The following is a 57,671-nucleotide window of genomic DNA, read 5'->3' as shown; positions in this document are numbered from 1 at the left end:
GTATTCATTCCAGAAACATTGTCCCCACACTTCACCGCACCAACGATTGAGATAAGGCATACAGGTTGACAACACGAACAGCCCTATAAAGAAACGCTCTTCTTTAGCCGTGGCTTTTCTCAACCATGGGGATATAATTGGGATAAACAAATAAAGGCTTATCAGAGGATATATAAACCACAAGTGTCCGGCTAGCGTCGGAAAATTCAGGAATATCCGCGACAAGTCCTTCATAGATGTTTCTCCGTCTATCTGTCCCCACAACATAGGTAGAGTGCTGTACAGTAGCATGAATATGAAAAACGGTGGAAGGATGCGAAGACAGCGCTGGCGATAGAATTGCCACATAGACTGCTCTTCCTTCATCGGTGCAAGCAGGAAGGCAGAGACTATCATGAACAGGGGTACTGCCATACGTGAAAAACCGTCGTACACTGATACCCATAGCCGGTCTACTTCATTTGCCAAAAAAGACTGCGGACCTGCCATATCAGTGGCTCCGGGAGCACAGTAGAAATTTTCACTGGCATGAACAAGGATGACGAGAAAGCATGCAAACACACGGATGTAATCTAAAAAAACAATACGTTTCATTTATTCTAAGTTTTCTAGTTATTAATTTATTCTTTTGTGTTCGGGAACGCAGAGATTCTCAACCGTGCCGCACCCATAGGGATCAATGTTATTTCTTCTTTATCACCTTTCACCGCATCTTCTTCCGGCAATACGCCACACAGTCCTGTTTCGTCTATCTTCCATTCAGGAACCGGACGACCGATAGCTTTTACTTCTAAAGGTACACTGGCTACTGTGAAAGGATAGTTGTCAGCCGGCCAGGATTTACGGATGACCTTGAAATTCTTCAAAGGTTCTTTCTTATCCAATACCAACGAATAATTCCAGGGGCTATCCGGATAGATTTCAGTAGTAGGCCATTTTTTCGAATCAGCACCTTTCTGCCATTTTGAATCACCGATAGCAGTCTCGCGACTGTCTTTCTCTACATATTTCTCTGCAATCTTAAGAGACAAAGTCAAAGGTCCGTAATCTACGCTTACGCTGTTTTTATTAACCTGCCAGGTACGCATAGACAAAGACATCGGAAGAGTCAATTCCACACGGTCACCATTCGCCCACTCGCGATTGATGCAAAGATATTTTCCCGCTACAGGAGCTGCACTTACCTTCTTGCCATTCACCCGCACTTCCGCCTTTTGAGTCCATGAAGGAATACGAAGATAAAATGGGAAAGCAACCTTTTCATCGGTAGAAACAGTAAAGGCAATAGCTTCTTCAAAAGGATAATTTGTCTCTTCGTGAAGAGTGATTTCCTTGCCGTCACCCACTTTCACTGTAGCTTTGCAAGCTGCATAAATAGCTGTTGCCACTCCGTTGTCGGGAGTTGCCAGTACCAGATGTTCGGTGAAGTAAGGCCAGCCCTGTGCATGATTGTGTTGGCAGCAACGACTGCTGAAAGGATTCATCGAAAGGAACGGGCCACGATTGTCAATGCCCGGATGATGATTCTTCGAATCACTGATAGCATGGTTCGGACAAGTGATATAACGCAATGCCTTGAAGTCCGGCATCACGGCAGCCGGATAAGAGTTGAACGCTACTTCTTCACAGTGTTCCGCCCACATTGGGTCTCCCGTCATGCAAAGCATGATTTCATCGGAAGCCATTTGTTCTACCAAACCGCAGGTTTCCACTCCCTGTCGGGGATCGATATATCCTAAACGGGCATTTTCGTCCGCACCGAACATACCTCCGGGAACCTGACCAAAAGTACGCCGTATCAGATGATGGACATTATAAGAGGCTTTCAGCATCGCTGAATCTCCGGTCTGCATATAATAAGTGGCAGGTTCACGGAAACATTGGGCGATATTTACATTGTGCCAGTTAGGTAAGGAGGTGGATTTCGTCCAGTCGGCTGTGTTACGGTGAATCTTCTCGGCCAGTTCGAGTAGGAAAGCATCCCCAGTATGGTTGTAAAGCCAGTAGATACTGATGATGTTATCACCGCCACGGCTTTTCTCCCAATAATCTTCCAGAAGTTGGTCATCGGGAACAGTCATCTGCCACTTGAAGTAATTCGTCATCAGGTCAATGACACGCTGATCTTGAGAATACTCATAATAAGATTGCAGACACCAGAGCATAATCATCTGTGCCCAAAGTTCGCGTTTGCCGTTACGTTCATTGACCGGACCGAAATAGCCATCCGGCTGGCGACTGGCAAATACACCTTCAATCCAATATTTGGTTTCTTCAATCATCTTCGGGTCATTCAGGATATATGCTAGATTGCCATACCCTTTGAGCCAGTAAGGGACTTCCTCCCAGCCGTGATCGCCACCAGTTGTCAACCAGGCATTATTATCCTTTTCCAGCCAAGCGCTGATTTCTCCCAAGTGTCCGGTCAGACCGTCACGCTGCAACTCCAGATACTTCTTCACCCAGCCTTCAGGCTGAATACTACCTACCGGCAACTTTATAAAATTCAACGGTCGAAGCGGAGCGCGATACCCGATATAATTGGTATTGACGGACTGTATGTCCGGTCGGTCCACTACCGTCACCGTACCACTAGAAGAAACAGGCGCACAAGCTGTAACCGCCACTCCAAGCACTATCGATGCAAAAAGTCCTTTAGTTTTATTTTTCTTCATTTCGTCTATTCTACTACTTCCGGAAATCATCCTAATTTCCCTATGAGCCCTATTGAGCACCAACAAATTACATTCGAAGCAAAGAACGGATAATCTCTAATCAGACAACCCGTTCTTCAATGACATGAACTGCCTTTATAACCTATTTATCAACAGAGAATTTGAAGATACATTGGCTTGTATACTTTTCGCCCGGGCGAAGTACAGCCGACGGCCATTCCGGTTTGTTCGGAGTATCCGGATATTTCTGTGTTTCGAGACATACGGAAGCACGTTGGTTGTAAGTAATGCCTTTCTTTCCTGTCAGTGAACCATCGAGGAAGTTACCTGCATATACCTGAATACCCGGTTCGTTAGTATAAACGTCGAGTACGATACCAGTCTTCGGTGATTTCAAAGAAGCGCATTTACGGGTTACGTCGCCTTTCGTGTTCAATACCCAGTTGTGATCGTAACCATTGCCGTTTTTCAGCTGTACGAAATCATAGTCGTTGATACGTTCGCCTACCGGAGTCAGGGTGCGGAAATCCATCGGAGTTCCTTCTACCGGAACAATCTCGCCAGTTGTCATGAAAGTACTGTCCACCGGAGTATAATAGTCCGCATCCACCATCAACAAATGACCGGAATTATTGCCGGCATCACCTTCAAGATTAAAATAAGAGTGGTTGGTCATATTTACAATCGTCGGTTTGTCTGTTTCCGCTTCGTATTGAATATCGATGGCATTATCGTCCGTCAGTTTCATCACCACTTTACAAGTGATGTTTCCCGGAAAACCTTCTTCACCGTCTTCTGCACGGTAAGTCAACTGCAATTCCTGCGGATTCAACAATGCTGCATCAAACACCCGGTATTGGAATCCTTGCGGTCCGCCGTGCAGACAATGACCGTAGTTATTGCGGGGAAGCTGATATTCTACACCATCCAAGGTGAACTGTCCCTGATTGATACGATTGGCATAACGTCCGATAGTCGCACCAAAATCCGAAGGCTTGCTGATATAGTCCTGAATAGAATCGAAGCCAAGCACTACGTCCTGCATTACTCCGTCCTTGTCGGGAACCATCACTGAAACAATACGTCCACCGAAGTTCGTGATACAAACTTCCATGTTGTTCTTGTTACGCAGAGTGAACAAATCAGTCTTCTTTCCATCTACTTCTGTCTGGAATTTACTCTGCAATAAACCGGAATCTGTAGCCTTTTCAGCTTTCGGAGTACAAGCTGCCATTAAAAGGGCGGCAACTGCCCATACACATAACTTTTTCATGATACAATTGTTTTTTTTAATATTAGTTTTCAGCTATTCACATTTAGATGCAGACGACGCGGATAACGCGTTTTTTCTAATTTTGCATCAGAAAAAGAGCCGCATCATCCGCGTTATCCGCGTTCAATTTACTATGTCAGCATATTACTGTATACTATTCAATAAATCTACCTTTCCTTCATTAACCAGCTTCAAAATCAACTCACCGAAAAGAGTATTCTGCCAGGCAAACCATGCGCGGGTAAATTTCTTCGGATTATCCTTATGGAAAGATTCGTGCATAAAGCCGGTGTCAGCATCCGTGTCCATCAACATCTTAATGCAAGTCTTGATTTCAGCATCATTCTGACTTGTGAAGGCTTTCATCATAATACTCATCGGCCACACCATATCGTAACCGATATGCGGTCCGCCGATCCCTTCGCCTGCCTTGCCTTTAAAGAAATAAGGATTGTCCTCACTCCATACAAAACGGCGGGTATTCTGATAAATCGGATCGTTTACATTCACATCACCCAAATAAGGCATCGCAAGCAAACTCGGCACATTGGCATCATCCATCAGATGATGATTTCCAAAACCATCTACCTCGAATGCATAAATTTTACCATATTTAGGATGATTATACACCGCATATTTCTTTAAAGCTGTTTCCACCTCCTGCGCCAAGTCCTTACATTCTTTAGACAAAGCTGTCTTCTTGTTTACCTTCTCCAAAATCTCGGCTGCCTTACGCAAAGAAGATACGGCAAAGAAATTGGAAGGAACCAGGAATTGAAGCGTAGTAGCATCGTCCGAAGGACGGAAACTGGAAACAATCAAACCGACTGGTTTCACCGGTGCTCCCAGACCGTCATTGCTCACAGTATCCAGTGCACGTTCCGTCTTACGTTGGAATTTATAAGGACCTACTCCGTCTTTGCGTTGTTGCTCTTTGAATGTTTTCAGTACATTAGTGATTGCCTGAATCCATTCTTCGTCGAATATGCTCGCATCTCCGGTAGTCTTCCAGTAATGATAAGCCAAACGCAACGGATAACACAAGGAGTCTATTTCCCATTTACGTTCGTGCAACTCCGGTTTCATGTCTGTAAGGTCACTCATCCAATGACCGTCAGGAATAGCGCCGTCATTAAAAGCGTTCGCGTACGGATCGATATTGATACATTTGAACTGGCGGAGAATAACACCTGCCAGCATTTCTTTCAGTTCAGGGTCCGCATTAGCTAATTGCACATAAGGCCATACCTGTGCACCGGAGTCGCGTAGCCACATAGCATGAATATCACCCGTATATACGAACGTATCCGGTTTGCCATCGCTTCCTTTACGGAAATGTACGGTTGTATCCAGTGTATTCGGGAAACAGTTGGTAAACATCCATGCCAACTTCGCATTCTTCAAAAGTTTCTGTACACGGAGAATCTCCTTCTCTACCGCATTGGAACGGAACAAACGATTGGATATTTCCGGGCGGTTATCTTTCCGAATAGCATCCGCCAGACATACATGCATTTCCGTCATACGGTTGGAGGCTTGTAACTGCCCGCCACAGAGAAGCATACCTGCCAGCATACCTGCACTAATATATTTGATCTGTTTCTTCATGATTACTTCTTCTTTTTAAATTCGTTAGAGAAAGAATAAGGGAAATCGGACTCTTTGGTACCACGTTGCTGATTGGGTTTCGCATCCATTTTGTAAGAAATGCTAGCGCCATTCAACAGGTCCTGATGGGTCAGATAGTTTTTGGTATATTCTTTACCGTTCAATGTCATCGACGAAATGTAACGTTTATCGTCTCCGTTATTCGGAGCAGAGATAGTCACCGTCTTTCCGTTTTCCAGATGCAGCTTCATCTCCTTGAAGTAGGGAGTACCCAAAACATATTCATCCGTACCCGGACATACCGGATAGAATCCCATTGCCGAGAATACATACCAGGCAGAAGTCTGACCGTTATCCTCATCACCGCAATAACCGTCGGGAGCAGGGGTATAAAGTTTGTCCATCACTTCACGAATCCAATGTTGCGCTTTCCAGGGTTGGCCGGAATAGTTGTACATATAGAGCATGTGCTGAATCGGCTGGTTGCCATGTGCATAGTTGCCCATGTTCATAATCTGCATTTCACGGATTTCATGAATAACGGCTCCATAATAACTTTCATCGAAAATCGGAGGCAGGATAAATACAGAATCCATCATCTGGTTGAATCCGTCTTTACCGCCCATCAAATCGATCAGACCTTGAGGATCGTGGAATACCGACCAGGTATAATGCCAGCTATTACCTTCCGTAAAGGCATCCCCCCACTTCAACGGATTGAACGGAGACTGGAACGTACCGTCTTCATTCTTACCACGCATCAGTTTGTGTTCGGGATCGTAGAGATTCTTATAATTCATTGCACGCTTTGCAAAGATTTCAATCTCTTTTTTCGGTTTCTTCAAGGCTTTACCCAATTGATAGATACACCAGTCATCGTATGCATATTCCAGTGTACGGGCTGCATTCTCGTTAATACCTACATTATAAGGTACATATCCCAATTTATTGTAATACTCATGTCCTAATCGTCCGGTAGAACGAACATTCGGATGCACTGCATTCGCTCCATGTTTCACGGCTTCCCACAATGTCTCGATATCGTATCCTTTCAATCCTTTCAGGTAGGCATCGGCAACGACAGAAGCGGAGTTGTTTCCAACCATGCAACCTCTGTGTCCCGGACTTGCCCATTCCGGCAGGAATCCGCTTTCTTTATAAGTGTTCACCAATCCTTCCTGCATCTTTGTGTTCATGGATGGATACATCAGGTTAAGGAATGGGAACAGACAACGGAACGTATCCCAGAAACCGGTATCGGTAAACATATATCCCGGAAGTACTTCACCATTATAAGGGCTGTAGTGCATCACGTTTCCTTTAGCATCTATCTCGTAGAAACTTCTGGGAAATAATACTGAACGATACAGACAAGAGTAGAAGGTACGCAAATGATCGATATCATCGTCTTTCACTTCAATACGTCCTAAAACATCGTTCCATACCTTGCGGCCTTTCGCTGCAATCTGTTCAATGTTGTCCGTACCCAGCTCTTTCAGGTTCAGTTCCGCCTGTTCAGGGCTGATAAAAGAGGAAGCTACACGCACATTTACCTGTTCGCCCTTGCGGGTTTTGAAACCGATCAGTGCACCGGCATGATTGTCTGTCGCTTCCAGTTTGTTGGTGTCAATCACACCACTGGCTACGGCAGCTGTATAAGTAAACGGTTTATCGAATACCAGTACAAAGTAGTTTTTAAAGTTAGCAGGAACACCACCGCTGTTTTTAGTGGTATAACCGATAATCTTGTTCTCCGAAGGGATTACTTTCACAAACGAGCCTTTATCAAAAGCGTCTACCACTACATAAGAGTGGTCGTTTTCGGGGAAAGTGAAACGGAAAGCAGCTGCTCTCTCTGTCGGAGCAATTTCGGTCACTACATCATGATCGGCAAGATATACTTTATAATAATAAGGAGTAGCCGTTTCAGCTTTATGAGAGAACCAACTGGCACGCTCATCCTGATTAAATACTGCCTTACCGGTTACCGGCATGATGGCAAATTGACCGTAATCATTGATCCAGGGACTTGGCTGATGGGTTTGTTTGAATCCTCTGATCTTGTCAGCGTCATACGTATAGGCCCATCCATCACCCATTTTACCAGTCTGCGGAACCCAAAAGTTCATTCCCCAGGGCAGCGCAATGGCAGGGTAAGTATTTCCGGTAGATAATGCGTGCTTTGACTGCGTACCAACCAGCGGACTAACATAGTCCACCGGTCCGGTAATTGTTTTTGCAGTCATAGCCCATGCACTAAGTAACGTAAAAGCGAATAGAGCTAGTTTCTTCATGGTATTTTTGTTTTATTTAATCAGTTTTCCTTCAAGCATTTTGATATAATATCCACCTACAACGGAACGTGCCTGGAAGCCTCTTTGATTCGGTTCGTCTGTAAATACCCAGTCGGACATCGGAACACGGTTAGGTGTAACGTTCATAAACAGATATACGGGTTCGATAAATTTCTCAAAGGTAGCTTTGTCATTTGCCAATGTAGCTGTCCACATGATCCAGTCGGTCTTTGTGTATGTTTCACGGTTATCCAACGGAAGACCATATTTATTTTGCTTCGAAAGATAGTAAGCTATTTCCGTTTCTGCAACATTTTTAGGGAAGATTTGCAGATTCAACAGTTTATCCCACACCAGGTTATACTTCTGGCTCCATGTTCCCGGTTTGTCAAATGTAAGACGATAGTGGTCACCATCATCAGCCATTTTCACCCATTCGGCAGCCATTTCTTTCGCTTTCTGTGTGTACTTTTCAGCCACGTCTTTTTTACCCAGCATATCTGCCAGATAACCGTATGAAGCAACACCCATGATTGCTTTGATAGAAAGGTTGGCATTGTGTGCAAAGTGACCTGCAAAGTCATCGGTACAAAGTTGGTTGGCCGGATCAAGTCCGTTCTCTACCAGATAGTCTGTCCACGTAGTCAGGGTTTCCCAATGTTTCTGTGCGTAATCTGCATTACCTTCTACCTTGGCAATGGCAGCAGCCAACACTACCATATTACCCGATTCTTCTACCGGCATATCACCGCCATAAGTCTGGCCGTTAGCCAATGGATAAGTACCGACATCATGCGCAGCAAATGGTTTCGCCCATTTTCCGCTTTCGCTATAATAGAAGATATGGTTCATGGTAGCTTTCACCAATTCCGGATTGTAGTATAAAAGCAACGGAGCTCCCGGATAAGTCAGGTCGACTGTTCCGATGGAACCATTACTGAAGTTCTCCTTAGAAAGGAATACCAAGTCGCCGTTCGGAGCCTGTACCAGTTTATGTGCAGCCAATGCCTGACGATAAGCCAATGCACAAAGTTCGGCATATTTACGTCCACCGGCAGCAGTAGCTTCTTCCATCAGTTTCTTGTCGAAAGCAGCGCTGTTCTTCATTTGTGTCTTGTATTCTTTCTCCGCTTTCTGGAATTGGGAAACAATCGTTTCATTGCCCTCACGGTTCCAGTAAGGACGCAGGTTATCACCAAAGTATTGGATAGAATAAATATCATCATATCCGATCAGCAGATGGCCATCAGCTTTTTGTGTTTCGCCCAATGAACGTACCAAAGCCAGTTTATCATAACCGTTTGTGGTAGGAGCTTCCAGTTTATTGGCTACGAAGTTCTTGCGCAGCTCTCTGCCGTCACCGATTGCAGATGTGCTGTTTTCCTTTTCAGCTGCCAGATAGAAATGTCCCCAGTCGATACGAACATCATCACCCTTTTTCTTCAGAATCTCCTGATTGCGGCTTCCGGTACGAAGGAATAACAAATCGCCGTCAGTAAAGCTGTCGGCAACAGATTCCTGGTGAGGTTGGTCGATTGCCCATTGCGGAGATGCTTCGAAATACAATTCAACCTGATGTTTCTTTCCGTCATTGGAAGTTACTTCATAAGAAATGTAGTTGACCGGACGTGACAACAAGTCCAGATTATCCATGAACATAGGAGCGGTAAATGTCAGTTTCAAATCTACCGGACCGCAAGTAAATGTATAATAAGTCTGCATAGGTTGTACGTCTACAGAAGTTTGTTGTGCTGTTTGATGGAAAGAACGGTAGCCGTCCAATTCTACCAGCAATCCGAAATCCAGCAGTCCGTTTCCTACCCGGTTATGACAATAGCCTGCAATCAGATTCTCACCCGGTTTCAAAGAAGCTACTACTTCTTCCGACAGTTTTACCCGTTCGTTCTTTTTACAAGCATTACCAGTATCTACCACTTTGATGCCGTTGATATAAATAATAGCATCATCGTCGTGAGAGAATTCAAGATATACATTCTTTCCTGTCAAGTCCTCCTGAATATCAGCTACCCGGCGTACCCAGATAAATTCTTCTCCCCATTGGGTCTTGGCTGTATGTTCATTTTCCATGGTTCCGAAGGCAGCTTCGCCTTCTTTCCATGCTTTATCATTGAATCCGGCATTCTGCCATCCGTCAGCAGGCTGTTGAGTGGTATACTTTCCTGTCCAGCTACCTTGTTCGGATGTCTTTACCAAAGGACGTAGTTCCAGTTCTTCCGTTCCCATGAAACGGTAGGTTTGTCCGTCTACTTTTGCAACACCAAGTAAAGAAAAATCCTTGCCTGTCCAATGTTTTACAGGACTGTCGTATAGATTGTCCGTAGTAGACCATGCACTAGTATAAGGATCAATTGTCACCAGCGGATATGCCGGAGCACGTAATTCATTCTTCTCGTGCTGTTCTACCTGGGTCTCACAGCTACAAAATACAGAAGCTGTTCCCAGTAACAGCATCATCAGTTGTTGTTTCATAATTTAAATCACCTGTTTATTTAATCTATTTTACGCAAATTCCGTCGTTTTTTATTTACTTCTTAGCCGGAAATAAAAGCATCAATGCCGGTATACCGGAAGCAGAATAACTGTCGATTTCCGCACCTTCCGGCAACTTTTTATAATATTCGCCTCCACATACGTTCCGTGTCTTATCTCTGTTTGCCCAACCTGTTTTGATGGTACGTTTCAGGAACGGGAGATATTGGGTTTGTCCGCAATCATACACCAACCATGCCATGTATTCCGCAAAGATGGCAGTATAGATACCCTGTTCAATACCACCTTCGAAAGGTAGCACTTTATGTTCTGCAGACATATCTTTCACTGTATAGTCTGCCGCCAGAATAGCATTGTCCAGATAACGTTTCTCTCCGGTCGCCTTATAAAGCAGTATGGACGCTCCGATAAAGGTTGCCTGGTTGTATACATGTGCTTTCCATGCGGGATTGCCATTTCCATGACGGCTATCGGCAATCTTTCCTGTTGCTTTATCCAAGAGATTTTCCACTCCCCATTCATAGATTTCTTTACCTTTGGCAAGATATTGAGCTTTCGTCTGATAATCCGGCCGTTTGTCGGTCGATTCTTTTCTATTTTCAGGCACGTTATTGTAGAGAGTTAATGCTGCAACAACTGTCGGAAAGTTGATACATGCCATCTTTCCATCACCGAATTTATTCGGTTTCGGATTTTGAATGGGTTGCCATTGCCAGAACATACCTCCGTTTTCTTTGTCATACGAGCCTGTATCACCTACCTTTTCCGAGCCATACCATACCCGTTTGAAACTGGCTTCCGAGAGTTTCAGATATTCATCCACTCCAAAAAGCTCGTAGCCGCGTGCCAGGCTGATAGTCCACCACATGATGTCATCGTAGATGAACCAGCCGGTATTTTCATTGTTATCATCAAAATCGAACTGGCAATATTGCGCTTTGTTCCCTGCGAATATTTTCTCGCAGAGTGTTTTATAATAACTTGTCTTCTTTCTGTCTTTCTGTGCCTTTGCCAGTTTATAGGCATTCATTGCCATATCCCAATAAATAGGCTGACACCAGATAGCCGCTGCTCCATTGCCACGGTCAACAGCACTTGGATAGGACGAATTTGTCTTGTAAATATATTTATTGGAGTCTAGTAGTGTATTATTAAATCCTTCATAAGCTGCCCATACATCTTCGTTCGTATACACATGCTTCTTCTGGTTTGCTTTTCCTAAATTACCGACTGCCCATGTGGTAGTTGATACTCCCAATAGTAGTGTCAGAGCCAAAAGAATTTTGCTTTTCATGATAATTTATAAGTTTATAGTATTTTTCCTGTTACAAAGATTGCAGAAATAGCTGAAAAAAAACGATAATATTTATTCAATAAAGAACAAATACAGACCAAAACACTTTTCTACAATAAAAATAAAGGATTAATAAAGGGTTATTGGAGAATAATTTCCCCTTACTCTGTCCTTATGACAGAGATAAGGGGAATATTTAATCTACCTATTGAAAACTCATTCCGGTAAACAATTATTTGTTATCTGTAATGTCTGTGGATTCAATCCATTGCCAGTTATCACCAACTAATGTTGCTGTATGACCTTTCAAACCTGTTATTGTCCTGGTAGCACTTTGAGTAGGCTGATCACCTTTCACTTCAAAATCCCAGGCTTCTACCAAATTCGGATTATCGGCACTTACACCTTCTTCATTCCCCATATAAGAAGCATATACCTGATTTTCTGTCCGGTTTGTTTTCCAGATACGTATCTTCTTTATGTAACCGGAGAACCATTCGTTACGGTTTCCATTATTGTCCATCATACAGAATCCGGTCATTTTAATCTGATTGGCTATGGATTGTTTATTGATATACGTTCTCCAGGACTCACCCACACGAATGACTTCACCTTGTCTCGTACCATCAATCATGGAATAGCACTTCACATCTGTCGGAGTATCAAATCCCGGCAATCCCTTATCCCTGAAGAGGAATGCATAATGCGTCCAACGATCTTTGGTCCAGTTGTCCGACTTTTTCCATCCCGGTTCCCATTCTTGTGGATTTGTATGATTATTATCTTGCCAGTGAGCAACCATTGTTCTCAACAATCCCTTTGTACGATCCTGGGCACGCCATCCGCTCCAATGAGGATCGTTTGTCATGGTAGAAAGGAAAGTACAGTTGTCTTCTCCCTGCTTATTGCAATATTCTTTAATATTCACCCAAAGTTCAATCGTAAATGCCTGATTGTCATCCTCTCCAAACTTCACATAATCCTCGCTATAACCAAAGTCTATATAAGAACCGGCATTTCCGTCTACAAACAGATTCCAGGTAATCTGACTGTTATCCGGCCATGCAGAATCTTCTACTTCTTCTACTTTCTTATCGGCAGCAGCAATAGCCTCATCATAAATCTCCTGCGTCATATCTGTGATGGAACCGGATTTGATTCTTTCAGCCAGACTTTCCAAGTCTTTAGCTGCACTCTCCAAAACCGACTTATTTTCTACCGGATATTGTCCCTGATGATTTCCCCACTTCGTTTCATCATTAACGATTGCAAGTATTTCATCCGCCTTAGCCAGTAAATTATTGATATATTGCTGTGCTTCCGGAGACAGATTATAATATTTTGAATTTTTAAACTCGTCAATCGCTTGATTTACCTTTGCTACAGCAGCTTCCAAAGTTGTTTCATCCAGTTCTTCGCCAGCTTCTACCCGTGTTATCAGTGCATCCAACTCGGCAATAGCAGCATTTAATATATCCTTTCCGGTTTCAGGATATGTCCCGGGAGCAGTTCCGTAGGTTGAATTCTTCAATAAATAGTTCAATGACGTACGACTTTCCTGTAAGATACTTAATTGTGTATCTGTTATGTACTCGTCTTCAATATCGTCACAAGCGGTAAATATCCCTGCCAGACTAGAAATCAGGAGGAAAGAGAGGAGCATTGCTCCCTCTCTCCATTTATTAGTTAAACATTTCATGTTTTTCATCGTTTTTACATTATTATTCAACAATACGTTGCCACTCGTAAGTACCGATAATCTTAGCTGTATGACGACCTGTCAAATCTATTACTTCATTACCCGAACCGGAAGGTTTGGTCATGAAATCCCATGCTGCCGCCAAATCTGCTTCTTTACCCGTCACTTCTGCCGTTCCATTATAAGAATTCTGAACATATTCGTTATCCTTTGCGCTCTTCCAGATACGGATTTTCTTCATATAACCGGCAAAGCCTTCTTCAAACAGATTATCACTGGTACGCATATAACGTCCGAAAGCGGTCATCGGGGCATTATAGTTGGCATAGTTGCTTGAATTATAGAATCTGCTACCCACGCTTTCCTCGGTTGTTTTCACTTCTCCGTTCACATACAATTTCGCACGAAGCTCCGGACTGCCCGGCAAGCCTTTATCACTGTACACAAACAAGAAATGTTGCCATTCTCCATCTTCCGGTGCCTTTAGTGACGGTTCACAGATATTTCCTCCTGTTTCGCCCCAAGTTGCACGATAAATACCACCGTCCGCATTACGCCAGTACATCATCCAGCCGTTACGCCATCCGTCACCGCCCATGTAAGTTGACAGGAACACATTCTGGTCTTTTCCACCACCTTTGGTTACTTTCACCCAAAACTCAACAGTAAAGGCTTGATTTCCTTCGGTTCCGAAATTGACATATTCTTCGCTACGTCCGAAATCGATATAAGAACCACCATCACCACGTCCGTCCACAAACAGTTCAGCCGGTGTTGTTTCAGCGTCTTCTGTACGGATCGTACTCTTGAACTGTTCCATAGACGCCTTGGCTTCTGCCACATAGCGTTGTTTCTCACTTTCCGACGGAGAGGGTTGCTGATATTTGATTAAAAGTACCGCACGATTGGCATCATCTATCGCATCTGTCAGAATTGCCCGGCTTTCGGTGGGGTACTGTCCTTTCTTATCTCCGTAGTCTGAATTTTGCTGCAAATCGGTCATTTCAGCAATCAATGCATCCAGTTGGTCGATATAGGTATCTTCTATTTCAGGAGCCGCAGTATACTCGTCATGCGTTTCTTCAGAACAAGCCGCCAATTGAAGTGTCAGTACCATGCATAACACATAATACCACATTTTCCAATTTGAATATTTCGTATTCATTATTCTTCTTTTTTATGGGTTACAATTATTTATCTGCCGGAAACAACAACATCAATGCCGGTATTCCGGATGCACTATAGCTGTCAATAGTAGCACCTTCTATCTGTGCCTTATGATATTCGCCACCACACAAATTACGTGTCCGGTCGCGATTAGCCCAGCCGTAATTAATGTTACGTTTCAAGAACGGTACGTACTGTGTCTGGCCACAATCATTCACCAGCATGGCCATGTATTCCGCAAAGATAGCGGTATAAATACCCTGTTCCACGCCACTCTCGAACGGCAGTAAATCGTACGTTCCAGACATGGTATTCATTGTATAGTCAGCTCCCAAAATTGCATTGTCCAAATATGTTTTCTCACCGGTAGCTTTATAAAGCAATAATGAAGCTCCGATAAAAGTGGCCTGATTGTATACATGGTCCGACCATGCCGGATTGCCTTCACCATGCTTGCTGTCGGCAACCTCTCCGGTATTGCTGTCTACCAGATTCTTCACAGCCCATTCATAGATTTCTTTTCCTTTTGCCAGATAAGCTTCCTTCGTTTCATAATGCGGACGGGTAAAATCACCGTACTTATTACTCCAGCTTTCCGGATTCGGATCAGCCACACGATCGGCAGGAACGTTATTGTAAAGGGTCAATGCAGCTACCACTGTCGGGAAATTGATACAAGCCATCTTACCATCACCGGCAGCATTTTCATTCGGATTGCCGATAGGCTGCCATTGCCAGAACATACCTCCACCCAAATTCTTTTCAGGATCTGCATAAGAACCCGTATCACCTACGCGGGGAGAACCGTACCATACACGTGCAAAACTTGCTTCTGCCAGACTGCGATACTCTTCCACTTTAAATAATTCGTAAGCACGTGCCAAAGTAATGGTCCACCACTGTATATCATCATAGATAAACCAGCCGGTATTCTCATTATTATTGTCGAAATCAAAGTTTACATAATGTGCTTTATTTCCGGCAAACAAATCATCACACAACTGCTTGTATTTGTTTTCTCTTTCCGTATCTCCTTCCGCTTTTGCACGTTTATATGCGTTCATAGCCATATCCCAATAGATCGGCTGGCACCAGATAGCGGCAGCTCCGTTATTACGGTCGGTAGCAGCAGTATAAGCGGTACTTGTTTTATAAATGTTCTTATCGGGGTCCAGCAAGTTATCATTAAATGCTTCATAGGCAGTCCAGGTATCCGCATTAGTATACTCCGGTACAATCTCGTAATCCGGGGTATATGGCTTTGCCTGTTTATCCTCATTGCAAGAGGACATACAAAGGACACCGGACATGAGACAAACTGCAGAGAAAATATATTGTTTCATCATAATTTCTATTTTATAATCAGTATTTAGAATCCTGTATTCTGAACCAAGTTTTTATCAATATCAATTTCGCCCTGTGGTATGGGGAAGAAGTACTGACGGTCAAAAATACGCTTCACAATCTCCGTACGTTTGAAGAATTCATTTCCGTCATAATTGACATTCATACCGTGAATTGCTTTGTTGAAATACTCATTTACCAATCCCCAGCGACGTACATCAAAATAACGGCAGTTTTCGAAACTCAATTCAATGCGTTTCTCCTTACGAATCAGCTCCATGACTTCTTCCGTTGTAGTCGGTTTAGGCAGATTGACTGTTTCACCGTATCCCGGAATACCCGCACGCTTACGGATCATGTTCATATACGTCCAGATGTCTTCATGAGTCGGGCTGACATGCGCAAGCGCTTCGATATAGTCAAAATAAATATTAGTCAGACGCAAGAGCACACAAACCAAGTTCTGGTTACGGTCGCCGGAATCCATTCCTTTACGCACCAAATAACCTGTACTTGTATAGTCATTGCTACCTTGTTCTTTACCACAACTTCCGCTATAAGTGAAATCTACTATATAATCGCCTTCTGTTCCATCAAACCATTTTGAATTACTAAAGGTAATGTCTACATAAAAACGAGGTTCACGATTAACATACATCATTCTGGTTCCTGTCGGTGCATATAAGGTACCGTCTGTTCCTTTGTATTCTGTTGTAGAGACTCCCTCTTCTACATAATCGGATTTTTCGTTGATAATCGGAGTGACTCCGTCAGCACTATAACCGGAAATAGGAGATTCTCCGTTTGACATGAAATAAGCATCTACCATTTCTTGGGTTGCTCCCAACAAGCTACCACCTCTATAATTAGTCGTATTACCGGATCTATTCGGCATACGGTCGTACTGCATGGTTCCGGCAGCATTATCCAAACGATAGAAAATCATTTCTTTATTGTTACCCATTTCAGAAAACAGGGTTCTTACTGCACGGCGATAAGATTCTGTCGGGCTGAAGCCTTCCGAGTCCGGACCGGAAACAGAAACACCGTCCTTATTGGTATACATCAAATGATAACGACTTCCGTAATTAGAGAAGAAAGTGTTACATTCATTAATCACTTTCTGCCAATTGGCACGTTTGGTAGCTTCATCCGGTTTGTTAGGGAACAGCTTTGTTCCGTCCGTATTAGCCAAGCCTGAATAGTAAGTGCACTCTCCGTTAAACAACCAGCTGGCACGATAAGTCAATGCTTCAATGATAAACGCCTGTGCAATCGCCTTGTCAATACGGCCATATCCGGACACTTTGTCGGTAGAAGCATCGTCCAATAAACCATCGTTTTGTGCACCTTTCAGTTCTGATACGATAAAATCAAAACACTCATCTACCGTATTGCGCGAGAGTTGCAACTCATCACTCGGAGTATCCATCGGAAAATCCTTTTCAAGCAAAGGAACCGGACCATAAGTACGTACTAAATAAAAATAATAGATCGCCCGCAAAGCTCTTGCCTCCGCTTTCCATTGATTTCTTTCTGTAACAGTCAGCGGTGCCTGATCTACATTTTCTGTAAATACTGCCGCTTCATGAATACCTGAAAACCAACTCTTCCAGCGATATAATACCATTGTTCCTTCAGTCGCATCGATAGAGTTGTTATTTATCAGTTTTTCCTTTTTGTCATTTGTCCACTCCGCCTCATCGCTAGCGCCCGTCCAAGGACCGGGAGTACGGTACAGACTTGTTTCATGCACCTGACGTTGGTTAAATTCATCCGGTAAGAATGTGTATACATTCGAAAGATACCGCAAGGCTCCATCTCTGGTTGTGAAAATCTCCTTGAGTGATAAACGGTCATCAGGCACCTGGTCAAAATAGTCATTACAAGATGTCGTCAAGAGACACGCCAGCAAACTTACGATTATATAATTATATTTTTTCATTATCTTTTTGTTTAGAATGTGAAATTAATACCAACTGAATAAGAAGTCGTATTCGGATAAGAAGCACCATTATCGGTATTCAACTCCGGATCCCACAATTTGAAGCGACTCAAAGTGAACAGGTTAGTTCCCATTACATATACAGCCGCATTCTTCAGATGAACTTTATTCACCCAGGGTTTCGGCAGATTATAAGAGAGCTGCAATGTCTTCAGACGCAGGAAGTTCATGTTACGCACCCACCAGGTACTTTTCTGGAAGTTATTAATGCTACTGGTTGTTTCGCTTCCATAAGACAAACGCGGATAAAAGGCATTCTGATCCGGATTTTCCTCTGTCCAACGGTCGTCAATGTTAGAGTAGAGGTTACCGCTACCACCACCGCCATTAAACGGATTAATACTGCTACCGTTCAATACACGTTCGGCTCCCGCTACGCCCTGAAACATCATGCCCACAGACAAGTCTTTCCAGCCTACTGTAAATCCGAAACCATAGACAGTTGTCGGCACATCTCCACGAGAAATGTAAGTCTGGTCGTACGCATCAATCTGACCGTCATTGTTCAAGTCCTTGTATTTGATATCTCCGGCTTTCACTGTTCCAAACTGTGAAGCAAACGGTTTGGGAGTAATGGCTTTATTGGCAGCCGACAAAGATTCCCAACGTGCCATATCATCTATTTCAGCCTGAGTGAACAGTCCCTCGGCAACATACCCTTTCGCTCCATTGATGTTACGTCCATATTGGTTCATCCATTCGTATTTCTGTTCCGGCAATTCTCCCTGAATCCATTTATCCTTATTAAAGGTGACATTACCCCGAAGCGCAATTACCCAGTCTTTATTGATACGCTTGTTATATTCGATTGTTCCGTCAAATCCCTTATTTTCTATGATACCGATGTTTCCGTAAGGAGCAGATGTGTTGTACCCCAAGAATGAAGGCATAGAATGTTCACGCTTCAACAGAATGTTTTCACGACGTTCCTTAAACAAGTCGAACACAATAGACAGGTCGTCATTAAATAGCTTAAGGTCAATACCCAAGTCTTGTTTGCGAGATTCTTCCCAGATCAGGTCAACAGCCATATTCACTGTTTCATAACCGGCCCACTTAGTTCCATTCGGTCCGAATTTATAGCCATAGTCTCCATTCTCTTTCATCTGATCCAGATACATGAAACGACGGTCGGAAACTTCGCTATTACCCACTTTACCATCCGTATAACGTATCTTCAAGAAAGAAACTGCCTTCGACAGAGGTTGCCAGAATTTCTCATTTGAAACAACCCATCCTACACCAAATGCAGGGAAAGTTCCGAAACGATGTTTGGGCGAAAAATTCTCGGCACCGTTATAACCGATGTTGAACTCTGCGAAGTAACGGTCTTTCCATGAATAAGTGGCACGACCGGCAATACCCATCATACGATACGGAATCGCATCTTCCAGTGTTCCTTTCGGATATAATAGTTTGGATTGCTGATTGAACAGGAATAACGCACTGACACGATGATCGTCGTTGAATGTCCGGTCATAGTTCAAGGAAGCCTCCAAATAGGTCTTTTTGTTACCACTCGTTTCCTGTTTATAGCTTAACACGTTACTTCCTTCATAAATACGTTGCAAAATAGGCTGCCCATTCATATCGTAAGGAACACTAGTGTCCAGGAAGTTGTAGGTAGACTCCGCACGGTCCTGATGTACATGTATCTCATTGTATACGTCGAATGCATACATAGCAGTCAGTTTCAGTCCTTTCGTGAGCATATCCAAATTCTGTGTGACGCGCAAATTAGAGTAAATCTGATTTTTCGTCAGGTTGTCATAGCCACGACGTGTAGCCTGCGAATAAGGGTTGTTAAAGTTGTTATTGGTTGAAGTTCCCGGTACATAGGCTTCTCCGTTAACAAAGAACATCTTCGGATATTCAACCGGTGAGATAGACATTGCCGCATTATACAAATCGGCAGAAGAGATGGCCGGATAATTTCCTTCTCCCAGATAACCTTGCGCACCGATCTCGACCTTAGTAGTAGGAGTTACATCGATATTCAAATTGGTAGTAAAGTTATAACGGCTATATTTCATTTTGGAGTCATAGGTGTTGATATTCTTATCAGTCACCGTCATACCTGTCTCATTAAAATAGCTGACTGATGCATAATAAGCGACTTTCTCGCTACCACCGCGTACATTTACATTCACACGACGATTATGTCCCCAATCATTAAAGATTTCTTTCAACCAATCCACATTCGGGTATAGATAAGGATCCTTGCCGGCAATCGTGTTACGTATTTGATCTTCTGTATATTTCGTAGCAATACCGTCATTACGCATTGCCTCGTTGGCTGCATTCATATAAGTGATACCGTCTGCCAAATCGACCATCTTCGTAAAACGGGTAAACGATTCATAATAATCCGCGCTCACTGTCGGTTTTCCTACCTTTCCCGGTTTGGTTTTAATCAAAATTACGCCATTGGCACCACGTACACCATACACAGCTGTTGCTGATGCATCTTTCAGCGTTGTCAACGATTCAATATCTTCCGGATCGATGTCATTGAACGAACGTTCCACTCCATCCACCAATACCAGCGGAGAAGAAGTGTTGGGAGTGGAAATACCACGAATCCAGATATCAGCAGCATCTTTTCCCGGTTCTCCTGTACGTTGTACAGCCACAACACCCGCCAGACGTCCCGCCAATGTAGTTGTCAAACTGGCAGAAGGCGTCTTAATATCTTCCATCTTCATGGAAGACTGTGCACCGATATTACTTATTTTACGCTGGGTACCATAACCCACAATAACAGTCTCTTCCAATTCGTTGACCTGTTCTTCCAAGGTGACATCATAAATGTTGGTCGAGGCATTGGTTCGTATTTCAGAAGTTTTAAACCCGATATAGGTAAACTTAAGCACTACGCTCTTCTTGGTTACGAATATCTCATACAAACCATCCATATTTGTAATCGAACCGTTTGCATCTCCATCCACAGTGACGTTCACCCCAATAAGCGGCTCTCCTTTTATATCAGTGACACGTCCGGATATTTTCCGCTTATTCTGTTGCTGTTCGGTTGAAGCAGGGGCTTTTCCGGAAATAAATATTTGCCTGTCAGAGATCCGATAAGTACACGAAGTACCTTCGAAAAGTTCAGAAAGGATTTCTTCTATATTTTTATTCTTACTGTCGATAGATACCTTACGTTCTAAGTTGACAGCGTCATCTAAATAGAAGAAAACAAATTGACTACTTTTCTCTATTGTTTTAAGCACTTCTCTCAACGTCGAGTTACTCATGCTGACCGAAAGAGTCTTAAATTGAGAATAATTGTTGTAACTTGCGAAAGAGTAGTCTATTCCGAGAAGTAAAAAGCACAGGAATAGCCCGAGAACCTTACTCTTTCGTTCTCTAATTGCATTTTTCATATTAAACATGTTAAAAATTTCTCATAATATTATTTTCTGTATATAAACATTCATAGGCACACAAGTCCCATCTGGATGATAGTTCGTATCATCCACTCTCTTCAATAATTACCATAAAATAAGGGAGTTAGATTAGTTTATTATCTTATTTTTTATATCTATTTCTTTACTACTCGATACGTTTTATATTGTTCATCATAGGCATAAGAAATTGGTGCAACAAAGGTTAATCCATTAATAACTGTTTCAAAGCTGTCTTTCAAATCGATTTTTCCGGAACATTTTATTTTACTTAGCGCTGGGTCAAATTCTACATTCACACCATAATAGGTAGACAGGCGTTGCAAGACTATTCCCAAATCGGCACTTTGGAAACAATATAGTCCATTTATCCACGATATTGCCTGTTCTACATCTACTTGTGATATATTTTCCTTTCCATCGGCAGAACTGAACATCTGATTAGGAGCCAAAATCGCTTTCGGAGTCCGGGCTGTCTCTACCTGAACACATCCTTGCGCCAGCACTACACTTCTAATTGCTTCCGACTCATACGCCGTTACATTAAATTTAGTACCAAGCACCCTGACATTCATATCTTTGGTCCGCACATAGAAAGGGCGGTTTTCATCTCTGGTTACTTCTATGTAGATTTCTCCGTCCACATAGATTTCACGTTTATCTTTTTCAAACTCTACCGGATAAATCACTCTCGTGCCGGCATTCACCCAGACTTTAGATCCATCGGCAAACGTCAATACCGATCGCTTTCCACGCGGAATGACCAATTGATTGTAAGCTGCCGATTTTTCCTTTTGTATACTTTCCTGATTTGTTTTGATTTCTACGGAATCATACGTAATCTCCGTTTCTTTTTCTTTCAGGCTCACTACGTTATCTTCCGCCAAAATCAACAGTGTTTCCTCCGTCAGAGGCAAATCAGCTTTGGTATTCACTGCAAAAGTGGCAATATCCGGATCCAGCACCGAAGAATAACTCTTTAATAAGAAGAAACATCCCACAAGAATAGCAACACTGGCCGCCGAGCTCAATCCTATTAAGAAATAGTTCTTACGTTTCGCCTTCTCCTTATTTATATTGGTTGCCTGTATACGAGTCCATAAATCATCCGTTTCCTCGTTTGAAAGTACTTCTTCTTTCTCTTTTGAAAAAACCTCCAAATATCTTTTTGCTGCTATATATTCATCTATATTGGAAGGATTCATCTGTTCAAATTCATCCCAGAACTTCTGTGTTTCTTCCGTAGGATGATTCATGGAAGAAATAAAGAAATCATTCTGAAGGAATTCTTCAAAAGTATATAGGGAAAAATCTGTATGTTTTTGTTCAGAGTTCATCATTTTCATTGTCTTTACGTATGAATAACAGTTGTACTTTCATTTTATACTCACCTTTTCCGAAGTTTTTTCCACTTTTTTTTGATTGACAGGAAAAATAGGCTGATTATTCTCTCTTATTTTCTCTTAAATAAGTCCCGGATACGTCCCAAAGCCCGTTGAATGGAGTTAGAAACAGATTGATTATTCATGTCTGTCACCTTACTTATTTCATCAATACTCATCTCTTTGATATATCGATAATAAATAATTTCACGCTGTCTGTCCGTCAATACAGACATCATAGTATGTACGGTTGCCTGAACTTGTTTTTCCTGTTCATTATTAATATATATAGTTTCCGGAGTGGAGGGGGATTCGTCAACCGTCTCTTCTCTCTCACCTATTTCATCAAACGAAAGAGAATCTGTTGTCTTTTTTAGCGCATTAAAAAGAGTGTTTTTCAACGCTACCGTCAAATAAGCTGCAATATTATCTGTTGGGGCTAACTTTGCACGATTCATGTGGATTTTCACAAACACATCATGTATGCAATCTTTAATTAATTCTTTGTCTGAAGTATATAATAGTCCGAATCGAAACAGATCTTGCACCGTTCGATTATAGATTTGGGTATACGCACTCGAATCTCCCTCGAGAAACCTTTTCCACAAAAGGGAGTCGGAAAGAGTGTGTATATCTGGGTTCATTATAATAAGTATGTTTGATTTACAAGGACAAAAATAAAACAATAAATCAAAAAAAGCCCATCTTTATTAAAATATTAATTACGGATGGACTGAACTTTTCAGATTTTACTTCAATGGGCTTGCCTCTACTCCCTCGAAAGTCATCTTTATGGGTTTTATTTTTCCATCTTTATCAAAGTACATACGGTCAACGCAGGTCACACGAGCGTTTCCATCCGTTTCACCCAATGGATGGCGATGATAAATGATGTACCATTCATCCTCTCCCGGCCCTTTTACAACTGAATGATGACCGGCACCTGTTCCAATATTGGGATCTCTCTGTAATATTTTTGCTTCTCTTTTGAAGGGTCCGAACGGTGAGTCGGCAATGGCATAAGCAACACAATAATCCGGTCCGGTCCAACCGCCTTCTGACCACATAAAATAGTATTTTCCGTTACGTTTCAACATAAAAGGTCCCTCTACATATTTTTCGGGGGTTACTTCCTTATAAAGAGTACCATCTTCAAACGGTACGATACTCAACAAGTCCGGGGCCAGTTTCACCATATTACAATGTCCCCAGCCACCATAATACATATAATACTGTCCGTCATCGTCTTTGTAAACAAACTGATCGATCGGTTGCGCACCATTTACAAATTTATCAATCAGAGGTTTGCCTAACGCATCTTTAAATGGTCCGGCAGGATTGTCGGCCACAGCTACACCAATACCGCCCAGTTCATTATTGCTTTGGATATCATTCGCACCGAAGAATATATAATATTTATCATTCGCATGAATCACGGCAGGTGCCCACAAAGCACGTTTAAACCAACTAATATTCTCTTTTGATAACACTTTCGGGTGCTTTGTCCAGTTCACCAGGTCTTTAGATGAGAAGGCATCCATGAAAGTCTGTTCGTCATAAGGCGCCGAATACGTAGGATAAATCCAGTATTCATCCCCAAATACAATTCCTTCCGGATCGGCATACCATCCCGGGAATACAGGATTGCCACTCGTCTTCGGTTGTTGATTGGCTTTTTGTCCAAATACAGACTGGGAACAGCAAATAATACTAAGAAGAATAAAGTGCTTCAGTTTCATACAATATCAATTTTAAAGTTCGTGCTACAAAGATGAGAAAAAACAACTAGAAATTCAATAAATACCAACCAATTAAGGATAAATACTAACCAATCTGCAAAAAAAAGATGATTTATCAGGATTTTGTGCTTTCTTTGCAGTGTCATTATTAAATGAAAAATACCATGAAAAGCAGATTGTTATTACTAGCCGTACTTTTAGTCATTATTTGTGCATCCTGTCAACCCAAGAAGAAAACAGAGCCGGAAAAGGAAGCCGTAACAGGAGCTACTTATACAAATCCGCTACGTGAAAGAGGAGCAGAACCATGGGCCGTTTTTCATGAAGGGAAATATTATTATACACAAGGCGCTGAAAGCAGAATCGTGCTTTGGGAAACCAGTGATATTACAAACTTGAACGATAGTCTTAAAAAGCCTGTATGGATACCAACCGATCCAAGCAATTCCCATCACTTATGGGCTCCCGAAATGCATCGCATCAACAACAAATGGTATATTTACTTCGCAGCAGACGATGGTAATATGGACAATCACCAGATTTATGTGATTGAAAACGAGGCTGATATTCCTACAGAGGGTAAGTTTGTCATGAAAGGGCGCATACCGACCGACAAAGATAACAACTGGGCAATTCATGCGAGTACTTTCGAACACAACGGACAGCGTTACATGATTTGGTGCGGATGGCAAAAACGAAGAATTGACAGCGAGACACAATGTATTTACATCGCTTCGATGGAAAATCCGTGGACTCTTTCTTCCGACAGAGTTCTGATTTCCAAACCTGAATATGAATGGGAGTGTCAATGGGTGAATCCCGATGGCAGCAAAACAGCCTATCCGATCCATGTGAACGAAGCACCTCATTTCTTCCAGCCGAAGAATAAAGATAAAGTATGCATTTTTTATTCCGCCAGCGGTAGCTGGACTCCCTATTATTGTGTAGGATTGCTAACAGCAGACGCCAATGCCAACCTGTTGGATCCTGCTTCCTGGAAGAAACATCCGACACCCGTATTTCAGCAGAAACCGGAGAATGAAGTTTTTGGCCCCGGCGGCAGTTCTTTCGTCTCTTCACCGGATGGAAAGGAATGTTATATGCTTTATCATGCCCGTCAGATACCAAATGATGCTCCGGGTGCAATGGATTCACGTACTCCCCGCTTGCAGAAAATAGAGTGGGACAAAGATGGGATGCCTATACTGGGAATACCGGATAAAGCCGGAGAACCCATGGCAAAGCCATCTGGTTCTCCAATCAATTAGACTAATTACATTTTGTACTTTCAGGTCCAAGGTATGAACGTTTTAATCCTCCCATGTCGATGACTATTTTCTGAATGACGACCCCGGGATCACCACAACGTATCTGTAGGGTGTGTTTGCCCGGCTTCTTCACATACAAAGTAGATTTATTCACTCTACAATTCTTCAGTACACTATCATACCAAACTTGAGAATACTCAATAGCAGAAGTAGAAGGAGTAGAAATAGAACCATCATCTATACGGACACTATACTTTGTGTCCGAATTAGTATGTTCCGGCAATTTATAGTCTCGCTCTACGTGCAAAGGGAATGTAGGTAGAACATAGGTATACACATCATAAATCCCGGCATTAAACGTATAAAAATCATATTCCACTCTAGGTACATCACCAGCACGATACATCTGTAAGGGAGATATAGGATTCCCTAATTGCAAAGCATGCCCTTCAACCCCAACCCCGGGAAGAATATTCATTTTTATGTCATTACTCTCAAACTTACGATGAAACCCTGCAGCCGGAATAGAGACATACCCATTCTCTTCCATATATACTCCTTGCATCTCATCACGCACAGGAGACGCCGGATTAAAAACAGAAACCAATACACATTCTTTTTGATCATTAGAACTAAACTCCACAGAACCTTTAATACTCTCTCCAACCGGAACTTTCTCCCAATCAACAGATACCCTGATTCGGTCCTCTGTCGGAGTTTTCCCAGCTTTTTGAGACACTATAATCCAATCGTCCGACGGCTTTGCAGTCCAACTCAAATCTCCACTTCCTTGATTATACACATCGACCCAATGGCTTTTACGGGAAAAAGTGTTATAAACAGGCAAACTATGATAGCTTATCCCACCTTTATCCAAAATTTCACTTTCTGCCTGAAGAGCTAATTTAGGAGCACCAACCGGTGTATAACTTTCTTCCATCAACGGGAGCATAAAGTAAGAACTGGAACCTTCATAATTCTGTTTCAAAGACATCATATATTTCCATTTCCCGTTCAACAAAGAATTATACCCTTCAGTTATGATTTGCAGACTATCATGGTAATTCTTTACCTTCTCCTTTATCAAATTGGCGGCGGCACGCTGCTGACGAACATACTGCCGATAATATTGTCCTTTTATAGTCATGTGGTTCATCAGTTCGGCACCTTTCACCGGATAGTATAATAACTGATAAAAAGCCGGCTGACTGTCTTTATCCAAAGATGCCAAAAGATTTTCCGCTTTCTTCCCAATGCGGCTATATTCGTTCAGACGATTTTCTGCTTCATTATAATTGGCAAAAGAGAACTCCGTATCCGTACGTTTCTCTCCCCCGCCCCAATAATTATTCCAATATCCCCAACCCATATATTCCGGTTTCCGGGAAAAGGCCAGATTGATATGCGAAGAAGTGATATCTTCAAATACGCTATAATACTGATCCCCAAACATCTTTGCCAACCAACGGGCGGGATAGGTAACCACATTATTCGCATTAAAGCTATCTATATCATAAGCCATATCAAGGAATAAAGACACTTGCATTTCGGCTCCTTTTAAATCACCGCAATTAGCCAGCCAGATACGGTCTGCCGTCGTATCATAAGCCTTTCGGAGTTCCTCATACATCAGAGCCGGGGGAGTAGTGCTGTACCACAAATAGCTATGGGGAACTCCCAGATAAGAGACATGGTAGTAAACACCTGCACGCCCGGAGCGCTTCTGTTCATGCGGGCCACTTAAGCGCTTCATGTAGCCGAAGTTATCATCCGGCCAAATAATGGTTACATCATCCGGCAATTCCAATCCATTCGAATAGATTTCCAACACCTCCTTGTATGGAGTAAATGCCTGTGGAATTGTTTCAACCGGTCGATCAATATGTTCTGCAATCAAATTACGCTGGTCTTTCAACGCACTCTCCAGCATTTTGACCTTTTCTTTCATGGGGACATCACCTCCTCCCATTGCCGCATCATGCAATCCTCTCAAAGCCAATGTATATACATTCTCATAAGCACAGTTTTCCTTTACACGGTTTCCTAGAACTTCATTAATTTTATCCTTATTTTTACCATAATCCCAAGGCCCCATCGTTTTTGAATTCCATTCACTAGCTGTATTTAACAATAATGGTTCGCAATGACTGGACCCCATTACAATAGCAAAAGTATCTGCCACCAACTTATTTTCAGGTATCTTATAAAATGCGGTCGACACCGGATGCATGGCAGGAGCCAGATGATTGGCTTTCAACCGTAACAACAATTCGCATATTTTGGCATAAGTACGGGGACCTATATTGCCACGCTCTTTCTCAAAAGTCTTAGCGGCCCAAGGTTTCAGTCCCCAATCTTCATCATTCAGAAAAACACCTCTATATTTCACGGAAGGGGTCTTGGAAACAGTGGTGGGAGCATCCACATAAAGTGTTTTATGTTTCTTCACAGGGACATCCGCCCACCAATACCAGGGAGACACACCTGCCATTTCCGAAAGAGAAAACAAACCGTAAGAAGCTCCTCGCCTGTCACTTCCGGCTACAATCAGCGCTTTATCTACTCCTGGAAAAGGATGATTAACTGTCTGGATCAGATAACGTTCCCATGCCCCTTCCAAAGGAGATATATCTATTTTCCCATTGGAGGCTAACTGACGAATTGCCTGATTCTTTTCAATAGTACCGACAATCACCACTGTTCTTCCTTTCTTCCATTCATCTGCCAATTTTAATCTCTGTCCTGTGACATTTTCAATATCAGACACAAACAGCTCGGCAACCTTCTTTACAACCGGGTAATCATTGGCATCATAACACACGGTCGCCTTTATTTTCGATGCGACTAATGGGAAAGTATATTTACTATGTTTTACATTCTCATTCACAACCACTTGTGATTGCAGGGCAGATGCCACTACCAATAATATTAATAGCGAAAAGATTCTCATTGATACAGTAGTTCTAGTTATTCAGTTCTATTTCTTTTTATCTTCAAAATGATAGTTATATGGATTCCGCTTAAAATGGTAACGATTTCTTGGCACCGGCAATGGGTCTTGTACACGCAGTTCCCAAGTCATCAATTCTTCCAGCAATTCCATTTGTTTGGAAGCATATTTCTTTTTATTATAAAGATTATTAATCTCGGAAGGATCGGCTTTCAAGTTATACAGTTCACCACGACCATAATTGTCGAGTACCAGTTTCCAGTCATCTTTGCGAACCATACGTTCAGTTCCGCTTTGTGTCCAGGTATTCAGTTCGTCAAAGTGAGCTATTTTATTGGGTTGCAAAGCCCCCTCTTTAGCAAATGTCAACGGTTCATCCCGGGTGAAATCTTCACCACCGAATCCCTGTTGTACAATTACACTCGAGAATTCTTTCTTTGGGTACGATTTACCCGTCAACATCGGCCATAAACTGCGTCCTTGCACTCCAAGAGGTATATCTGCACCGATTGCTGTACAAATAGTAGGAAATACATCAGCAATAGAAACATGTGCATCCATAGGAGATTTTTGCGGATGAATGTTATATCCTGCCCAAATCATCGGAATACGGGTCAAACATTCAGGCACTCCTGCACCTTTACGAATCAAGCCATACTCCCCACAATAATCCCCATGGTCTGACAGGATTACAAAAATGGTATTTTCATAAAGCCCGGCTGCTTTGAATCCTTCAATCAGACGTTTGGTCTGGTCATCAATCAGACGAAGCATTCCTAAATAATTTCCACGCAAACGAGGAAGATCTTTTGCCAGGTTCGGGCAGGCTGTATCTTCCAATTCCGCCAAAATCTCATACTTATTTCCTTTTTTAGATAAATCGTTCCGGCTAGTCAAAGTTGCCGGTATCTTTTCCGGAGAAAACATTGAGAAATAAGGCTCTGATATCTGATATGGATTATGCGGTTCAGGCATTGAAACCCACATAAAGAATGCGGAATCTTTTTGCTGCTCCGCCCAAGCCAAAGCTTTGGTAACCATTTTCACCGGATTCTGCGCTTCTGCCGGGAAAGGGGTGGCTTCCAAATATTGACCTCTCGCTTTATTATTCAGAAAAAATGCAAAGTCCTTATCTTCCTGCGTATCACGCTGATTCTTTCCCCAATGAAAATATTCCTCACAATAATCAAAATCTTTCCCTTTCACATGCGCATGGTTCTTTCCCACTAATGCCGTCTTATATCCTTGTTCTTTAAACACTTCGAGCATATCTTTCTTATAATACATATCGAGAGTGTTGTGGTTCGTACGGACATGCGTAGCAGTCGGATAACGTCCTGTAAACATGGAACAACGCGCAGGCATACTAGCAGGAGCTACCGTATACGCCTTATCAAACCAGACATTACTCAATGCCAGCGAATCGGCAAAAGGAGTGACAGCCATCGGAAAACCTTCGCGACCACACAAATCAGCTCGCTGTTGGTCGGTCATGATGATAACAACATTGGGTTTGGGTGTTTGTGCCAGCATTGGAATAACATTAACCATACTGGAAATCGCAGAGATTGAAACTAAAACTTTTGTATTCATATAATAAATTCTTTAATCGTTCACGCCCAAAGTTCGACAATTCATTTGACAAACTACGAAAATAGCTGTTCAATAAAGGACAAAAAATGACAAATAGTCCAGTTACAAACACACGATGAGCCTATTGACCACGATCAATAGTTATACACAGAGCAATTACCAATATTGACTAAAGAAATTCAAAGCCGCCTGGTAAAAGACCTTTGTATCTCTTTGCTCTTTATATAGGCTCTCCAATACTTCTTCATATCTAACCGGGTCAATCTTATTCCGGATAGATTTCCATAGCCCGATGTTCACATCAACCTGCTCAATGCCTCGTTTCAAATTAGATTTGAACTCTTCACGTAATGACTTCCCGGATTTCATTTTATGCGACCACGGCACGTTGTGGAAACAAAGCAAGTAAAGTTCGGGACACTGTGACAAACTGTTGAATATATCCTTGTTGTATTTAAAATATTGAGACACATAGTTCGTTCCTTTTGTGGTACGATCAGTGCCGATAGACTCTTTGCTCACATGCCACTCTTTGTTTGCACGCTGTTCGAACCCCGCCGTATAATGGTCTTCCCGCTTCACAGTAAATCCCAAACTGTAAGGGGCATGAGCACAAACAAAGCTCTCCCATGTGGGCATCATCATTTGCCGGATGACTTCCAGCGTTGCTTCGTCACAATTCCATGTAGACTTTATCCAATCGGATGTAATACTTTCGGTCGATTCTTCCGGATTCCATGCCAGACGCCCGAAAGCATACCAGTTGGCTTGGGCAAAGTGATGAGCAGTCCAATTGCGCGAACGACCGATATTGCCTACTCCTGCCATGCCAAGCATACGCGACGGGAATGTCTTTCCGGCGATAATATTCGACACAGTACTTCCCTTTCCGTTACAATATGTATCGAAATCGAGGAAAGTTTTCCTCCACATGGGCAACAGATACACCAAGCTAACAGAACGCCCCAAGTACTCTTGCGTAATCTGGAGTTCAGGGAACAAAGGAGTATGGCGCATGGCTCCGAACAACGGTTGAGCCGGTTCGCTAGGCTGAAAGTCAAGCGTTCCGTTTTTGGTTTGCAACACTACGTTTTCGTCGAACTGTCCGTCCAAAGGCTGAAACTCCTTATAAGAACGTTTCATTCTATCTTTATCAATCTCCGGATTGTAGACAAAGGTGCGCCAAAGCACAATGCCTCCATGAGGTTTGAGTGCACGGGCTAACATATTGGCGCCATCCACATGGCTACGATGATAATCTTGCGGACCTGCCATGCCTTCAGAGTTGGCTTTTACAAGGAAACCTCCAAAGTCAGGTATCAGACTGTAAATTTCGTTGACCTTATCCATCCACCACTTTTGCACTTCGGGATTGAGAGGATCGGCTGTATCCAGATGTCCAATTCCGACACCTCCCCATTGTTTCCCCACGTCTTTGGTCGTAGAAGGTTTTACGGGAGCAGCAAAATTGGGTGCAAGATACACCTTGATGTGATACTTGCGGAAGATATCAGCTAACGCAGCAACCTTCTCTAAATAGTCATGTCCTAAGATGCGCGGATCGGCATTAACATTATTCAGAATCACGGCGTTGATGCCGATGGATGCTTCCGCGCGGGCGTAGTCGGTATATCGAGGTTCGATTTTCTTTGGCAAATCGTCCCATGCCCACAATCCTTTTCCAGCATAGCCGCGTTCTACCGTTCCACCCAGACCTACCCAATGATTGATCATACGGAATTCCAATGCAGGAATTTCTTTGATATTTAACTGTTCAAGCGGATATCCACATTGTATCAATCGAATCAAGTGGAACGTACCATAAAGAAATCCTGCATCGGAATAGGCTTGAAGTGTTATCCTCTTTTTACCACTGCGGATGATATATCCTTCCTCTCCCAGCCCTTTATCTTTACAGAAACTCATTTGAATTCCCACCGCATTATCCTGAACAAATATTGGTGTAACTGTCAGTAACGCCTTCAAAGCACGCTCCAGTTCTTTTCTTATGACTTCATCGTACCGGCTTCCGGGCAGACTAATGTGACTACCATACCGAATGGCAGATTGTTTTAAGCCAGATTCGGGAAGAGGTTTATAATTCATCCAAAGTTCATACCCCGTATCTACAGTGGATAACGTCTGTTCCTGACCAAAAAGATAGCTCATACAGCTCAAAAAGAAGAACAGAACTATGCTAAAACAACGAAAACAGTGATTCATGAGTTTCTATTTTATCGTATTAAAACTTTATTTTGCTTGAGCAGCCTCCAATCGAGCCACTCCTTCCATTAAAGAAGCACCGCTTGCCTGCGCTCCCATAGAAGCTATATTAGCCGAGTTGAATGAACTTCCCCAATAATAATTGCAATACATGGCAGGCCATTGTGTTCTGTCCATGTTTTTTCGCAAAGCTTCCGCGTTGTCTTGCAATTTGAGCGTCAGCGTATTTCTAACAGTACCCGATGCCGCATCATCCAAAACGAGATTCACGGCATAGGGAATTAACACTGCTTTGAAAATGCTTTGGTTCATATCTGTCCCTTCGTCGCGCAGAAATCCTTTGTTAGTACAGCGAGTACTAGTAAAGGCATAACTTATTACCTGTTCCGCAATTGCCATGTATGACTGTTCCTGTGTGATGTGGTATAGCTGTCGGCAAGCTTCGCCGAATGTTCCCTGTGTATAAGTCAGAGGAGGTTCTCCCACCCGATAGTCACTTTTCAGAATATTGGCATTAACATAAGCACAGAGTATTTTCGCATCTGCCAGATATTTCGCATCTTTAAACTTCAGATAGAGCTTTGCTGCTACCAGACAACCCGGAGCATTCGTACAAGCGTTTCTAGTTTTATCAACACTTAACTCTTTCCACGGAAGCCCTTTCCCTTTCTCGTCTTCCCATGCACGGGTGATAATTTGAGTATCATAAAGAGTTTTAGCCATATTGATATATGTATCGTCTCCAGTAGCCTCCGACAAACGTATCAAGGTAAGGCTAATCCAACACATGTCATCCGTGAAACGATTACCGAATCCAGTAGTTCCATATTTTGTGTCACCTTTATCATAATTATTGGCTTTATTAGCATACCATAACTTAAAATAGTTTTCATACGTATCAGCCAAATTCGGATTTTTATCTTTAATACGTTGGTACGAATAGATCACTACATCCATGGCATGCGCTTGCTGCCAATAGATATTGCCGGAGTTATTGCTCTCATTTGCAGGTGATGCCCAGAAAGTGCCTTTCGGTTTGTTCATGAACTGGTTTATCAGCACCGTTGTACAACTGTCGGCAAGGTTAGCCCACTTGAATTCAGAGTCTGCCTCTTCCCGTTTCTCCTCTTGCCCTTTTTCCTGTTCCTGTTGTGCTATCAAGTTTACCCATTCAGGTTCTGCTTTGCACCCCATATATAATAAAGGAGTACACAACAGCAGCATAAATAGTATTTTTTTCATCTTTACTCATTTTTTTATGGTTACCAAGTCTCTACGCGCAAATCATAAAGCGGATCTTGACGCAACACAAGTTTCTCTACCACATGGTAAAACTTGCCACCGTTCTCATACGTATATTCCAGATCGAACTGCGGAGCACGCGTACCAGTCTTCGCCACATAATCGTAGTCTCCTTCAGTCTGATAGGTACCCGTTGCATTGGTGATTGCCGCTTTGCCGCTCACTCCTTCCACTGTCACATTCTTGTTGGCATCCATCGTCAATGTCAAACTACCTACTGCTTCCAACTTATTGCCTACACCCGGACACACCACTACACTCGGAACCGTAGTCTTAAAAGTGGTAGTACTACATTTGATAATATCTTTGGTATTACCATAACTTACCGGTGCACCAACAGGATTTCCTCCGGCATCCACTTCAGTTACACTTCCCATGCGGTAATAAGTGCCAGCGTAAGTACTGATATATTTAATAACAGCGACACATGTTTCGGCTCCTTCTCTCAAAGCGTTCATCGAGTTTTCCGTCATTCGGAAAGGGAGTGCGTAATGATCCGTCAAACATAGCGGATCGCTATAGAAAGCATCGGTAAAACTAATGCTTACATCGGCTACCGGAGAGTTCGATTTACGCACCCGGAAATATTCCGGATCCGCCAGCGTATAGTAATTGGCAGGTAACAACACTTTCCCCGTTCCTTCAAGCAAGGAGGGATCAATAGTAAATTTAGCCCAATCATTCATGTCTATTTCACGTTTCCCACCAATAGCCACTCCGATATAAATATTCATATCACGGTCGCTAATCACAGTTCGCAGTGGTTTTGCTACAGCAAAGCCCATATCAGCTCCTTCATAGTCGTGGGTATAGTCGTCATAACATGCCGTAATCCCAACTAACAGCAGGAGTGCGGACAGTAAAAGTTTTGTAAATCTCATATTTTATTCTTATTATAGTTAAACACAATCACCATCCTTTATTATTGATAAGATTCGGATTTTTCTGTACCTCTAAATAAGGCAATGGCATGTAATAATAACGAACATCGTTTAATGGGCGATCTTCTACCTTCACCACCTCGAATACATCGTCTCCTGAACCGTCACGAGTAACACGCATTCCATAAATTGGCTCATTGAGAGGTAACAGCCAACGGCGCAAGTCCCAGAAGCGTTGATTTTCGAACGCAAATTCAATTCGGCGTTCGTTTTGTATCAATGTACGGAACGTTTCTTTCGAAGCAGCCATTTCATCCAAATAAGTCACGTCGGTAATTCCGCCCGACTTCTCCCGAATAATCTTTATCACATCGTAGGCAGACTTGGTGCATCCGGGTCCCACAACTTTCGGTCCAAAGGCTTCATTGGATGCCTCGGCGAAATTGAGCCATACCTCTGCTTTGCGCAGCATCGGATTGTAGTGACGGGAATCCTGTTCTTCGAGCGGTTTCAAAAAGTCGGCAACCGTATTCATAAACTTTGCCAAGTAATACCCCGTACGGGTAGCATTCACGTTCATGTATCCGGAGTCTTTTCCACCCGGAGTAACATCAATATACGAACTGTTGGCTCCAAATTGACGTCCCTGATAGTAAAGATTCACATCGAAGCGGTTGTCACGCTGGCAATCATAAGGATCGGTTTCGTCATACAACGACCGCGAATCGGTTATGGGAAATCCATTTTTTGCCGGGAAAGCATCAGCCAAATTCTGCGAAGGCGTAGTCTGCGCATTCCCAAAATAGAAAGGCGGATAATGCCGTTGCTCCAAACCATGATTACGTCCCACAAATGTGCGAAAAAGGAATTCGGCCGATTGGGCATCCCCTCCATCGTACAGATCTTTCGGAACTAATGCCGAATAGTTTTTCATTCCACTCATCGCCAACACCTCATTGGCATAATTAGCCACACGTTCCCATTTGGCTTGGTAAGCCGTTTCGTCCACCACCGTATAATCGCCCATGCCGTTCAATCGTACTATGTTATCTGGCTGATAAGCAGGGCTGGCCGCATAGAGCAGTGTTCGTACTTTCAGTGCTGCGGCAGATAATCCCGAAGCACGACCAAATGCTTGGTCGCCCAATATAGCATCCCCTCCGGAATAAGTCAACGGAAGTAACGCCATTGCTTCGTCACAATCGTAACAAATTTGCTTAACGCAATCTTCATAACTATCGCGCGAAAAACTTTCCGGATGCGCCGCTTCTTCCGGAGTAATATAATGTGTTACGATAGGATAGCCCAACACTTGTCCGTTATCGGTCTTTCCACCATACATTCTCAACAGATTGAAACTGCACCATGCTCTAAGAAAAATAGCTTCTCCACGCAAACGTTTTTTGTAAGCCTGATCAATTTCGTCGCTAGAAATGCTATAGCGTATTTCATCCGTAAGTCCATTGTCGAGGAAAGTATGAATACGTTGCAGTTGATCATAACAAGCACTCCAATTTCCCAAGGGATTGTTCGTGCGGCTAAAGCCGCCCTGTCCGGCACGATAAACACTGGAATCGTAAACACGTGTCATGGCATTGTCTGTTGCCGCATCCAGAAAGTTGCCATCCCATGCATCAGGGACGGTCAAAACATCCTGATAAACCGAGAGTAGCACACCTTGTGCCTTTTCAGCGTTGGTCCATGTATCATCCACCGACCATTGATTGTTCATCTTGGTATCGAGATCGGTGCAGGCACTTACGATGCCTGTAACCCATGCAAGGACTATTATGTATCTAAATCTTTTCATCATTTCTTTCATTTAGAAGTTAATGGATATTCCGCCCGTAATGGTTCGGTAAGTCGGATAGTTGGTCAAGCCGGACAACATACGTTCGGGATCTAAGTCTTTGATGCCCGAAAGTACAAACAAATCGGTTCCCCTCACAAAGAATTTGAAATCTTTTCCTATAAACTTGCCCGTTTTATTGGCAAGCGTATAGCTCAACTCCACATTCTTCAGACGGAAGAACGACCCGTTTTCCGACCAGAAAGAGGAATTGCGGGAGTTGTTTGCTCCGGAGGTGGTAGTCAGTCTGGGCTGGGTCCCGGTAGGATTGTTTACCGGATGATAACGGTCGAGCGCCAATACGGAATATCCATCCAGTCCGTTGTTCCAATAGTACGAACTGGAAAGTATATTCGTGACGCCTGTCGTAGCTGTACCCAGTATGTAAAGGCCAAAACCTTTGTAATTCAACGAAAGATCAATACCCATCGTGGTAGTGGGGAAACTTTGTCCCAAATCGGTTACGTCATTATCATTAATCATATTGTCACCATTCAAATCGGCATAAGCGATATCACCGGCCTGATAGGCACCATAGCTTTGCAACGGATGCCCAGCCAACTGCACGTCTTTACCAAACAATCCTTCTGCCTGCAAACCAAAAATTGTACTGGTGGAACGTCCCACGCTCTTACGATAGTCTTCGATGTTATCTAATTCATCGCTCTTACGCAATTTGTTTTTGGTAAAAGTAAGGTTCACCCCCACATTGTAATGAATCTCACCTATTTTATCTTGCCACCTTACTTGCGCATCTATGCCTTGGTTCATTACTTCACCGATGTTTTCGGCAGGAATAAAGTCTCCCACTACAGCAGCATATTTAACGGTGTTCTTTCCTATGATATTCTTACGCATTTCACGGAAATAGTTCACGTCAGCCGAGAGGCGGTTGTTGAAGAAGGTTCCCTCTACGCCTATATTCAATTCGTTGGAATATTCCCATTTCAAGTCCGGATTGCCATAACGCACCAAATCGGTAGTTGGACCTCCGGTACTAGGTTTGTGTTCGAATTTATCACCATTCTTCCAGTTGGTACGATAAAGGAAATGCCCCGTATTGCCGGCATATCCCAAATGTCCGTAATTAATCTTCAACTTTAACGAGTTAACAGCCTTTACATCTTTCATGAAGTCTTCCTTAGAAATCATCCATGCCCCCCCAATGGCATAAGCAAAGAAGTAGCGGTTACTGCCGCTAAAGCGGTTCGACCCCATAGCTGAAAGAACGCCTTCCACAAAATAACGCTTATTGTAAGCGTAATTACCACGAAAGGTAAAAGTACCATTTTTCACATCTTGTGTATTACCGGTTTTCTCTTCAGTAGTATAACGGAAAGCGGCTTCTGCCAATACATCGTGCAAATCGAATGAATGCTCATAGTTTACGTTAGCACGCCATCCAAAGTTACGATATGTATCGTTGGATGAGATAGATTGCTTTTTTGGCAAATTCAACTTCTTACGCTCCGTGAATCGAAGCACTTCCTCCCCTTCGTCATCAAGGTAGCGTTCGATAGAATAAGTAGGATAAGCATTACGTAACTGTTGACGCAAGTAACTATAATTATCAAATGTCATATAAGCATTTGCCGTCAGACCTTCAGTCAATGATTTCAGGTCAAACTTCAATCCTAAATTGGTCTGACTATTCACATAACGTTCCGAAGTGTTACCTCCATAAGCCATATCCATATACAGGTTGTTGGTCTTGCGGACACTGGTTCCGAATATCAAAGACGATTCGTCGGTGGTGACTCCATCGCGACCATTAATATCTTCCGGAGCAATCATGAAAGGATATTCGTTGGGACGAAGGGTAGAGATTTCACTAAACAGCGTGGCTCCATCCACAGCCCCCCAATCTTTCTTCTCAATCCGTCCTGCTACATCAGCCGAAGCAGTCAGAAAGTCGGTAATGCGCAAATCCAAATTACCTCGCGCGTTGATACGATTCAAATTCGAACGATCACTGACTTTTTCCAAACCTGAACTGCCGGTATAGCCTACTGTCACGGCATAAGTCGCTTTCTCTGTACCTCCGTTCAATTCGATCGTAGCCTTGCGGAATGTACTTGCGTCACGTAGAAATTCTTTGTAATAATCGACATTAGGATAACGCAAATCATTCACCCCCTTCGAATTCTTATAACCTTCAAGATCAGTTGCCGAATAAAAAGGCTGTATACCATCGTTTACACAAGCTTCATTGAACAGCGTAGCATAGTTGTAGGAATCAAGAAATTCCGGCATACGGGTAACCGGTTGTATGCCGTATTCCAATCCTACACGAATCACGCGTTCGTTGGCTTTTCCCCGTTTAGTACGAACGAGTATCACTCCATTCGTAGCCTGCTCTCCATACATAATTTTAGCAGTGGCATCCTTTAAAATCTGTATAGATTCGATTTCTTCGGGCAGGATGTCGTCAATCGGACGTTTGATACCATCAATAATCACGATAGCTTCGCTCGTTCCATTGTTGTGCAGACCTCGCACATAGAAAGTAGAGTTATCATAACCGATACCTCCCACATTAGGGATCGCTATCAGTCCGGCAGCCTGTCCTTGCAACGCATTCGACAGTTGCAAGGTAGGATACTTCTTCAGGTGATCCATATTGACCCGGCTCACGGCACTTACCGAATCCGGCTGTTCTTTTTGGGCATTCGCAACAGATGTTATCCCCAGAAAGAAGATGGCTGCGAACAATCCTTTTAAGAATCTATTATAACTATTTCTCATAAATATCAAAATATTAAAGTGTTATTACCAACCGGGATTCTGCTGCAAATTGTGAAGTGCATCCACATCGTGTTGCGGCAACGGATACCAATAGTTGCGCATATTCGAGAATCCGCGAATTTCTTTCTCCATGTCAAACACCGTATAAGTAAAACTTGCCGGACGTGTACCAGACTTGCCGTCAGCTGAATCTTCATAACTGCCTACAGGATCGAAGTAAACTCCCTTTATCGGATAAGGTTCGTTAAACAGTGTGTGCATGATCATCCAACGACGAACATCCCACCAACGGTGGTTCTCAAACATCAGTTCTACTCCCCGTTCCCGACGATAGGCTTCGCGGAACTTTTCGGGATCAGACACGATGTCGGAAGGAATATCCGTCACACCGATACGATTGCGAATAGTATTAAGGGCTTCTTCTGCCGTCATACCACAGTCTTCTACTTTAGCGGTCGCACTTCCGGTAGCTTCAAAAGAGGCTTCGGCAAAATCAAGGTAAAGTTGCGTAGCACGGATAAAGACGGTTTGAGCAATCTTTTGCAGGAACGGTTTGGTTGTTCCTAACGTTTGATCATGGCGATAGTTTGCTTCCGGCCATAAAAACTTCCGGCACATAAATCCTGATAATTGTCGTCCGTTGGTATGTTTCGAACTTCCATAGTTATTGTAGGCTGTGCAACCTCTCCACAAACGAATGTAATAGGGCTTGCCACTTGCATAGGTTCCCCAAGTATCACCAGGAATAAGAATGTTGTTGTAGAAACGAGGATCACGATCAATGAAAGCATGTTCCGGGTCGAATTTGTAACCCGACCGGGTATCATTAATCGGATAATAAATACCATCTGCTCCTTTGCGCTCGTACATATTTACCGCATTCAGTGTAGGACAAGAAATAGCGAATGATTCCGAGCCGGTTCCTCCCGTCATATCAGCATAAAGCCAGAAAGCACGTGCGGTCTTGGAACGATCGCTATCACTGGGTATTCTGCGTCGCCACCAGATAGTCTCTACACGCTTGAGTTCCGTATCGGGAAACCAAAACAGGTTCATATACTCATCGGCAGTTGCCAGTCGTACACCTGTTTTCGCTTCATTCTGCTTCATATAGGTGATAGCTGCCCATGCAGCCTTTGCAGCCGCCTTTGCACGTTCCTGATCATAGCTTTTTATTTGAACAGAGTTCAGGTCGTTCTGCATCAATGGACTGGCGTCATAAAGCAAAGCCATCTCTTTGAATGCCAGAGCTGCTAATTTAGTAGGACGGCCATACTGATTGTCCGGCCATGTATCGGGCAGCATAGAAATAGCTTGGTCTATATCACCCACCATCCATGCGCTACTTTCATGATAGGTGACACGGGGAATATCGTCGTCACCACCAGCAAATACTTTATCCAGAATCGGCATACCTCCATAGCGTTTGATGACGTTGAAATAGAACCAAGCACGATAAAAATAAGCCTGTCCCAGAATTTCATTACGTTGCTCTCCCGTCAATGGTACTTTATCAATATTAGCAATGACCCGATTCACTATGCGTATGGAAGGAAGTGCCTTACCAATGGGAGTATTGCTGCCATTTCCGATCTCTGTCACATTGGCCGCCTTATCGGTAGTCAACCATGCCCCGGAGAAAAACTTGGCAAAAACGGTTTTATTGTATGTCGCAGACATTTCATCCGCCATCACACCTACATACGTGCGTTGATTCTTTCCATCATCTGCACCTTCAAATGTGTTATAGGCTTCCAATTTAGGATATACTTGATCCAAAAATCCACGGATGGACTCATAACTGCTATATACAGCCTCTTCCGTCAGCCCACCGGAGTCTTCGCGTTTATCCAGAAAGTCTTCGCAACCTGCCAAAAACAGGAAGAGTAGTCCAACCACTGCGTATTTATATGTTTTCTTCATTGAATTCATCGTTTTAATAGATTAAAATGAAACTCGCACGCCCGAAGTAAACGAACGTAAGATAGGATATTTGGCTTGTTCGCCCTCGGGGTCAATACGGTCGTCGCCGCCCCACCAAGTGAGTAAATTGTTTCCGGTGACGTAAACTTGCAAACTCTTCAACCCTACCGTTTTCAACCACTTCTTGGGCAGATTGTATCCTAATTCCATGGTTTTCAGTCTCAAGTACGAGAAGTTTTGATAGCGGTAAGTACTTTCGGTTCCATTAAAAGCACCGTCATTTGTCAGGTGCAAAGCGGGTGCTCTCACACCGCTAGTATTGGCTGTTTCTGGTGTCCACGCATTCATCACATCAGGCTGCGCATTAATTTTCCCGGATTTAAACGAAGCGGAATAAACAGAATTTACCAATTTATAAACACCGGTAGGCGCATAAAACATAGCACTGAAACTCAACCCTTTCCAATCAAAGCCCAGATTCAAGCCATACGTGTGTAACGGATAGTTGAGCTCGTCTACTGCCACTTTGTCCTGACCATTGAGAATTCCATTGGAATCGAAGTCAATGTAGATAAAGTCGCCAGGCACCACCTGACCGGGAGCTACCGAATTGATGGAACCGGTCTGCGCATTATTAAATACATCATCGATAGTTTCATAATTACCCACCGCCAAGTAGCGGTTTTGATGCCCGATAGGTTTTCCCGCCTCTTTCAAATGGTTGGGACCGTTGACAGGGTCATCGCGAAATACTACCCTATTCTCGCTCGAGGCCAATGTGAAACCTACATGATAACGGAAATCGGAACCTATTTTATCGTTGTAATGCAGTTCTAACTCAAATCCATGGTTCTTGGTGGAACCAATGTTTAATGCATTGAACTTGGCTCCCGTAATGAAAGAAGTAGTTTGAGGCTCCATCAGAATGTCTTTACGTTTTTCGTCAAAAAGATCGAGCGTGATGTCAAGCTTGTTCCACAATCCAATCTCAATACCCAGATTTTGTTTCGTTGATTTCTCCCACGTGGAATTGAGGTTGGCTACATCTCCTTCATGATACAAAGGCCCCCAAATCTGACCGGAAGCATCTGTACCCAACGTGATGTTGCCGTCCGAAGTAAACTGCTGTATATAGTTCCACCTCTTGGCACCTGCATCGGAGCCTACCTTACCCCACGAATAACGGAACTTGGCATTTGTAAGTACCTTGCCTATACTTTTCTTGATAAACGGTTCTTCCGAAAGCCGCCATCCCAAGGAGAACGAAGGGAACAAACCAAACCGTTCTCCACGGGCAAACTTCTCGGAACCAGTATACGAGATATTCATTTCCGTAAGGTAACGCTCTTTCCAGTTGTAGGTGACACGCCCCACCCAGTCTTCATTGTAGTTAGGGAAACGCATATATTGGGTATTGTTCTCCGTGTACCTTTCGTCATAGATTTTACGGTTGACCAAAGCAAGCGCACTTACATTATGATCGTTGAAAGATCGATTATAAGCAACAGAAAATTCATAATAGAAACGACGCGTATAGGCATCCAATCCGTCCCACATAGTCACACCGGGAGGCAGAGGCACCGATTCGGAAGTCGGAAGCCTTTTATCTTCTATCATCGGATAGGTGATGGTCCCATCGGTATTGACCACCGGATTGGCATAATCATAGACTCGGTGATACCGGACAATGGATTTTAAGGCTTGATCGGCAGAGCCTCCTCCACGATAAACATCGGTATTGGTAGTCGACGAAGACGAATAAGATACTTTTGCAGCCACTTTCAATCCTTTGGTGATGAAATCCAGTTTCTGCTCCAAAGATGCATCATACCACCCCTGAAACGTTTTACGAAGTTTGGCACCTCCCAGATTCATGTTGGCCACCGGATTCTTTTCTTCATCATCACCCCAATTGCCATCAGAATACATAATCGGATGGTCGCTAGTGGATTCGGTCAGAATACGATTAAAGGGACTGTCGTTATCAATCGACTTGTTACGATAACCCATGCTACCGGCTATGTTAATGGATAGCTTGGTAGACTTGGTGAAGTTGAAGTCGAAATTCGACCGCCAATTGTACCGTTTGTAGGTATGCCGCGGATCAAAGTCGTCATTCTTTTTCAGGTCGTAAATATCTCCATCACCCTGATAACCCGCCGAAGCAAAATATTTCATATAGTCGGTTCCACCACGTATGTTGATATTATAGTTTTGAGTAAATCCGCCCGTTATCAATTCATCCCACCAGTTAACATAGGGAAACACATCGTTGTAAGCTCCATAGTTGCCTTCTGCATAGGCTCTGCTCCATGCATCAATGGTAGATTGTGGTATCAACTTGTCCCAACTGGCATCGTTGGCCATTGCCATGTTATAGGCCTGCATGGCAGTAACGTGATCAGCAAGCTTCATGCTTGTGGTCGGTGATTTAAAAGTGTAATTGGCAGAAAAGTTGATGACCGGAGCCGTATCAGTACCTCTCTTGGTTGTGATAAGGATAACGCCATTACCACCACGAACACCATAAACAGCTGTTGCCGAAGCATCTTTCAACACGGAGATACTTTCGATTTCGTTCATGTCAACATCATTCATGTTACGCTCGATGCCATCCACTAACACCAACGGATCGGTATTGTCCCAAGTACTTTTCCCACGAATATACATTTTAACCTCATTGTCGCCCGGCATGCCCGACGAATTGATGGCTACCACTCCATTAAGCTTTCCTTGCAGCGCTTCGGATACCGAGTTTACACTACCACCTTTCATCAGTTCGTTACCACCGGTTTGCGTGATGGAACCTACGCTGGTGACTTTCTTCTGCACTCCATAACCCACCACTACAACTTCCTCCAATTGCTTACTATCCTCTTCCAGAGAGATAATAGCATCCTTTTTCAAGTCAGCTACCTTTAAAAGTATCTCCCTATATCCGATATAAGAAATCTTTAGCACAGCATCGGGAGTCGCCGTTAATGTAAAATGACCATCCACATCGGAAATGGTTCCATTCGAAGTTCCCTCAACGGTGATATTCACACCGATCAAAGGCTCATTACTTTTTGCGTCTACTATTTGCCCTTTGATGCTGTGATTTTGTCCCCAAAGCAAAGGAGGAGAAAGCAACAGGGACAGAAAAAGCAGGCACATCCACTTTAGTTTCATGCTTTGATGTCTCATAGTGATTCTATTTAATTAACAAATTTATTATGAAGCGAATTAGCATTTTAATATATTACGCCTTTCGCCTATTAAAATATATCATTCAATCAATGACCTCATCATATTCTTTCCCAAGGAGAGAAAGAATATGATAAAGATTTGCCTTATTATATTTTGTTACGCAGTTCTCTTAATAGTTTAAGCTTGGCTGGAATATTAAATTTACCATCTGCCGAGTCGCCGGCATACCAAGTTGAAAACACTCCTTCTTGGGTATCATATAGTGCATCACGCGCCTCTTCCAATCGCCGGATAGCAATATCCAGGTTTTCTGCGCGCTTACTACTTTCTTTTTCTTTATAAGCAGAGACAAAATGATATAATGAATGGCTCAATGCTGCCATATAATGACAAGGAGCAGCCAAATTATCCCTAAAAAAACGTTGGTCTTGCTTTGGCAAACGTTTTAAAAGATTCTCACAACGTTGAGAGACTTCCTCAAAACGCACAGCTGTCTTTTTCATACCTGCAATCAATGAATCAACTTGGTTATTGCCATCAATGCGGAATGAACGTCCGGGAACCCGTTCAAATCCTATGTCATAGAGCGGATTCGGAGAAAAATCGCTAAAACGTTTACCTATCTGATCGAAAACACGGGAATAACGCAAATCCTGGAATATAAACTGACGTTCCATTCCCGGAAATTCAGACGGTTTCTGCTGCCAATAAGCATAGTAATAGTCGTGATAAAGCTTGGCTACTTCTTCAGCATATTTTTGTCCAAAATATTGAGAACAAAAATCAATCAAGAAAGAATCTGTATTATATGCTTGCATATCCCACATCATACGAGCATTAGCGGACATTTCCATCACAAACTCCCTTAAATTACCGGCATTAACCACCGAAAAAGTTAGCGGACCGCGGGTATTCACATAACGATAATTGGCTTCCATTTTCCAAGGGCCTTCTGCAGGAGCCAGATGGGCGCCGGTTGAAGTAAATTGGAGATTCATATAATAACCTAGCTTCACTTGTTTCGTCGTATCGAATGAGACCAAATCATCATAAGGATAATGATCTCTCCGTCCTGCAACAAAAGTCCAGAGCATATTTTTACCAGTTGGAGGTTGTAAATAACCTTTAGCCAACAAATCAGAAAGCTCATCATAAAAGGTCATTCGCACGAAAGGATCCTCTTCACCGGTTGCTTTTTTTATCATAGCCAGCTGTATACGGATCATACGGTTAATAATATCTGCACGTTCCTTATCATCTTTCGGCGCATCAGAGAAGGCGGCCCAAAAAGGTTGGTCATTTACACCACGAAAAGCAATCTGCCACAAGTTTTCCTGTTTGTTGCGACATACCGTCTCTATACTATATTGCCAAAACTCAATCAAAGCTTTCTCATTCGACAAAAGTAGCTCCGGTGGTTCGACGCCACGTACTTTTCGCCAATATCCTGCCCAATTCATTAAATTATTGTTGCAAGCAACATGATGGTGAGAAGTTAGTACAAGTCCATATTTGCGTAATAAAGCAGCCTGACTATTCAGTTTATAATCAGGATAAGTAACCGTTGCCTCTAATTCTACCGTATTCAGTTTTAACCGAAGCATCGTTTCAAGCCACAGCTCATCATTCTCTTTTGACAACCGCCTCCAAGGTTTGAACAAATCTGTATCATTAGGAAACCATGCGCGATACCTGACTTGTGGTGACTTCTTAAAATAGTCAAAGCTCGATTTTATCTCTACCTGTTTCTTATACTGTGGTTCCCACGAGCAAAAATACCATAAGGGCGGCACTCCTAAAAATAACTCGCTAAAAGTATAAATGGCATAAATAGCTCCACGCATATCCTTTCCATGAAGATAAATGCGCTTTTCTTCCGGGCTACAATATACCCTGTGAGATTCAAAACCATCCAAAGGACGGATAAATCGTGACTGAAACAAAGGGTTATCCACCGCCTCATTTATAATAACAATATCGATTTGCTGTGTATCATCAGTATTCTGAAAGATTTCAGGTTTATAATGCATCACCTTCTCAAAATCTTTGCATAAAGTTTTTGCTGCCAATTTTACTGGCTCCATTTCGTTCTTGGATAGTAGAATCTTGAAATTTCCTTTCTGCAGCTTTAAAGAGGAATTTGTATCTATTGCCAGAGACGGGATGGAAACCCCAAATAAAGCAATTAGATGTAATAAGAATAATCTGCTGTAGTTCTTCATACTTTTCACGGTTCTTTGTTGATTTAAGCCATTTACATTCTTCGTTAATCGAAGCATAGGCAAAATTAGAAATTACCTACCGAAAAGTATAAGGTTACACCCGCTGTATAATAAAAATATAGGGTTTTATAACCCATATAGCACTATTAATCAATTATTTATCATTTCACAACAAGGGTGAAAATATAGGGATTCGCACATCCTTATATAACCCTAAAGACCTATTTTTCTGACATCTTTTTCAAAATTTGCAGGATCAACTGCTTTATTTCGAGTGCGAACTCTATAATTATAAACTGTATTCACAGAATACCCCAAAATCTCCGAAATCTGTTCAGATTCTGTAATTCCCAACCGGATCAAGGCAAAAATACGCAAGGTAGAATTTAATGCACCTTTATTTTCCAGAACAAACTTATCATCTGGTTGAAGCAATGAATTGAAGCTCTCGACGAATGTCGGGAACAGAGACAAAAATGTCCGGTCAAAATCGGCAAATGCACTTTTCCTGTTAAAATCCGAATTCAGATTATGAATCATCGAGGAAAGAGAATCATACTGTTTGCTATCCAGTTTTTGCTGTCCTACTAATACAAAATTATCGAGCTGGTTGACCAGTTTAAAAGTAGCATCCAGATAATGTCCTATATAAGAGTTCTTAATCCGGTTTGCTTCCGACAATTTCAAATTCAACTTTTCCAATAATTGGCGAGAACGTCGCAGATGCTTCATCTGCATCAAAATGTAAATGATAGCTATTATTAATACAACCGCAAAAACAGAACTTAAAATAAAACTATCTTGAAAAGTCTGCCGTTTAACCTGCTCTATACCCAGTTTTTCCCCAACAAAAACAGGGAACAATGTTCCGATAACGTTAATCCTGTGACGCGTTCCATAAAAAGTTGCGTCTTCAAAAGCCTCATTTATATATTCGGAAGCAAGATTCACATCATTTTTATAGTAGTATAGCATAGTCGCCAGTCCTCTCATAGACACTGATTCTTTTGTGGCACTACGGATATCATTTACAGCCGCCTTCACATAATAGTGAATAGCCTCATCATTCAGTCCCAATTTACGGTTGACATACGCCATCGTGGACAAAAGAACAGAAAGTGTTTCCGCATCAGTAGTATCACATAGTTCCAAAGCTCGTTGATAAAGTTGTTTGGATTTAGCTAACTTATCTTCTTTCAGAGCTACTTTTCCTCTTACATAATAGATTGTCGACGAATCGGAAAGATAAGGCAAACTTTCCATCAAAAGTTCATTCCCTATTTGATTATACCTGGATGAAAACACATTGTCCTTAGTATAATCTGCCAAATCGTGGTAAACACGTCCAAAGCTAATATAATAGTCTGATAAGACCTTTGCAGGCAGTACTTCTTTATCAATTCGAATAGAGGAAAGCGAATCGATAGCTTCTTTAAAAAAGCCTCCTCGCGCTAAAATATATCCCAATCGGGTTCTGGCATCTACTCTATATGCGGAGCTGTCTATATCATTAGCTATCCTACACAACTGGGTAGCATAATGAAAGGCCGAATCAAAAGAATATAACTTAAATTCATTATACAAATCTACATTGACCTGAAACTTTTCTTCACATGTCATCCTGTTCGAATTAGTATTCAAGAAGTTCCGGATAGAATCTATATCATTCAATTTCATTTGATTATACACATCTTTCTGTTGCAAAGCGAGTGACATTTGCCTAGCAACTTCCTCTCTATATTGAAATGGCTTTCCACTTGTACAACCCATATAAAATATAGAAATAATAATAAAGAATATTATCCAAAAGTCCCAAACGTATTTTTGTCTATGTTCCTGCATAAATATCAAATAAGAATAGATTAACAATCATCGGTCATACAAAAATATATAAAATCTCATATAAAAGAAACTTTTAAGACTATTATATTTTTGTATCCTGATATTACATTACAAAGGTGTACATTATTACCAATAAAGAACCATACGCATATTGATTGAAAACAAAATCCAAATAATTATATATAAATAGGCTTTATATCAATGATTTAAATAGCTATTTGAGTTTTCAGTTGTTTTCTGTACTTTCATTATTTTTGTTGTTTTTAGGTACATTTTTGTTTCTTGTTTGTTTCTTAGATTCGGCTTTTATTCGTATATTTGCGATAGGAAAACAACAAATGAAAGGACACAGTTATGCCACGAGTAAAGAAGCCTAAAAAAGTAAAGGAACCTATCCGCCTTCGGACAAAAGATTTGGCTGACGGCTGCAAGAGTTTGTATCTGGATATATACCGGAACGGTAAAAGGTCATACGAGTACTTGAAGATGTACCTTGTTCCGGAAACGGACAGCAATGCTCGGCATCAGAACGAGATTACAATGGCTGCCGCCAATGCTATCAAGTCAAAACGTATCATCGAGCTGACCAGCGGTGAAGCCGGGATCGTGAACCACGTGGAGAAGGTTTATCTGCTGGACTGGATGAACACCTACAGGGAGAACCAGAAAAAGCGAGGCAAAAAAGGTATAGACCACATAAAGTCTGTTATCCGCATCCTGCAGGAGTACGCCGGAGACCGATATACCTTGGATCGGGTTGACTTGTCTTTCTGCCAGGGATACATTGACTATATGCTGACAACCTACCGCTTCAGAGGAAAGCTGATAGCGGCTTCTACCCGTAATACCTATTACCAGATTCTAAACGGTGCCCTGAATGCAGCTGTGCGCGCCAAACGCATGTTGCGGAATCCGTTCAACGAAATGGACAAGTCGGAAAAGCCCAAGATGCCGGAAAGCGTACGTTCATATATGACCATCGAAGAGGTACGGGCATTGATTGCCACTCCGATACAGAACGAGGAAGTCAAGAGAGCCTATTTGTTCTCCTGCTTCTGCGGACTGCGAATCAGTGATATCGTAGGATTGAAATGGAAAGATGTTTTTCTTGACAACGGACAATACCGTCTGTCGGTAAGCATGCAGAAGACGAAGGAGCCGATTTACCTCCCCCTCTCCAACGAAGCTTTGAAGTGGATGCCTGAACAAGGTAACAAGACAGGTAACGATTTTGTGTTCCATTTGCCGGCTCACATCAATGTATGTCTCAAGCCGTGGGCCGTCAAAGCCGGGATTACCAAGCATTTTACCTTTCATACCGCCCGCCATACATTCGCCACAATGATGCTTACTTTGGGCGCGGATCTGTACACCGTTTCAAAGTTGCTCGGTCATACATCCGTAAAAATGACGCAGGTTTACGCCAAGATTGTCAACAAGAAAAAAGATGACGCGGTGAACCTGACAAACGGTCTGTTTGACTGAGATTGTCGAATAACTCATATCTGTGTTTAATTTTAGCAGACGCTTATTTGGGTGTTGTTTTCGGGAAACAGACAGATAGCCGGGACAACACCCTTCTTGACTATATTATAAATTCTTTAAAATTATCCAAAATGAAAAGACCTGACAAAGGCCCTCTCTCTTTTTGGAGGGAATGAACATCTGCACCATTTCGTGACAGAACAGGATGCAGCGCAGGAACTTTATGCCCTGCTCGCTGAAGCAAGAACCTTGTATCTCCGTGATGTTGTCACAGGCAGCAAGCAGTATCACCGTTACGTGGAGGATTTCGTGAACAGCCACAGGTACATCGACTGCGACCATGCAATGTGCCGGAACTGCCATGAAATGAACATCCACATCCTCAAAGGGATGCTGTATGACTGCGCCCATCTTGTCCAACCGCTATTTGCTGCCACAGACTTCTCGTTTGAGAAGTGTATGGAGGTGAAACAGACGTATGACACGTTTTCACCTCCGGTCACGCCTTGTGACCCAGAAAAGATTTGGGAGCGTCCGCTTTCGCTGGAATGCAACCTGACCCGGAAACAGATGATAAGTATAACGGCCTGTGCCAATGCTTATCATCTGTTTTGCGTTTCTGACGTACGTGTCGAGGATATGGAAGCCCTGTTTGCCTGCCGGAAAGGGTTCAGCATCCGTGTGAACAAACTCCGGCTTGTGGCAATCCTGTTCAATTCGCTCCTCGAACATTCGCTTATCAGATACGAATGGCAGAGTACCTTGGAAGCAGGACGGTTACTGGTCCGCAAGAGCGGAAAGGGATTCGTCAGCCAGTCGAACCTTTCGTCTTCCCTGACCGCCCTACGGAAGAAGATGACATCGGCAGCCTATGGTATACAACAGGCCGTGGATGAACTGGCAAAATGACAAAAAGTGCCAAGAAGTGAAGTATGTGAAAGGTAAAAGGTTGATAGTTGCATTGACACTTCCCAACTATCAATCTGCAGATTGAAGCAATATAGCTTTCCTGCCCTACCTTTGTCCTCCGTTAGCGCGCTACATAACGGAGGACATACTTCCATTGTCTAATTTTAAAAATCATTCGTATGCAAAACAACAGATTGACATTCATGGAACAGCTGAGTGAACGTCTCACCAACATTGAGACTATCTTGAAGAAACTGGATCCGGTGGAAAGCCTGCTGGAACGTATCGCGTTGCTGGAAAAGAACATCTATACCACGAAGGGGGTATTCACCTTCCAGGAGGCCTGCATGTATATCGGTATATCCGAAAGCATGCTCTACAAACTGACTTCCAGCAAGGAGATTCCACACTTCAAGCCACGCGGCAAGATGCTCTACTTCGCCAAGGAGGAGCTGGACAAATGGCTCAAACAGAACTATGAACCGACAGCGGAAGAAGCGGCACGCATGGCAAACGAAGCGGCAGCTGCCCAACCGTTCTTTAACCAGAGACGTTATGGAAAACGAAAGAAGAACTGACCCCAGTCTGGATATGGGACCAGAAGAGTGTCTCTTGTCAAACATTCTCTCCGCCTCACAGATCCGTGCGACGGATACCTACGAAACGCCGCCGCAAATCATCTGGATTGACAACTCTACCATCGCCACACTCGGTAACTTCAGCGCATCGACCGGCAAAGCCAAATCGAAGAAGACATTCAATGTCTCAGCCATTGTCGCCGCATCGTTGGCCGGTAAGCAGGTATTGAACTACCGGGCACACCTGCCCGAAGGAAAGCAGAGAATCCTGTACGTGGACACGGAGCAGAGTCGCTTCCACTGCCACAACGTACTGGCACGTATCCTGCGGCTGGTCGGACTGCCACCGACAACCGACAGCGAGAATCTTGACTTCATCTGCCTGCGTGAATATTCGCCGGCGATACGCATCGGAGTCATCGACTACGCCTTGCGACAGAGGAAAGGCTATGGCCTGGTTATTATCGACGGCATACGTGACCTGATGCTCGACATCAACAGCACCAGCGAATCGGTGGAAGTCATCAACAAGATGATGGAATGGTCGTCGAAATATGACCTGCACATCCATTGCGTACTGCATCTGAACAAAGGAGACAACAATGTCCGGGGGCATATAGGTACGGAAATGAGCAACAAGGCGGAGACCGTGCTGGTCATCAGCAAGAACAGCGAGCAGCCGAACATCAGCGAGGTGCATGCGCTCCATATCCGGGAGAAAGAGTTTAAGCCCTTTGCCTTTACGGTCAACGAGGGCGGTCTGCCGGTTCTCGCAGAAGGACACCTGTCCGACAGCCTTCCAAGCGCGAAACCCAAACAGCGGACGGGATTTATGGATCTGACAGTCGAGCAGCACCGGGAAGCCCTCTCCTCCGCATTCGGGGACAAGCCCATCCGCGGATTCGAGAACATGCTGCAGGCTATGATGGTCGCCTACGAGACCATCGGGTTCAAGCGCGGACGGAACGTGATGGTGAAGCTGCTGCAATACCTGACGGATACTCTGAAACTGATTGTCAAACGGGACAAGCTTTTCTACTACGACATGTCCCCAGCGGAAACCATGCTTTTCGAAGAAGAATGATGCCGGGCGCGGGCCTATATAATTCAGTTTAATTTAGTATCTATCTATATAGGGTCATAAACCAAACTAAACTGGTTTTGTGCAAACAAGTGAAAAGAAACAGCCATGAATATAGAAGAAGCAAAAAGTGTGCGTATCGTGGATTTCCTGGCCCGACTTGGCCACCATGCGCAGTATGTAAAATCGGAGCAGTACTGGTATCTTTCGCCACTGCGGAAAGAGGCCGCTCCGTCGTTCAAAGTCAACGACCGGGAAAATGAATGGTACGACTTTGGCGAAGCAATCGGCGGTGACCTGGTGGAACTGGGGAGATACCTTTGCGGAATGGGCAGCGTAAGCGAGGCACTTGCCTACATCGAACGGACTGCCGGTGATGCCTCCTTGCCGAGAATACGGTTGCCTGCCGCTCCGCCCCGTCCGGTGGAAACAGACATGAAAAACCTGATGGTCGTCCCTCTGCGACACCATGCTCTGCTCTCGTATCTCCAGTCGAGGATGATTGATGCGGACATCGGGCGGATGTTCTGCAAGGAGGTCCATTACGAACTGCGCCAGCGGCATTATTTCGCTCTGGCCTTCGGAAACGTTTCCGGCGGATATGAGGTACGCAATGCCTACTACAAGGGGTGTATCAACAGTAAAGACGTATCCCTGATACCGCACCTTCGCGGTGAAGTGCAGAGCTGCATCTGCCTGTTTGAGGGATTCATGGACTTTTTGTCCTACCTGACACTCCGGCAGATGAAGGACAATACCATCTGTATTGACGCTGCCTGTGATTACCTGGTAATGAACTCAGTCGGCAACCTCAGAAAAACATTGGCACATCTGCAAGGTTATGGGCATATCCATTGCTATCTCGACAATGACCTCGCCGGACAAAAGACAGCGGAGACCATTGCCGGGCTGTATGGCGGTCGTGTCAGCAGCGAGTCTGTCCGCTACACTGACTACAAGGACCTGAATGACTACTTGCGCGGAAAAAGACTGTAGTTCATCGGGATTACATCTGTCAATGGATAGAGGAAACGGCATGGCTTTCAGAAATAGAGTATTCCGAATAACCCATTGATGTGCGCATAATAAAGAGGACAACTTGTAAGAGTTGTCCTCTATTTATTTTCCGACCTCTCTTGTTTTGTCCTTCAAATATTGATTAGAATATGATTTTTAAATATGATTTTAAGATTTTGGAGGAATCTTATATAAAAACATATTGATTTATAGACAATCTTTTCACAATTACAATTATCCGTCCTTATTTTGCGAATCATATTCATATAATAATCATATTAAACAAACGATATGAAATCATATTTCATTTTCATCATTGTCCTTACAGTAGTCTATGTCATCTATTATGCGGTCATCATCGTACAGGACCTGTACGGAAAAAAGGGAACAGACAAACCGAAAGAAGAGGTGTTTGATCTCGGCGACCCGGAAGAGGAACAGAGTGTCACGGTAACGGAAAGCGACACGGGCTTCCATGTGGGTGACGAGCAGTATGAAACGGAGGTCGGATCCGCCGTCATGCCTGCACCACAGGAGGCAGAGCGTGCCGGTGGCACCGGGGAAACTGCCATGGAAGAGAAACTGGAACGCCTGAAGGCCCGGATGGAGGAGCAGATGGAAGAAACTACGCCCTACCTGTCAGACGCATTCACGGATGAAGAACTCTACAGGGCCATGATTGCCAAAGGCAAGACAGACAACCGTCCGGAACTGGAATGGAAACCTTTAAAAGACCGATTGTAGCATGCCGAGAACAAGAAAAATACTGTGTCTGCTGTGCCTGATCCCCTCTGCGGCAATGGCCAAGAGCGGCAGCGTAAACTACAGCTGGGGTGCGGATGCGCTGGCGACGATGCACGACTTCGTGGTAACGATGATGCTCTATGTGCTGTATGTCTGCTACGCTATCGCCTCCGTGTTTGTGGTTGTTTCCGCACTTCAGATCTATATCAAGATGAATACGGGCGAAGACGGTGTTGTGAAATCCATCGTTTCACTGGTCGGAGCCTGTCTCTTCATCATCGGAGCCTCCATCGTATTCCCGGCTCTTTTCGGCTATCGCATATAGACCGACAAACCATAAGAAGCAGTCAAAACAGCAATAAAAAAACAATAAGTATCACTCAAAAACAAAGACAAGTATGTTGAAGAAAATCAAAAAGACGAGCCGCAAGGCAAAGGAGAGTTTCAAGAGAGTATCGAACAAGGCAGTCCTGCTTGCCCTGACCCTGGCAGGCGGTATTCCGGCTATGGCTCAAAACACGGCAGGAGACTACTCGGCCGGTACGACGGCCCTGTCCACCGTGGCCGAGGAAATCGTGAAATATGTGCCGGTCATGGTCAAGCTCTGCTATGCCATTGCAGGTGTGGTAGCCATCATCGGAGCCATATCAGTGTATATCGCCATGAACAACGAGGAACAGGACGTCAAGAAGAAGATCATGATGATTGTTGGTGCCTGCCTCTTCCTGATTGCGGCTGCCCAGGCGCTGCCCATGTTCTTCGGCATTGACATCTAAAGCTAAAAAGGCGATGAAAGGCAGTGAGGAATATTATCCGGACTATCCGCTGTTCAAGGGGCTGCAGCAGCCTCTTGAACTGATGGGACTGCAAGGTCGCTATATCTATTGGGCGGCAGGTGTGGCGGGAGGAGCCATTGCCGGCTTCATCGCCGCCTACTGCCTGGCCGGCTTCGTAGCCGGGCTGGTCATACTGGCTGCCGTCCTGTCGGGAGGCATCGTACTGATCATCCTCAAGCAGCGGAAAGGCCTGCACAGCAAGAAAGTAAAGCAAGGCGTGTATGTGTATGCCAGTTCACGCCAAATCTGACAGCAGAAGAAAAACCATCACGGCAATGTGTGTGGCTGATTGATTGTTGAAAGCGGGCGGGTCCGCCTCCAGCCGAGGCAGACCTGCCCTGATTTAATTTAAAGACTATCGGAATGACCCTATATGTTATCTTATTTTTTATCGCCCTATGCGCAGGCATGGCCGTATCGGTCTATGCGTTCGGCACAGGAGGCAAGCGCAAGCGTATCTTCCAGGACATCTATTTTACGGTGGAGGAAACGGACGGCATAGGTGTGCTTTACACCAAGACGGGCGAATATTCAGCCGTATTGAAGATCGAGAACCCGGTACAGAAGTATTCGGCGGACATCAACGGCTTCTATGACTTCACGCACCTGTTTTCGTCCCTGGCTCTGACGCTGGGTGAAGGATATGCCATCCACAAACAGGACATCTTCGTGAGGAAACGCTTCGAGCAGGAAACGGAGGGCAACTGGGAGTTTCTCTCGGAATCCTACTTCCGCTACTTCAAGGGACGGTCCTACACGGACAGCCTCTGCTACCTGACTATCACGCAAGAAGCGAAGAAAAGCCGCCTGTTCTCCTTCGACAACAGGAAATGGCGCGACTTCCTCGTGAAAGTCCGCAAGGTACACGATCAGTTGCGTGACAGCGGTGTACAGGCCAGGTTCCTGAACAAGACCGAAGCGAGCGAATATGTGGACCGCTACTTTGCCATGAACTTCAAGGACCGGACGGTTTCCATGAGCAACTTCAAGGCCGACGAGGAAACGGTGTCAATGGGCGACAAACGCTGCAAGGTGTACAGTCTGGTGGATGTGGACTGTGCCACACTGCCTTCACTGATACGCCCCTACACCAACATTGAAGTGAACAATGCAGAGATGCCGGTGGATCTCGTATCGGTAGTGGACAATATCCCGAATGCCGAGACAGTGGTGTACAACCAGATTGTGTTCCTGCCCAATCAGAAGCGGGAACTGTCGCTGCTCGACAAGAAGAAGAACCGCCATGCGAGCATACCGAATCCCGGCAACAAGATGGCTGTGGATGACATCAAGCGTGTACAGGAGGTGATTGCCAGGGAGAGTCGGCAGCTGGTGTACACGCATTTCAACCTGGTGGTGGGCGTGCCTGCCGGAACGGACCTGCAGAAATGCACCAACCATCTGGAGAACGCTTTCGGACGCATGGGCATCCACATCAGCAAGCGTGCATACAACCAACTGGAGCTGTTCGTGAGTTCGTTTCCGGGCAACTGCTACAGCCTGAGCGAGGAATACGACCGGTTCCTGACACTCTCCGATGCGGCCATGTGCCTGATGTACAAGGAACGGGTGCTGCACAGCGAGGACACTCCGCTGAAAATCTATTATACCGACCGCCAGGGCGTGCCTGTGGCCATCGACATCACGGGAAAAGAGGGGAAACAGAAAATGACGGACAACTCGAACTTCTTCTGTCTCGGACCTTCCGGCAGCGGGAAGTCATTCCACATGAACAGTGTGGTCAGACAGCTGCATGAGCAGGGAACGGATGTGGTGATGGTGGACACGGGAAACTCCTATGAGGGACTTTGCGAATACCTCGGTGGGAAATACATCAGCTACACCGAGGAAAAACCCATCACCATGAACCCTTTCCGCATCCGCCGGGAAGAGATGAACGTGGAGAAGACAGGGTTCCTGAAGAACTTGGTTCTGCTCATCTGGAAAGGGGCGCAGGGTACGGTCACGCAAACGGAAGACCGACTGGTGGAACATGTCATCACGGATTACTACGATGCCTATTTCAACGGTTTCGAAGGCTTTACTCCCCGGCAACGGGAAGACCTTCGCCAAAGCCTTTTCATCGACGAGCGCAACAGCAAGGAACACGAGAAGGAAAGCGAACAGGAACGGGCCGTCCGCATAGAGGGCATCATCAACAAGATTGAGAGTCGCCGCAAGAAACTGAAGGTGAAGGAGCTGTCATTCAACTCATTCTATGAATATTCGGTGCAGCGGCTTCCCGACATCTGTGAGGAAAACCGCATCACGGACATCGAACTGGCGACCTACCGCTATATGATGAAAGACTTCTACCGGGGCGGCAACCACGAGAAGACGCTGAACGAGAACATGGACAGCTCGCTGTTCGACGAGACCTTTGTCGTCTTTGAAATCGACAGTATAAAAGATGATCCGCTGCTTTTCCCGCTGGTCACACTCATCATCATGGATGTGTTCCTGCAGAAAATGCGTATCAAGAAGAACCGCAAGGTGCTGGTCATCGAAGAGGCATGGAAAGCCATCGCTTCACCGCTGATGGCCGAATACATCAAGTTCATGTGTGCGCCCGTAAAGGTTGCATCGTAAATATCTCTTTGGCAAGAGATTAGGAAAGTGTTCTTTGAAAATGACCTATC

At 43.7% G+C, this 57,671-nt stretch carries 35 protein-coding genes and 2 pseudogenes (1 of these 37 running past the window's edge); 11 read left to right on the top strand and 26 right to left on the bottom strand.

Going from position 1 to position 57,671, the window contains the following annotated elements; genetic code table 11:
• The 15 genes and pseudogenes from LPH68_RS13405 to LPH68_RS13335 all read right to left on the bottom strand — a co-directional run.
• Positions 1-594: the 5' portion of an acyltransferase gene (locus LPH68_RS13405; protein WP_151923624.1), read on the bottom strand. It extends 495 nt beyond the left edge of the window; 594 of the gene's 1,089 nt are visible here — the first part of the coding sequence; it begins with the start codon at positions 592-594; its stop codon lies beyond the left edge, outside the window.
• A 26-nt stretch (positions 595-620) separates the two neighbouring features.
• Complete coding sequence (locus tag LPH68_RS13400) at positions 621-2,675, bottom strand: beta-L-arabinofuranosidase domain-containing protein (RefSeq protein ID WP_151923625.1); 2,055 nt, start codon at positions 2,673-2,675, stop codon at positions 621-623.
• Positions 2,676-2,817: 142 nt separating this feature from the next.
• A complete protein-coding gene (locus LPH68_RS13395) occupies positions 2,818-3,948 on the bottom strand; it encodes an aldose epimerase family protein (RefSeq protein WP_151923626.1) in 1,131 nt (376 codons plus the stop codon).
• Positions 3,949-4,092: 144 nt separating this feature from the next.
• Positions 4,093-5,454 (bottom strand): annotated as a pseudogene (locus LPH68_RS13390) (glycoside hydrolase family 125 protein); the annotation flags it as partial.
• A gap of 104 nt (positions 5,455-5,558) precedes the next feature.
• Positions 5,559-7,850 carry a GH92 family glycosyl hydrolase gene (locus tag LPH68_RS13385; RefSeq protein ID WP_151923628.1) on the bottom strand — a complete coding sequence of 764 codons (2,292 nt, stop codon included), beginning with the start codon at positions 7,848-7,850 and terminating at the stop codon, positions 5,559-5,561.
• A gap of 12 nt (positions 7,851-7,862) precedes the next feature.
• Positions 7,863-10,340, bottom strand: a complete 2,478-nt coding sequence (locus tag LPH68_RS13380) for a glutaminase domain-containing protein (protein ID WP_151923629.1) — start codon at positions 10,338-10,340, stop codon at positions 7,863-7,865.
• Between the two features lie 55 nt (positions 10,341-10,395).
• Positions 10,396-11,655, bottom strand: coding sequence for a glycoside hydrolase family 76 protein (locus LPH68_RS13375; protein ID WP_042994022.1), 1,260 nt, complete (start codon positions 11,653-11,655; stop codon positions 10,396-10,398).
• Between the two features lie 232 nt (positions 11,656-11,887).
• Positions 11,888-13,354, bottom strand: coding sequence for a DUF4972 domain-containing protein (locus LPH68_RS13370; RefSeq protein ID WP_151923630.1), 1,467 nt, complete (start codon positions 13,352-13,354; stop codon positions 11,888-11,890).
• A 22-nt stretch (positions 13,355-13,376) separates the two neighbouring features.
• Complete coding sequence (locus LPH68_RS13365) at positions 13,377-14,519, bottom strand: DUF4972 domain-containing protein (protein WP_151923631.1); 1,143 nt, start codon at positions 14,517-14,519, stop codon at positions 13,377-13,379.
• A gap of 25 nt (positions 14,520-14,544) precedes the next feature.
• Positions 14,545-15,867 (bottom strand): glycoside hydrolase family 76 protein, encoded by a 1,323-nt coding sequence (locus LPH68_RS13360; RefSeq protein WP_149965407.1) that lies wholly within the window; start codon positions 15,865-15,867, stop codon positions 14,545-14,547.
• 23 nt (positions 15,868-15,890) lie between these two features.
• Positions 15,891-17,810, bottom strand: coding sequence for a RagB/SusD family nutrient uptake outer membrane protein (locus LPH68_RS13355; RefSeq protein ID WP_151923632.1), 1,920 nt, complete (start codon positions 17,808-17,810; stop codon positions 15,891-15,893).
• A gap of 11 nt (positions 17,811-17,821) precedes the next feature.
• Positions 17,822-21,253, bottom strand: a complete 3,432-nt coding sequence (locus LPH68_RS13350) for a TonB-dependent receptor (protein WP_049702268.1) — start codon at positions 21,251-21,253, stop codon at positions 17,822-17,824.
• Between the two features lie 158 nt (positions 21,254-21,411).
• Complete coding sequence (locus LPH68_RS13345; RefSeq protein WP_049702267.1) at positions 21,412-22,614, bottom strand: FecR family protein; 1,203 nt, start codon at positions 22,612-22,614, stop codon at positions 21,412-21,414.
• 113 nt (positions 22,615-22,727) lie between these two features.
• Positions 22,728-23,300, bottom strand: a complete 573-nt coding sequence (locus LPH68_RS13340) for an RNA polymerase sigma factor (RefSeq protein WP_004299529.1) — start codon at positions 23,298-23,300, stop codon at positions 22,728-22,730.
• Between the two features lie 105 nt (positions 23,301-23,405).
• Positions 23,406-24,395: a glycoside hydrolase family 43 protein gene (locus LPH68_RS13335; RefSeq protein ID WP_049701686.1), complete on the bottom strand. Its 990-nt coding sequence runs from the start codon at positions 24,393-24,395 to the stop codon at positions 23,406-23,408.
• Positions 24,396-24,559: 164 nt separating this feature from the next.
• Here LPH68_RS13335 and LPH68_RS13330 point away from each other — a divergent pair, with 164 nt between their 5' ends.
• Positions 24,560-25,663, top strand: coding sequence for a family 43 glycosylhydrolase (locus tag LPH68_RS13330; protein ID WP_008024224.1), 1,104 nt, complete (start codon positions 24,560-24,562; stop codon positions 25,661-25,663).
• A gap of 1 nt (position 25,664) precedes the next feature.
• Here the strand turns inward: LPH68_RS13330 and LPH68_RS13325 are convergent, their stop codons facing one another.
• The 11 genes from LPH68_RS13325 to LPH68_RS13275 form a co-directional block, all read right to left on the bottom strand.
• A complete protein-coding gene (locus tag LPH68_RS13325; RefSeq protein WP_151923633.1) occupies positions 25,665-28,613 on the bottom strand; it encodes a glycosyl hydrolase 115 family protein in 2,949 nt (982 codons plus the stop codon).
• A gap of 27 nt (positions 28,614-28,640) precedes the next feature.
• Complete coding sequence (locus LPH68_RS13320) at positions 28,641-30,206, bottom strand: sulfatase (protein WP_053095300.1); 1,566 nt, start codon at positions 30,204-30,206, stop codon at positions 28,641-28,643.
• A gap of 156 nt (positions 30,207-30,362) precedes the next feature.
• Positions 30,363-32,375: an alpha-glucuronidase family glycosyl hydrolase gene (locus LPH68_RS13315; protein WP_229129679.1), complete on the bottom strand. Its 2,013-nt coding sequence runs from the start codon at positions 32,373-32,375 to the stop codon at positions 30,363-30,365.
• A gap of 81 nt (positions 32,376-32,456) precedes the next feature.
• Positions 32,457-33,671 (bottom strand): glycoside hydrolase family 76 protein, encoded by a 1,215-nt coding sequence (locus LPH68_RS13310; protein WP_151923634.1) that lies wholly within the window; start codon positions 33,669-33,671, stop codon positions 32,457-32,459.
• Between the two features lie 20 nt (positions 33,672-33,691).
• Complete coding sequence (locus tag LPH68_RS13305) at positions 33,692-34,612, bottom strand: DUF1735 domain-containing protein (RefSeq protein WP_151923635.1); 921 nt, start codon at positions 34,610-34,612, stop codon at positions 33,692-33,694.
• Between the two features lie 28 nt (positions 34,613-34,640).
• On the bottom strand, positions 34,641-36,422 hold the full coding sequence (locus LPH68_RS13300; protein ID WP_151923636.1) for a RagB/SusD family nutrient uptake outer membrane protein: 1,782 nt from the start codon (positions 36,420-36,422) through the stop codon (positions 34,641-34,643).
• Positions 36,423-36,434: 12 nt separating this feature from the next.
• A complete protein-coding gene (locus LPH68_RS13295) occupies positions 36,435-39,206 on the bottom strand; it encodes a SusC/RagA family TonB-linked outer membrane protein (RefSeq protein WP_032852725.1) in 2,772 nt (923 codons plus the stop codon).
• 24 nt (positions 39,207-39,230) lie between these two features.
• On the bottom strand, positions 39,231-41,129 hold the full coding sequence (locus LPH68_RS13290) for a RagB/SusD family nutrient uptake outer membrane protein (protein WP_151923637.1): 1,899 nt from the start codon (positions 41,127-41,129) through the stop codon (positions 39,231-39,233).
• Positions 41,130-41,150: 21 nt separating this feature from the next.
• A complete protein-coding gene (locus tag LPH68_RS13285) occupies positions 41,151-44,315 on the bottom strand; it encodes a TonB-dependent receptor (protein WP_087322864.1) in 3,165 nt (1,054 codons plus the stop codon).
• Positions 44,316-44,464: 149 nt separating this feature from the next.
• On the bottom strand, positions 44,465-46,402 hold the full coding sequence (locus LPH68_RS13280) for a glycosyl hydrolase 115 family protein (RefSeq protein WP_306462967.1): 1,938 nt from the start codon (positions 46,400-46,402) through the stop codon (positions 44,465-44,467).
• A gap of 351 nt (positions 46,403-46,753) precedes the next feature.
• The gene (locus LPH68_RS13275; protein WP_225450213.1) at positions 46,754-48,217 is read right to left on the bottom strand and encodes a DUF6377 domain-containing protein; all 1,464 of its coding nucleotides are present in this window, start codon (positions 48,215-48,217) and stop codon (positions 46,754-46,756) included.
• Between the two features lie 519 nt (positions 48,218-48,736).
• On the opposite strand from LPH68_RS13275, the gene LPH68_RS13270 reads away from it, so the two are divergent.
• From LPH68_RS13270 to LPH68_RS13225, 10 genes and pseudogenes are all read left to right on the top strand, one after another.
• Positions 48,737-49,867, top strand: a complete 1,131-nt coding sequence (locus LPH68_RS13270) for a site-specific integrase (protein WP_230296960.1) — start codon at positions 48,737-48,739, stop codon at positions 49,865-49,867.
• A gap of 192 nt (positions 49,868-50,059) precedes the next feature.
• A complete protein-coding gene (locus tag LPH68_RS13265; RefSeq protein WP_230296959.1) occupies positions 50,060-50,776 on the top strand; it encodes a hypothetical protein in 717 nt (238 codons plus the stop codon).
• Positions 50,777-50,955: 179 nt separating this feature from the next.
• Entirely contained in the window at positions 50,956-51,354 is a 399-nt protein-coding gene (locus tag LPH68_RS13260) for a helix-turn-helix domain-containing protein (protein ID WP_149918973.1), read from the top strand.
• Complete coding sequence (locus LPH68_RS13255) at positions 51,332-52,438, top strand: AAA family ATPase (protein WP_230296958.1); 1,107 nt, start codon at positions 51,332-51,334, stop codon at positions 52,436-52,438. The genes LPH68_RS13260 and LPH68_RS13255 overlap by 23 nt, the downstream gene beginning before the upstream one ends.
• A 105-nt stretch (positions 52,439-52,543) precedes the next feature.
• Entirely contained in the window at positions 52,544-53,431 is an 888-nt protein-coding gene (locus LPH68_RS13250; protein ID WP_230296957.1) for a toprim domain-containing protein, read from the top strand.
• A 312-nt stretch (positions 53,432-53,743) separates the two neighbouring features.
• On the top strand, positions 53,744-54,196 hold the full coding sequence (locus tag LPH68_RS13245) for a hypothetical protein (protein ID WP_230296956.1): 453 nt from the start codon (positions 53,744-53,746) through the stop codon (positions 54,194-54,196).
• Between the two features lies 1 nt (position 54,197).
• Entirely contained in the window at positions 54,198-54,521 is a 324-nt protein-coding gene (locus tag LPH68_RS13240; RefSeq protein ID WP_040596945.1) for a DUF4134 domain-containing protein, read from the top strand.
• A 73-nt stretch (positions 54,522-54,594) separates the two neighbouring features.
• Positions 54,595-54,972, top strand: a complete 378-nt coding sequence (locus LPH68_RS13235) for a DUF4134 domain-containing protein (RefSeq protein WP_230296955.1) — start codon at positions 54,595-54,597, stop codon at positions 54,970-54,972.
• A gap of 13 nt (positions 54,973-54,985) precedes the next feature.
• On the top strand, positions 54,986-55,282 hold the full coding sequence (locus LPH68_RS13230) for a DUF4133 domain-containing protein (protein WP_230296954.1): 297 nt from the start codon (positions 54,986-54,988) through the stop codon (positions 55,280-55,282).
• A 113-nt stretch (positions 55,283-55,395) separates the two neighbouring features.
• Positions 55,396-57,594: pseudogene (locus LPH68_RS13225) on the top strand (helicase HerA domain-containing protein); the annotation flags it as partial.
• Positions 57,595-57,671: the final 77 nt, after the last annotated feature.

It is taken from the genome of Bacteroides sp. 1_1_30 (assembly GCF_020982715.1).
GTDB classification, from domain to species: domain Bacteria; phylum Bacteroidota; class Bacteroidia; order Bacteroidales; family Bacteroidaceae; genus Bacteroides; species Bacteroides xylanisolvens.
Note: the sequence above shows the minus strand (reverse complement) of the source record. Positions and strands in the feature narration are given on the sequence as shown.

Coding starts and splice junctions, on each gene's coding strand:
- LPH68_RS13400 (WP_151923625.1), bottom strand. CDS start 2,675: ATGAAGAAAAATAAAACTAAAGGACTTTTTGCATCGATAGTGCTTGGA.
- LPH68_RS13395 (WP_151923626.1), bottom strand. CDS start 3,948: ATGAAAAAGTTATGTGTATGGGCAGTTGCCGCCCTTTTAATGGCAGCT.
- LPH68_RS13385 (WP_151923628.1), bottom strand. CDS start 7,850: ATGAAGAAACTAGCTCTATTCGCTTTTACGTTACTTAGTGCATGGGCT.
- LPH68_RS13380 (WP_151923629.1), bottom strand. CDS start 10,340: ATGAAACAACAACTGATGATGCTGTTACTGGGAACAGCTTCTGTATTT.
- LPH68_RS13375 (WP_042994022.1), bottom strand. CDS start 11,655: ATGAAAAGCAAAATTCTTTTGGCTCTGACACTACTATTGGGAGTATCA.
- LPH68_RS13370 (WP_151923630.1), bottom strand. CDS start 13,354: ATGAAATGTTTAACTAATAAATGGAGAGAGGGAGCAATGCTCCTCTCT.
- LPH68_RS13365 (WP_151923631.1), bottom strand. CDS start 14,519: ATGAATACGAAATATTCAAATTGGAAAATGTGGTATTATGTGTTATGC.
- LPH68_RS13360 (WP_149965407.1), bottom strand. CDS start 15,867: ATGATGAAACAATATATTTTCTCTGCAGTTTGTCTCATGTCCGGTGTC.
- LPH68_RS13355 (WP_151923632.1), bottom strand. CDS start 17,810: ATGAAAAAATATAATTATATAATCGTAAGTTTGCTGGCGTGTCTCTTG.
- LPH68_RS13350 (WP_049702268.1), bottom strand. CDS start 21,253: ATGAAAAATGCAATTAGAGAACGAAAGAGTAAGGTTCTCGGGCTATTC.
- LPH68_RS13345 (WP_049702267.1), bottom strand. CDS start 22,614: ATGATGAACTCTGAACAAAAACATACAGATTTTTCCCTATATACTTTT.
- LPH68_RS13340 (WP_004299529.1), bottom strand. CDS start 23,300: ATGAACCCAGATATACACACTCTTTCCGACTCCCTTTTGTGGAAAAGG.
- LPH68_RS13335 (WP_049701686.1), bottom strand. CDS start 24,395: ATGAAACTGAAGCACTTTATTCTTCTTAGTATTATTTGCTGTTCCCAG.
- LPH68_RS13330 (WP_008024224.1), top strand. CDS start 24,560: ATGAAAAGCAGATTGTTATTACTAGCCGTACTTTTAGTCATTATTTGT.
- LPH68_RS13325 (WP_151923633.1), bottom strand. CDS start 28,613: ATGAGAATCTTTTCGCTATTAATATTATTGGTAGTGGCATCTGCCCTG.
- LPH68_RS13320 (WP_053095300.1), bottom strand. CDS start 30,206: ATGAATACAAAAGTTTTAGTTTCAATCTCTGCGATTTCCAGTATGGTT.
- LPH68_RS13315 (WP_229129679.1), bottom strand. CDS start 32,375: ATGAGCTATCTTTTTGGTCAGGAACAGACGTTATCCACTGTAGATACG.
- LPH68_RS13310 (WP_151923634.1), bottom strand. CDS start 33,671: ATGAAAAAAATACTATTTATGCTGCTGTTGTGTACTCCTTTATTATAT.
- LPH68_RS13305 (WP_151923635.1), bottom strand. CDS start 34,612: ATGAGATTTACAAAACTTTTACTGTCCGCACTCCTGCTGTTAGTTGGG.
- LPH68_RS13300 (WP_151923636.1), bottom strand. CDS start 36,422: ATGAAAAGATTTAGATACATAATAGTCCTTGCATGGGTTACAGGCATC.
- LPH68_RS13295 (WP_032852725.1), bottom strand. CDS start 39,206: ATGAGAAATAGTTATAATAGATTCTTAAAAGGATTGTTCGCAGCCATC.
- LPH68_RS13290 (WP_151923637.1), bottom strand. CDS start 41,129: ATGAAGAAAACATATAAATACGCAGTGGTTGGACTACTCTTCCTGTTT.
- LPH68_RS13285 (WP_087322864.1), bottom strand. CDS start 44,315: ATGAGACATCAAAGCATGAAACTAAAGTGGATGTGCCTGCTTTTTCTG.
- LPH68_RS13280 (WP_306462967.1), bottom strand. CDS start 46,402: ATGGAGCCAGTAAAATTGGCAGCAAAAACTTTATGCAAAGATTTTGAG.
- LPH68_RS13275 (WP_225450213.1), bottom strand. CDS start 48,217: ATGAAATTGAATGATATAGATTCTATCCGGAACTTCTTGAATACTAAT.
- LPH68_RS13270 (WP_230296960.1), top strand. CDS start 48,737: ATGCCACGAGTAAAGAAGCCTAAAAAAGTAAAGGAACCTATCCGCCTT.
- LPH68_RS13260 (WP_149918973.1), top strand. CDS start 50,956: ATGCAAAACAACAGATTGACATTCATGGAACAGCTGAGTGAACGTCTC.
- LPH68_RS13255 (WP_230296958.1), top strand. CDS start 51,332: ATGGAAAACGAAAGAAGAACTGACCCCAGTCTGGATATGGGACCAGAA.
- LPH68_RS13250 (WP_230296957.1), top strand. CDS start 52,544: ATGAATATAGAAGAAGCAAAAAGTGTGCGTATCGTGGATTTCCTGGCC.
- LPH68_RS13245 (WP_230296956.1), top strand. CDS start 53,744: ATGAAATCATATTTCATTTTCATCATTGTCCTTACAGTAGTCTATGTC.
- LPH68_RS13240 (WP_040596945.1), top strand. CDS start 54,198: ATGCCGAGAACAAGAAAAATACTGTGTCTGCTGTGCCTGATCCCCTCT.
- LPH68_RS13235 (WP_230296955.1), top strand. CDS start 54,595: ATGTTGAAGAAAATCAAAAAGACGAGCCGCAAGGCAAAGGAGAGTTTC.
- LPH68_RS13230 (WP_230296954.1), top strand. CDS start 54,986: ATGAAAGGCAGTGAGGAATATTATCCGGACTATCCGCTGTTCAAGGGG.